The 57,671-nt window shown below is 67.2% G+C and carries 46 protein-coding genes and 1 tRNA gene (2 of these 47 cut by a window edge); 30 read left to right on the top strand and 17 right to left on the bottom strand.

Annotated features, from left to right (window positions below):
* Window positions 1-518, bottom strand: the 5' portion of a protein-coding gene (gene tal / locus C2U31_RS27760; protein WP_103275747.1) for a transaldolase. Its footprint begins 436 nt before the window's first position; 518 of the gene's 954 nt are visible here — the first part of the coding sequence; it begins with the start codon at window positions 516-518; the stop codon falls past the left edge of the window.
* A gap of 246 nt (window positions 519-764) precedes the next feature.
* On the opposite strand from tal, the gene carA reads away from it, so the two are divergent.
* The 4 genes from carA to C2U31_RS27740 all read left to right on the top strand — a co-directional run bounded on the left by carA (window position 765) and on the right by C2U31_RS27740 (window position 7,026).
* Window positions 765-1,919: a glutamine-hydrolyzing carbamoyl-phosphate synthase small subunit gene (gene carA, locus C2U31_RS27755; protein ID WP_199770908.1), complete on the top strand. Its 1,155-nt coding sequence runs from the start codon at window positions 765-767 to the stop codon at window positions 1,917-1,919.
* Window positions 1,920-1,929: 10 nt separating this feature from the next.
* Window positions 1,930-5,172, top strand: a complete 3,243-nt coding sequence (gene carB, locus C2U31_RS27750; protein ID WP_103275746.1) for a carbamoyl-phosphate synthase large subunit — start codon at window positions 1,930-1,932, stop codon at window positions 5,170-5,172.
* A gap of 49 nt (window positions 5,173-5,221) precedes the next feature.
* Window positions 5,222-6,118 carry a lipid A hydroxylase LpxO gene (gene lpxO, locus C2U31_RS27745; RefSeq protein WP_103275745.1) on the top strand — a complete coding sequence of 299 codons (897 nt, stop codon included), beginning with the start codon at window positions 5,222-5,224 and terminating at the stop codon, window positions 6,116-6,118.
* A 143-nt stretch (window positions 6,119-6,261) separates the two neighbouring features.
* A complete protein-coding gene (locus C2U31_RS27740; RefSeq protein WP_103275744.1) occupies window positions 6,262-7,026 on the top strand; it encodes an SDR family oxidoreductase in 765 nt (254 codons plus the stop codon).
* 18 nt (window positions 7,027-7,044) lie between these two features.
* Here the strand turns inward: C2U31_RS27740 and C2U31_RS27735 are convergent, their stop codons facing one another.
* The 3 genes from C2U31_RS27735 to C2U31_RS27725 form a co-directional block, all read right to left on the bottom strand.
* On the bottom strand, window positions 7,045-7,689 hold the full coding sequence (locus C2U31_RS27735) for a histidine phosphatase family protein (protein ID WP_103275743.1): 645 nt from the start codon (window positions 7,687-7,689) through the stop codon (window positions 7,045-7,047).
* Between the two features lie 126 nt (window positions 7,690-7,815).
* Window positions 7,816-8,232, bottom strand: a complete 417-nt coding sequence (locus tag C2U31_RS27730) for a hypothetical protein (RefSeq protein WP_103275742.1) — start codon at window positions 8,230-8,232, stop codon at window positions 7,816-7,818.
* A gap of 41 nt (window positions 8,233-8,273) precedes the next feature.
* Entirely contained in the window at window positions 8,274-8,696 is a 423-nt protein-coding gene (locus C2U31_RS27725) for a hypothetical protein (RefSeq protein ID WP_103275741.1), read from the bottom strand.
* A 301-nt stretch (window positions 8,697-8,997) separates the two neighbouring features.
* Here C2U31_RS27725 and C2U31_RS27720 point away from each other — a divergent pair, with 301 nt between their 5' ends.
* Window positions 8,998-10,308 (top strand): solute carrier family 23 protein, encoded by a 1,311-nt coding sequence (locus C2U31_RS27720; RefSeq protein WP_103275740.1) that lies wholly within the window; start codon window positions 8,998-9,000, stop codon window positions 10,306-10,308.
* 50 nt (window positions 10,309-10,358) lie between these two features.
* Here the strand turns inward: C2U31_RS27720 and C2U31_RS27715 are convergent, their stop codons facing one another.
* A complete protein-coding gene (locus C2U31_RS27715) occupies window positions 10,359-11,981 on the bottom strand; it encodes a methyl-accepting chemotaxis protein (protein WP_103275739.1) in 1,623 nt (540 codons plus the stop codon).
* Window positions 11,982-12,881: 900 nt separating this feature from the next.
* Between C2U31_RS27715 and greA the strand changes: the two genes are divergently transcribed.
* Complete coding sequence (greA, locus tag C2U31_RS27710) at window positions 12,882-13,358, top strand: transcription elongation factor GreA (protein ID WP_103275738.1); 477 nt, start codon at window positions 12,882-12,884, stop codon at window positions 13,356-13,358.
* Window positions 13,359-13,640: 282 nt separating this feature from the next.
* Here the strand turns inward: greA and C2U31_RS27705 are convergent, their stop codons facing one another.
* Window positions 13,641-14,246, bottom strand: a complete 606-nt coding sequence (locus C2U31_RS27705; protein WP_103275737.1) for a YhbY family RNA-binding protein — start codon at window positions 14,244-14,246, stop codon at window positions 13,641-13,643.
* Window positions 14,247-14,264: 18 nt separating this feature from the next.
* On the opposite strand from C2U31_RS27705, the gene C2U31_RS27700 reads away from it, so the two are divergent.
* From C2U31_RS27700 to C2U31_RS27680, 5 genes are all read left to right on the top strand, one after another.
* Window positions 14,265-14,897 carry an RlmE family RNA methyltransferase gene (locus tag C2U31_RS27700; protein ID WP_103275736.1) on the top strand — a complete coding sequence of 211 codons (633 nt, stop codon included), beginning with the start codon at window positions 14,265-14,267 and terminating at the stop codon, window positions 14,895-14,897.
* Window positions 14,898-15,123: 226 nt separating this feature from the next.
* Entirely contained in the window at window positions 15,124-17,022 is a 1,899-nt protein-coding gene (gene ftsH, locus C2U31_RS27695; protein ID WP_103275735.1) for an ATP-dependent zinc metalloprotease FtsH, read from the top strand.
* Between the two features lie 18 nt (window positions 17,023-17,040).
* Complete coding sequence (gene folP / locus C2U31_RS27690; RefSeq protein WP_103275734.1) at window positions 17,041-17,886, top strand: dihydropteroate synthase; 846 nt, start codon at window positions 17,041-17,043, stop codon at window positions 17,884-17,886.
* Window positions 17,883-19,226 (top strand): phosphoglucosamine mutase, encoded by a 1,344-nt coding sequence (glmM, locus tag C2U31_RS27685; protein WP_103275733.1) that lies wholly within the window; start codon window positions 17,883-17,885, stop codon window positions 19,224-19,226. The genes folP and glmM overlap by 4 nt, the downstream gene beginning before the upstream one ends.
* A gap of 213 nt (window positions 19,227-19,439) precedes the next feature.
* Window positions 19,440-20,243: a GNAT family N-acetyltransferase gene (locus C2U31_RS27680; RefSeq protein WP_103275732.1), complete on the top strand. Its 804-nt coding sequence runs from the start codon at window positions 19,440-19,442 to the stop codon at window positions 20,241-20,243.
* Between the two features lie 276 nt (window positions 20,244-20,519).
* Here C2U31_RS27680 and ppx read toward each other — a convergent pair whose 3' ends face one another.
* Window positions 20,520-22,007, bottom strand: coding sequence for an exopolyphosphatase (gene ppx, locus C2U31_RS27675; protein WP_103275731.1), 1,488 nt, complete (start codon window positions 22,005-22,007; stop codon window positions 20,520-20,522).
* Window positions 22,008-22,226: 219 nt separating this feature from the next.
* Here ppx and ppk1 point away from each other — a divergent pair, with 219 nt between their 5' ends.
* The 5 genes from ppk1 to pstB all read left to right on the top strand — a co-directional run bounded on the left by ppk1 (window position 22,227) and on the right by pstB (window position 28,472).
* Window positions 22,227-24,302 (top strand): polyphosphate kinase 1, encoded by a 2,076-nt coding sequence (gene ppk1, locus C2U31_RS27670; RefSeq protein WP_103275730.1) that lies wholly within the window; start codon window positions 22,227-22,229, stop codon window positions 24,300-24,302.
* Between the two features lie 273 nt (window positions 24,303-24,575).
* Window positions 24,576-25,616, top strand: coding sequence for a phosphate ABC transporter substrate-binding protein PstS (gene pstS, locus C2U31_RS27665; protein ID WP_103275729.1), 1,041 nt, complete (start codon window positions 24,576-24,578; stop codon window positions 25,614-25,616).
* 124 nt (window positions 25,617-25,740) lie between these two features.
* Window positions 25,741-26,760 carry a phosphate ABC transporter permease subunit PstC gene (gene pstC / locus C2U31_RS27660; protein WP_103275728.1) on the top strand — a complete coding sequence of 340 codons (1,020 nt, stop codon included), beginning with the start codon at window positions 25,741-25,743 and terminating at the stop codon, window positions 26,758-26,760.
* 29 nt (window positions 26,761-26,789) lie between these two features.
* Window positions 26,790-27,644 carry a phosphate ABC transporter permease PstA gene (pstA, locus tag C2U31_RS27655; protein WP_103275727.1) on the top strand — a complete coding sequence of 285 codons (855 nt, stop codon included), beginning with the start codon at window positions 26,790-26,792 and terminating at the stop codon, window positions 27,642-27,644.
* Between the two features lie 51 nt (window positions 27,645-27,695).
* Window positions 27,696-28,472, top strand: a complete 777-nt coding sequence (gene pstB / locus C2U31_RS27650; protein ID WP_103275726.1) for a phosphate ABC transporter ATP-binding protein PstB — start codon at window positions 27,696-27,698, stop codon at window positions 28,470-28,472.
* 126 nt (window positions 28,473-28,598) lie between these two features.
* Here the strand turns inward: pstB and C2U31_RS30725 are convergent, their stop codons facing one another.
* Both C2U31_RS30725 and C2U31_RS27640 read right to left on the bottom strand, forming a co-directional pair.
* Window positions 28,599-30,521 (bottom strand): hypothetical protein, encoded by a 1,923-nt coding sequence (locus tag C2U31_RS30725; RefSeq protein ID WP_158658489.1) that lies wholly within the window; start codon window positions 30,519-30,521, stop codon window positions 28,599-28,601.
* Between the two features lie 178 nt (window positions 30,522-30,699).
* A complete protein-coding gene (locus C2U31_RS27640) occupies window positions 30,700-31,602 on the bottom strand; it encodes a LysR family transcriptional regulator (RefSeq protein WP_103275724.1) in 903 nt (300 codons plus the stop codon).
* A gap of 158 nt (window positions 31,603-31,760) precedes the next feature.
* Between C2U31_RS27640 and C2U31_RS27635 the strand changes: the two genes are divergently transcribed.
* From C2U31_RS27635 to C2U31_RS27615, 5 genes are all read left to right on the top strand, one after another.
* The gene (locus C2U31_RS27635) at window positions 31,761-32,690 is read left to right on the top strand and encodes an alpha/beta hydrolase (RefSeq protein ID WP_103275723.1); all 930 of its coding nucleotides are present in this window, start codon (window positions 31,761-31,763) and stop codon (window positions 32,688-32,690) included.
* An 18-nt stretch (window positions 32,691-32,708) separates the two neighbouring features.
* Complete coding sequence (locus tag C2U31_RS27630; RefSeq protein WP_103275722.1) at window positions 32,709-34,043, top strand: MFS transporter; 1,335 nt, start codon at window positions 32,709-32,711, stop codon at window positions 34,041-34,043.
* 24 nt (window positions 34,044-34,067) lie between these two features.
* On the top strand, window positions 34,068-34,808 hold the full coding sequence (locus tag C2U31_RS27625; protein ID WP_103275721.1) for an SDR family NAD(P)-dependent oxidoreductase: 741 nt from the start codon (window positions 34,068-34,070) through the stop codon (window positions 34,806-34,808).
* Window positions 34,809-34,818: 10 nt separating this feature from the next.
* Window positions 34,819-35,637, top strand: coding sequence for an SDR family NAD(P)-dependent oxidoreductase (locus C2U31_RS27620; RefSeq protein ID WP_103275720.1), 819 nt, complete (start codon window positions 34,819-34,821; stop codon window positions 35,635-35,637).
* A gap of 89 nt (window positions 35,638-35,726) precedes the next feature.
* Window positions 35,727-35,803: transfer RNA gene (locus C2U31_RS27615), tRNA-Pro, on the top strand.
* 101 nt (window positions 35,804-35,904) lie between these two features.
* Here the strand turns inward: C2U31_RS27615 and C2U31_RS27610 are convergent.
* On the bottom strand, window positions 35,905-37,125 hold the full coding sequence (locus C2U31_RS27610; protein WP_103275719.1) for an MFS transporter: 1,221 nt from the start codon (window positions 37,123-37,125) through the stop codon (window positions 35,905-35,907).
* Window positions 37,126-37,357: 232 nt separating this feature from the next.
* Window positions 37,358-38,968 carry a diguanylate cyclase gene (locus tag C2U31_RS27605; protein WP_103275718.1) on the bottom strand — a complete coding sequence of 537 codons (1,611 nt, stop codon included), beginning with the start codon at window positions 38,966-38,968 and terminating at the stop codon, window positions 37,358-37,360.
* A 309-nt stretch (window positions 38,969-39,277) separates the two neighbouring features.
* On the opposite strand from C2U31_RS27605, the gene C2U31_RS27600 reads away from it, so the two are divergent.
* Window positions 39,278-40,747 (top strand): EAL domain-containing protein, encoded by a 1,470-nt coding sequence (locus tag C2U31_RS27600; protein ID WP_233772527.1) that lies wholly within the window; start codon window positions 39,278-39,280, stop codon window positions 40,745-40,747.
* Between the two features lie 21 nt (window positions 40,748-40,768).
* On the opposite strand, the gene C2U31_RS27595 is transcribed toward C2U31_RS27600, so the two are convergent.
* Together C2U31_RS27595 and C2U31_RS27590 are read right to left on the bottom strand one after the other, a co-directional pair.
* On the bottom strand, window positions 40,769-41,548 hold the full coding sequence (locus C2U31_RS27595; protein ID WP_233772526.1) for a putative nucleotide-diphospho-sugar transferase: 780 nt from the start codon (window positions 41,546-41,548) through the stop codon (window positions 40,769-40,771).
* A 302-nt stretch (window positions 41,549-41,850) separates the two neighbouring features.
* Window positions 41,851-42,933, bottom strand: coding sequence for an ornithine cyclodeaminase (locus C2U31_RS27590; protein ID WP_103275716.1), 1,083 nt, complete (start codon window positions 42,931-42,933; stop codon window positions 41,851-41,853).
* Between the two features lie 126 nt (window positions 42,934-43,059).
* On the opposite strand from C2U31_RS27590, the gene C2U31_RS27585 reads away from it, so the two are divergent.
* From C2U31_RS27585 to C2U31_RS27555, 7 genes are all read left to right on the top strand, one after another.
* Window positions 43,060-43,485, top strand: a complete 426-nt coding sequence (locus C2U31_RS27585) for an Lrp/AsnC family transcriptional regulator (RefSeq protein ID WP_103275715.1) — start codon at window positions 43,060-43,062, stop codon at window positions 43,483-43,485.
* A 187-nt stretch (window positions 43,486-43,672) separates the two neighbouring features.
* Complete coding sequence (locus C2U31_RS27580; RefSeq protein WP_103275714.1) at window positions 43,673-44,536, top strand: hydrolase; 864 nt, start codon at window positions 43,673-43,675, stop codon at window positions 44,534-44,536.
* 61 nt (window positions 44,537-44,597) lie between these two features.
* A complete protein-coding gene (locus tag C2U31_RS27575) occupies window positions 44,598-45,542 on the top strand; it encodes an ABC transporter permease (RefSeq protein WP_103275713.1) in 945 nt (314 codons plus the stop codon).
* Window positions 45,539-46,360, top strand: a complete 822-nt coding sequence (locus tag C2U31_RS27570; protein WP_103275712.1) for an ABC transporter permease — start codon at window positions 45,539-45,541, stop codon at window positions 46,358-46,360. Before C2U31_RS27575 ends, C2U31_RS27570 begins: the two co-directional genes overlap by 4 nt.
* Window positions 46,357-48,006, top strand: coding sequence for an ABC transporter ATP-binding protein (locus C2U31_RS27565; RefSeq protein ID WP_103275711.1), 1,650 nt, complete (start codon window positions 46,357-46,359; stop codon window positions 48,004-48,006). Before C2U31_RS27570 ends, C2U31_RS27565 begins: the two co-directional genes overlap by 4 nt.
* Before the next feature lie 78 nt (window positions 48,007-48,084).
* Window positions 48,085-48,705, top strand: a complete 621-nt coding sequence (locus C2U31_RS27560; RefSeq protein WP_103275710.1) for a GntR family transcriptional regulator — start codon at window positions 48,085-48,087, stop codon at window positions 48,703-48,705.
* Window positions 48,706-48,939: 234 nt separating this feature from the next.
* On the top strand, window positions 48,940-50,499 hold the full coding sequence (locus C2U31_RS27555; protein ID WP_103275709.1) for an ABC transporter substrate-binding protein: 1,560 nt from the start codon (window positions 48,940-48,942) through the stop codon (window positions 50,497-50,499).
* A gap of 61 nt (window positions 50,500-50,560) precedes the next feature.
* On the opposite strand, the gene C2U31_RS27550 is transcribed toward C2U31_RS27555, so the two are convergent.
* Window positions 50,561-51,772, bottom strand: coding sequence for an MFS transporter (locus C2U31_RS27550; protein WP_103275708.1), 1,212 nt, complete (start codon window positions 51,770-51,772; stop codon window positions 50,561-50,563).
* A 145-nt stretch (window positions 51,773-51,917) separates the two neighbouring features.
* Here C2U31_RS27550 and C2U31_RS27545 point away from each other — a divergent pair, with 145 nt between their 5' ends.
* Window positions 51,918-52,805, top strand: a complete 888-nt coding sequence (locus C2U31_RS27545; RefSeq protein ID WP_103275707.1) for a LysR family transcriptional regulator — start codon at window positions 51,918-51,920, stop codon at window positions 52,803-52,805.
* Between the two features lie 28 nt (window positions 52,806-52,833).
* On the opposite strand, the gene C2U31_RS27540 is transcribed toward C2U31_RS27545, so the two are convergent.
* From C2U31_RS27540 to C2U31_RS27530, 3 genes are all read right to left on the bottom strand, one after another.
* On the bottom strand, window positions 52,834-54,387 hold the full coding sequence (locus C2U31_RS27540; RefSeq protein WP_103275706.1) for an ABC transporter substrate-binding protein: 1,554 nt from the start codon (window positions 54,385-54,387) through the stop codon (window positions 52,834-52,836).
* A 26-nt stretch (window positions 54,388-54,413) separates the two neighbouring features.
* Window positions 54,414-55,550 carry a C45 family peptidase gene (locus C2U31_RS27535; RefSeq protein WP_103275705.1) on the bottom strand — a complete coding sequence of 379 codons (1,137 nt, stop codon included), beginning with the start codon at window positions 55,548-55,550 and terminating at the stop codon, window positions 54,414-54,416.
* A gap of 138 nt (window positions 55,551-55,688) precedes the next feature.
* Window positions 55,689-57,671, bottom strand: the 3' portion of a protein-coding gene (locus C2U31_RS27530; protein ID WP_103275704.1) for an autotransporter outer membrane beta-barrel domain-containing protein. It continues 1,362 nt past the right edge of the window; 1,983 of the gene's 3,345 nt are visible here — the last part of the coding sequence; the start codon falls outside the window, past its right edge — the gene reads right to left on this strand; it ends in the stop codon at window positions 55,689-55,691.

The raw sequence follows: 57,671 nt of genomic DNA, 5'->3' as shown, positions 1-57,671 counted from the left end.
ACGAAGGGCGAGATCAGCTGCACGCCGGCGTCGGCGCAGGCGACCGCCTGCGGCAGCGAGAACAGCAGCGTCAGGTTGCAGCGGATGCCTTCGGCCTGCAGCGCGCGGGCCGCCTGGATGCCTTCCCAGGTGGAGGCGATCTTGATCAGCACGCGCTCGCGCGCGATGCCGGCCGCTTCATACAGCGCGATCAGGCTGCGCGCGCGCTCGACGGTGGCGCGGGTGTCGAAGGACAGGCGCGCGTCGACCTCGGTCGACACGCGGCCTGGCACGATGTTCAGGATGGCCTGGCCGAAGGCCACCAGCAGGCGGTCCATCAGTTCGGCGGTCGAAGCGCCGCGATGGTCGCGCGCGGTCCGTTCCAGCAGGGGGCGGTAGGCGTCCTGCTGCACGGCCTTTAGTATCAGGGACGGGTTGGTGGTGGCGTCGGTGGGGCGCAAGGCCTTCATGGCTTCGAAGTCCCCGGTGTCGGCGACCACGGTGGTGTGAAGGCGCAATGCGTCGAGTTGGCTGGACATGGGCGGTGCGGCTCGCTGCTAGGGGATTGCGGCCGCCGGCAGCCCTTGCCGGGCGCGGCGACCTGGAACAGGCCCTAGCGTATCACCGTCGCGATGTCGCGGGCCGGCGCGCGGCCGGGCGACGATGCGCGGCCGGCAGGATGAAATCACCCGTTTCGGCCTTATTTGGCGCGGTTTCCCGGGAATTAGGGCCGCTCAAGGTATAATCCGAAGGTTTAATTATAGATTCTGAAACCGGGGTTTACTGTGCTGCCGCAACTCTTTCCCGAGGGGCTCAACCGCTTCCCTCCTGCAATTCTGGCTCTGGCGGACGGTACCATTTTTCGAGGCGTATCGATCGGTGCGCCTGGCCATACGGTCGCCGAGGTGGTGTTCAACACCGCCATGACCGGGTACCAGGAAATTCTCACCGATCCCAGCTATAGCGGCCAGATCGTCACGCTGACCTATCCGCACATCGGCAACACCGGCGTTAACGCCGAGGACGTCGAGGCGAACCGCGTCTACGCCTCCGGCCTGGTGGTCCGCGACTGTCCGGCCCGCGTGTCGAACTTCCGTTCCACGCAATCGCTGCCCGAGTACCTTGCCGAGCAGGGCATCGTCGCCATTTCCGGCATCGACACCCGCAAGCTCACGCGCATTCTGCGCGAGAAGGGCGCCCAGGGCGCCTGCATCTTCGTCGGCGCCGACGCCGAGCGCGCCGTCGAGCTGGCGCGCGGCTTCCCCGGCATGGCCGGCCAGGACCTGGCCCGCGTCGTGTCCATCAAGGACCGCGCCGACTGGACCCAGGGCACCTGGGAGCTGGGCGAAGGCTACACCGCGCCCGACCAGTCCCGTTTCCACGTCGTGGCCTACGACTTCGGCGTCAAGAGCAACATCCTGCGCCTGCTGGCCGATCGCGGCTGCCGCATCACGCTGGTGCCGGCCCAGACCACGGCCGACGAAGTCCTCAAGCTCAATCCCGACGGCGTGTTCCTGTCCAACGGCCCCGGCGACCCCGAGCCCTGCGACTACGCCATCGAAGCCACCCGCAAGTTCCTGGACCAGAAGCTGCCCGTGTTCGGCATCTGCCTGGGCCACCAGATCATGGGCCTGGCGGTGGGCGGCAAGACCGTCAAGATGAAGACCGGCCACCACGGCGCCAACCACCCCGTGCAGGACCTGGCGTCCAAGCGCGTGTTCATCACCAGCCAGAACCACGGTTTCGCGGTGGACGCGGCCAGCCTGCCCGCCAACGCGCGCACCACGCACGTCTCGCTGTTCGACGGCACGCTGCAGGGCTTCGAGCTCACCGACCGTCCGGCCTTCTGCTTCCAGGGCCACCCCGAGGCCAGCCCCGGCCCGCACGACATCGTCGTGCTGTTCGACAAGTTCATCAGCCTGATGGCCGGCCAAAAGTAAAGATCGCATCATGCCCAAGCGTACAGACCTAAAAAGCATCCTCATCATCGGCGCCGGCCCCATCATCATCGGGCAGGCCTGCGAGTTCGACTATTCGGGCGCCCAGGCGTGCAAGGCGCTCAAGGCCGAGGGCTACCGCACCATCCTGGTGAACAGCAACCCGGCCACCATCATGACGGACCCGGAAACGGCCGACGTCACCTACATCGAGCCCATCACCTGGCAGGCGGTCGAGAAGATCATCGAGCGCGAGAAGCCCGATGCGCTGCTGCCCACGATGGGCGGCCAGACCGCGCTGAACTGCGCGCTGGACCTGGCTCACCACGGCGTGCTGAAGAAGCACAACGTCGAGCTGATCGGCGCCAACGAGCACGCCATCGAGAAGGCCGAGGACCGCCAGAAGTTCAAGCAGGCCATGACCGACATCGGCCTGGAATCGGCCAAGTCGGGCGTCGCCCACAGCATGGACGAGGCCTGGGAAGTGCAGCGCCGCATCGCCGCGGAAGTCGGCACCTCGGGCTTCCCCGCCGTGATCCGCCCCAGCTTCACCATGGGCGGCTCGGGCGGCGGCATCGCCTACAACGCCGAGGAATTCGAAACCATCTGCCGCCGCGGCCTGGAAGCCTCGCCCACCAGCGAGCTGCTGATCGAGGAATCGCTGCTGGGCTGGAAGGAATTCGAGATGGAAGTGGTTCGCGACAAGGCGGACAACTGCATCATCGTCTGCTCCATCGAGAACCTGGATCCGATGGGCGTGCACACCGGCGACTCCATCACGGTGGCGCCGGCGCAGACGCTGACGGACAAGGAATACCAGATCATGCGCAACGCGTCGATCGCCGTGCTGCGCGAGATCGGCGTGGACACGGGCGGCTCGAACGTGCAGTTCGCGGTCAACCCGAAGAACGGCCGCATGATCGTCATCGAGATGAACCCGCGCGTGTCGCGTTCGTCGGCGCTGGCCTCCAAGGCCACCGGCTTCCCCATCGCCAAGGTCGCCGCGCGCCTGGCCGTCGGCTACACGCTCGATGAGCTGAAGAACGAAATCACCGGCGGCGCCACGCCCGCCTCGTTCGAGCCCTCGATCGACTACGTGGTCACCAAGGTGCCGCGTTTCGCGTTCGAGAAATTCCCCACCGCCGACGCGCGCCTGACCACCCAGATGAAGTCGGTCGGCGAAGTCATGGCCATCGGCCGTACCTTCCAGGAATCGTTCCAGAAGGCGCTGCGCGGGCTGGAAGTCGGCGTGGATGGCCTGAACCAGAAGACCACCGACCGCGAGAAGCTGCAGGTCGAGCTGGGCGAGCCCGGCCCCGAGCGCATCTGGTACGTGGGCGACGCCTTCGCCCAGGGCTTCACGCTGGACGAAGTGCACAACATCACGCACATCGACCCGTGGTTCCTGTCGCAGATCAAGGAAATCGTCGACATCGAACTGGCGCTCGAGCAGAAGACGCTGTCCGACCTGGATTACGCCACCCTGTGGGAACTGAAGCGTCGCGGCTTCTCTGACCGCCGCCTGGCCTTCCTGCTGGATTCGTCCGAGTCCGAGGTGCGCAAGCTGCGTCACCAGCTCAACGTGCGTCCCGTGTACAAGCGCGTGGACACCTGCGCCGCCGAGTTCGCCACCCGCACGGCCTACATGTATTCGACCTACGAGGAAGAGTGCGAAGCCGCGCCCACCGACCGCAAGAAGATCGTGGTGCTGGGCGGCGGTCCGAACCGCATCGGCCAGGGCATCGAGTTCGACTACTGCTGCGTGCACGCCGCGCTGGCGCTGCGCAACGACGGGTTCGAGACCATCATGGTCAACTGCAACCCGGAAACCGTGTCCACCGACTACGACACCTCCGACCGCCTGTACTTCGAGCCGCTGACGCTGGAAGACGTGCTGGAGATCGTGCACAAGGAAAACCCGGTCGGCATGATCGTCCAGTACGGCGGCCAGACCCCGCTGAAGCTGGCGCGCGCGCTGGAAGCCAATGGCGTGCCCATCATCGGCACCAGCCCCGAGTCCATCGACGTGGCCGAGGACCGCGAGCGCTTCCAGAAGCTGCTGCACAAACTCGGTCTGCGCCAGCCGCCCAACCGCACGGCCCGCACCGAGAACGAAGCGCTGGCCCACGCCGCCGAGATCGGCTACCCGCTGGTGGTGCGCCCGAGCTACGTGCTGGGCGGCCGCGCGATGGAAATCGTGCACGAGCAGCAGGACCTGGAGCGCTACATGCGCGAAGCGGTCAAGGTCAGCAACGATTCTCCGGTGCTGCTGGACCGCTTCCTGAACAACGCCACCGAAGTCGACGTGGACTGCCTGTCCGATGGTGAAACCGTCTTCATCGGCGGCGTCATGGAACACATCGAGCAGGCCGGCGTGCACTCGGGCGACTCCGCCTGCAGCCTGCCGCCGTACTCGCTGTCGGCCGACGTGATCGCCGAGATCAAGCGCCAGACCGCGATGATGGCCAAGGCCCTGAACGTCAACGGCCTGATGAACGTGCAGTTCGCGATCCAGGGCGGCGACGTCTACGTGCTGGAAGTGAACCCGCGCGCCTCGCGCACGGTGCCCTACGTGTCCAAGGCCACCGGCCTGCAACTGGCCAAGATCGCCGCGCGCGCCATGGCCGGCCGCAAGCTGGCCGACCAGGGTGTCACCAAGGAAGTCGTGCCGCCTTACTTCTCGGTCAAGGAAGCCGTGTTCCCGTTCGTCAAGTTCCCGGGCGTGGACACCATCCTGGGACCGGAAATGAAGTCGACCGGCGAAGTCATGGGCGTGGGCAACAGCTTCGGCGAAGCCTTCGTCAAGTCGCAGCTGGCCGCCGGCGTGCGCCTGCCGGAATCCGGCACGGCGTTCATCAGCGTGAAGAATCAGGACAAGCCCCGCGCCGTGGAAGTGGCGCGCGGCCTGCACGCCCTGGGCTTCAAACTGGTCGCCACGCGCGGCACGGCCGCCGAGATCGAGGCCGCCGGCATTCCGGTGCAGCTGGTGAACAAGGTCACCGAAGGTCGTCCGCACATCGTCGACATGGTGAAGAACGGCGAGATCTCGCTGGTCATCAACACCGTCGAAGAGCGTCGCAACGCCATCGCCGACTCGCGCACCATCCGCACGCAGTCGCTGGCCGCGCGCGTGACGTTCTTCACGACCATCGCCGGCGCCCGCGCCGCCGTTGAGGGCATGCAGTACCTGCGCCAAGGCCTGGGCCTGCAGGTGTACCCGTTGCAGGAACTTCACGCGTCCCTGGCGGACAAATAAGGCTCTCGGGCGTGCGTGGCACGCCCGAAGTCATTCTGGAGGTGTAGGGATGAAGTGGTTCATTCTTGCGTTATTCATCGTTTGCGCCACGGTCGTGCATTTCCGTGGCCGGGTCAGGCACAGGTTCTCGCGGCAGGCGCTGGATCATTCCACGTTCACCGCGCCGCTGAACTGCTTCATGTACGCGTTTTCCAGCGTGCCGAACCAGCCGTACCTGGACCTGAAGGACTTTCCCGAGCTGAAGGTGCTGCTGGACCGTTGCGACGAGATCCGCGAAGAGGCCTTGCGCCTGTTCGGCGACGGGCATATCAAGGCATCCGACAAGTACAACGACGCCGGCTTCAACTCGTTCTTCAAGAGCGGCTGGAAGCGCTTCTACCTGAAGTGGTATGACGCCGACCATCCCTCGGCCAGCGCGCTGTGCCCGGTCACGACGGAACTGCTCAAGGGCATCCCGAACATCAAGGCCGCCATGTTCGCCTCGCTGCCCCCGGGTAGCCGGCTGCCGCGCCACCGCGATCCCTATGCCGGTTCGCTGCGCTTTCACATGGGCCTGATCACGCCCAACAGCCCCGACTGCTACATCAATGTCGACGGCGAGACCTACTACTGGCGCGACGGCGAGGCCGTGGTCTTTGACGAGACCTTCATCCACTACGCCGAGAACAAGACGGATCAGAACCGGATCATCCTGTTCGCCGACGTCGAGCGTCCGATGCGCTTTCGCTGGGCCCAGGCCGTCAACCGCGTGGTGGGCGGCTTCCTGCTGCGCGCGGCGGCCGCGCCCAACCAGGAAGGCGACAAGACCGGCGGCATCAACCGCATCTTCGGCGCCGTGTATGCGGTGCGCCGGGTCGGCAAGGCCCTGAAGAAGCGCAGCCAGCCGCTGTACTACCTGACCAAGTGGCTGCTGGTGGGCGGCATCCTGGCCTGGATCTTCCTGTAGGACGGCCAGCGCACGGCATCCGTCCAGGCAGGTTCCGGGCGGCTTTGCTGTAGCATGAAGGCGGTGCTTTCCGGTGACGGGGCGCCGCCTTTTTTCTGCCCGCCGCCCGCCGGTCCCCCTACTTTCCGACCTCTCCATCCGTCATGAACCGAGTCTTCATCACCGGCGCCAGCAGCGGTCTGGGTCGCGCGCTGGCGCAGCGCTACGCCGAGACCGGCGCGACCCTGGGCCTGCTGGGCCGTCGCGAGACGGCCTTGCGGGAATTGGCCGCCAGCCTGCCCGGACAGCACCGCTGCTATGCCGTGGACGTGCGCGACCGCCAGGCCCTGCATGCGGCCGCCACGGATTTCATCGCCTTCTGCCAGGGGCGGGTGGACGTGGTGATCGCCAGCGCCGGCATCAGCGCCGGCACCTTGACCGAGCATGGCGAGGACTATGACGTGTTCAAGGCCATCGTCGATACCAACCTGCTGGCCACCGTGGCGACCTTCGAGCCTTTCGTCGGCGCGATGCGCGACGCCGGCGGCGGGCGGCTGGTGGGAATTTCCAGCGTGGCCGGCGTGCGCGGGCTGCCGGGGGCGGGCGCCTACAGCGCGTCCAAGTCGGCGGTGACGACCTATTGCGAAAGCCTGAGGCTGGAACTGGCGGGGGACGGCATCCGGGTCGTGACCATCGCGCCGGGCTACATCAAGACCGCGATGACGGCGCACAACCCCTATTCGATGCCATTCCTGATGGATGCCGGGGATTTCGCCCGGCGCGCCCATGTCGCCATCGAGCGCGGCGCGTCGTATCGGGTGATTCCGTGGCAGATGGGCGTGGTGGCGCGGCTGATGCGCCTGTTGCCCAATGCGGTCTATGACAGGCTGGCGCGCAACGCGCCGCGCAAGCCGCGCAAGGCGGGCTGATTCCGTCCGCCCGGGGCGTCAGCGCACCACGTCGTTGCGCGTTTCGCCGCTCACGTGGCTGACGTCGCCCCAATCCAGCACCTGCCATTCGCGACCGCTCACGCCGACGCGGTTGATGCTGACGTTCAGCATCGACGCGTCGCGCGGGGCGTTGAGCGGCACGCCGCTGGCGTGGCGCCAGACGATGTCCAGCACGCCGCCGTGCGTGAACAGCATGATGCGCTCGCCGCCGTGGCGTCCGGCGATGTCGTCCACCGTGGAAATCACGCGCGACTGGAACTGGCCCAGCGTTTCGCCGCCGTCCAGCGGGCGCAGCGGATCGCGGCTTTTCCAGGAGGCCGCCGCCGCCGGGGCCAGCGTGTCGATGTGTTCCAGATCCAGCCCTTCCAGCACGCCGAAGCCGCGTTCGCGGATGCCGGGCTCGGTGCGGATGCGCAGGTCCAACTGCTCGGCCACGGGCTGAGCGGTATCGCGGGCGCGTTGCAGATCGCTGCTGTAGAGGGCGTCGAAGCGCGTCTGGACGGCCTCGTCGCGCATGCGCGCGGCCAGTTGCGCGGCCTGCTGCCGGCCGGCCTCGTTCAGCGGAATGTCTTGCCAGCCTTGCAGGCGGCGCTGGCGGTTCCAGTCGGTTTCGCCGTGGCGGATGAACCAGATTTCAGTCATGCGGGGTACGTAGCGGTAAGGGAAGTGGATCCCGGGAGCTTAACGCGACGCGCGGCGTCGCGCTAACCGCGCACCCATCGACTATTGCGCTGTCCCGCAGTGCGGACGCATCCACCGGGCAGCACACTAGCCCTGCGCCGCGCGCACGCGCCGTTCGGCGCTCTTCATCTGCTCGGACTGGACCTTGGCGATCATGCCCTGGATATTGACCGCCTGCGTGTTCAGCGTCTGAATCTGGTCCAGCTTCTGCTCGCTGGGCAGGTCGGCATTCTGTGCTTCCTTCAATTGCTGCATCACGCGCGCCAGCTGGGCATAGAGCTGCTTCAGGGTACGCGTGTATTCGTCCTCGGGTTCGGCCGAGGCGGATTCCTGGCTTTGGGCGACGCTGCCCAACTTGCCGCCGTTGACGCGCACGCTGGCCGATGGGTCGGCCGGGTCGGCCGTGCTGGCGGCCTCCTTGGCTTCCTTGTTGGCGCGGATCTTCTGTGCCCACAGGTCCAGCATGCTGCTGTGGGAACTGCCATTGATGGGATCGATGGGCACGGGCGGCTCCGAAAGCGTGCGGCAGCGGAAGGGGAAGAGGGCTAGCCGGCCGCCTTGGCCGCCTTGGCCTTGGCAATCAGGACCTTCTGGATCTGGCCCATGATCTGCGTGGCCTGCGAATTCAGGGACTGCAGCTGTTCCGATTTCTGCTCCGCCGGCATGCTGCTGGCCTCGATCTTGCGGATCTGCTCCATGACCTTGCTCAGCTGGCGCAGCAACTGCTTGATCTGGCGGGTGTAGATGTCGTCGTCTTCCTTGGGCTCGAGGTCCGCGGCCTCTTCGGCCTTCTTGTTCGAGCCGTTCAGGCCGCTTTGCTCGCCGTTCAGACGCAGCTTGCCGTCCGCCGAGATGGTGACCGGATCCGAGCCGTCCGCGCTCTTGTCCTCTCTGTTCGCCCGGATTTTCTGGTTCCAGAGGTCGAACATGGCGTTATTCGAGGTGCTGCCGATAGGGTTGATGGCCATGATAGTCCCGCGTTGTTGGTGATTTTCTGGGGTAGGTCCTGACAAGTACGGCATTTCGGCGCTGAAATTAAGGCCCACCCCCGAGGCGCTTGCGCGCCTCCCCCTCAAGGGGGCATGCCTGCGGACCGGCGGAGCCGGATCCGTGGCATCCCGCTGGTGCGCGCGTTACATGTTTTATGGGGGAGGACTTAAATATTGCAGGGGGTTCGTGCGGGCCTTTACACTGGCGCCCGCCCGTCGCTTGGCTCACTGGAGCGGGCGCCGTCCGGGCTCATCGACCCGACAACATCCTGGGGAATCCATGTCCAAATCGTACTTTCCGCGCTGGCGCCTGGCGGACGACGCCGAGCCCGGCGTCATCATCGCGCCCGACGAAAGGCTGTCCTGGCCCAAGAACGTGGCCATGGGCGCGCAGCACGTGGTCGCCATGTTCGGCTCCACGGTGCTGGCGCCGCTGCTGATGGGGTTCGATCCGAACGTCGCCATCCTGATGTCGGGCATCGGCACGCTGATCTTCTTTCTGTTCGTGGGCGGGCGGGTGCCGAGCTACCTGGGGTCCAGTTTCGCCTTCATCGGCGGCGTCATCGCCGTCACCGGCTATGCGGGCGGCGGCGCCAACGCCAATATCGGCGTGGCGCTGGGCGCCATCATCGCCTGCGGCCTGGCCTATACCCTGATCGGCCTGATCGTCTGGGCCGTTAATGCGCGCGCCGGCGGCGGGGCGGGCTGGATCGACACGCTGATGCCGCCGGTGGTGACCGGTGCCGTGGTGGCCGTGATCGGCCTGAACCTGGCGCCCATCGCGGCCAAGGGCGCGATGGGGCAGTCGGGCTTCGACACCGCCATGGCCCTCGTCACCGTCCTGTGCGTGGGCGGCATCGCCGTGTACACGCGCGGCATGGTGCAGCGGCTGCTGATCCTGGTGGGCCTGATCCTGGCCTGCGTGGTGTACGTGATCTGCGCCAATGTCCTGGGCCTGGGCAAGCCCGTGGACTTCGCGGGCGTGACGGCGGCGGCCTGGTTCGGCCTGCCTCATTTCGCGGCGCCGGTGTTCAAGGCCGAGGCCATGGGCCTGATCGTGCCGGTCGCCATCATTCTGGTTGCCGAGAACCTGGGCCACGTCAAGGCGGTCAGCGCCATGACGGGCCAGGACCTGGACCGCTACCTGGGCCGCGCGTTCGTCGGTGACGGCGTGGCCACCATGGTGTCCGGCGCGGTCGGCGGCACCGGCGTCACCACCTATGCCGAGAACATCGGCGTGATGGCCGTGACCCGCATCTATTCCACCCTGGTCTTCGTGGTGGCGGCCCTGATCGCCATCGTGCTGGGCTTCTCGCCCAAGTTCGGCGCCCTGATCCAGACCATCCCGGCGCCCGTGCTGGGCGGCATGTCGGTCGTGGTGTTTGGCCTGATCGCCGTGGCCGGCGCCCGTATCTGGGTGGTGAACCAGGTCGATTTCAGCGATAACCGCAACCTGATCGTGGCCGCGGTCACGCTGGTGCTGGGCGCGGGTGATTTCACCGTCAAGCTGGGTAATTTCACGCTGGGCGGGATCGGCACCGCCACGTTCGGCGCCATCATCCTGTACGCCTTGCTGCGTCGCAGGAAATAAGGCCCGCCGGGCCGGGCGTGGAGCGCCCGGCCCGATCAGGCCTGCCTGGCTCAGGGGCGCGACAGGCGCGTCGCCCGGGCGCCATGGGCCAGGACGGCCGCCGGTTCGGCCTCGATCACCTGACCCGACTGGGTCTTGAACACCGCCGTGGCCTCGGCCAGCTTGCGCGCCTGGTCCTCCATGGCCGAGGCGGCGGCCGAGGCCTCTTCCACCAGCGCGGCGTTCTGCTGCGTCACCTCGTCCATCTGCGATACCGCCAGGGTGATCTGGTCGATGCCGCCGGCCTGCTCGGCCGAGGCCGCCGAGATTTCGCCCATGATGTCGGCCACGCGCTGCACCGAGGTCACGATTTCCTGCATGGTCTGGCCGGCGGCCGTGACGTGGGCCGAGCCCGACGCCACGGTGTCCACCGAGGTTTCGATCAGGGTCTTGATTTCCTTGGCTGCCTGAGCCGCCCGCTGGGCCAGCGTGCGGACTTCGCCGGCGACGACCGCGAAGCCCTTGCCCTGTTCGCCGGCGCGCGCGGCTTCCACGGCGGCGTTCAGGGCCAGGATATTCGTCTGGAAGGCGATGCCGTCGATGACCGAAACGATGTCGGCGATGCGTTTCGAGCTGTCCGAAATGCCCTGCATGGTCTGGACCACCTGGCCCACGGTCTGCCCGCCGCGTTGCGCCACTTCCATGCTGACGGCCGCGAGCTGGTTGGCCTGGGCGGCGTTGTCGGCGTTCTGCTTCACCGTGGCCGCCAGCTGTTCCATGGTGGCGGCGGTCTGCTCCAGCGCGGCGGCCTGTTCTTCCGTGCGGCTGGACAGGTTGGCGTTGCCGGCGGCGATCTCGGCCGAGCCGATGTTGATCTCGTCCACGCCCTGGCGCACCGTGGAAACGGTGCGGGTCAGGCCCTCCTGCATGCGCTTGAGCGCCGCGAACAGGGCGCCGATTTCATTGTTGGAACGGGTTTCCACCCGACTGGTCAGGTCGCCGCCCGCGATGCGGTCGAAGTGCATGCCGGCTTCCCGCAGCGGCAGCAGCACGCCGCGGCGGATGAAGGCCCAGCACAACGCGGCCAGCAGCAGGGCGGTGGACAGCAGGGCGATGGCCGAAATCCGGGCCGAGGCGTAGGTCCGCTGCGAGCTGTCGAGCACCGCGTCGCTGCGCTCGGCCACCCGGCCCAGGAAGGCCTGCATGTCCTTGGTGAAGCCTTCATCGATCTGGCGCAGCTTGCGCTGCCCTTCCTGGTAGCGAGGGACGGCGTTTTCCTTCAGCGCGGAATACTGCGCATCCAGGGCGGCGGCGTATTCGCTGAACCGGGCCTGCAGCGTTTGCGCCAGTTGTTGTCCGCGCTCGGTCTTGGGCACGGCCATATACCTGGCATAGCGTTCACGCGCCATTTGCAATTGGCTGTTGGCGGTCTGGAGGAATATCGCCGCCTGATCCGCGGAACCGGATTGCAGCTCGGATATGGTCGCATCCAGGGCCAGGCGGGTGCGCAGCAGGGCGCCATTCGCTTCATACAGCGGGTCGACCTGGTGCACGGCGACATTATTCAGGTCTTCTATTTCCGCGACGCTGCGCTGGGCATTAATCCAGCCCAGCCCGCAAGCGAGCGCCAGGGCAGTAACGAAGCAGAACAGCACCAGCAGCATTCCGGTACGGACTTTCAGTTTTTCCAGCATGAGAGAGCTCCTCGGTCTTGGACGCGACCCATCGCGCGCCGGGAAATTCCCCCGCCCGGACAGCGCCATGGGAGGCGGATGTCGCGCCGAATGACTGCGATGCATCCGCCGGACTGCAACACGCACAATCAATCGTTCTCGCGGTGAGTTTTTGGAAGAAACTCCGCGACCCCGTTTTAGTAATAAAGAGAAGCGCCGGTTGAAATGCCGGTTGTTTTTAATTGTTCATTAATAAGGCAACTTTCCGGTTATACCTTCTTTGGGCATTTTGACTACGGTTTTTTACACACGCGCGGCTATCAAAAACCGTGTCGATATTGGGCAGTATCTTTTATGCAACGAACGATTTATTCGTAATAAACAGCGGGTGAAGACGGTGGGAATGGGCGGAGGGTCGAAAGCGGCGCGCAGGCGGGCGCGGTCATCCTGAAATGGCAGTCTGCCCCGGGCACCGCAGTGTTGGCGGATGGATGCAGCTGGAGCGGAAAGCTCGCGCAAAGCCTGGAGAGTTCTTGGTGGTTGTCAGCTGGCACAGCCCGCATCTGGCGGTTTCTTGCGTGGAAACGCCGGTTTCTCGCGGGTTACGGCGGCGAAATGCGCGGAAAACGACGGTTTTTCCGGCGGCTTGCAATTCGTCCGAACTTTGACCACAATATGACCTTGATTGCCCCGGTTCCGACCCGAGCCGGGGTTTTGTTTTGGTCGCAGCCCGCCGCCTCGCCGGCCGGCCGATCAGAGCGGGCAAAGGGGAAACCGATCGGGTTCAGCCTTGCGCCTTCCCTGATCCCGCCGTCCCGCAACAGTCGCCACGCAGCAACGGCGGCGCGAGAGACAGGCCTACGGCCTTCACACCGAGAACGCTCCGTCGGGGGCGTTTTCTACTTTTGTTTGGGAAACGACATGTCTGCCATTCCTTTGACCGTGCGCGGGGCCGAGCGCTTGCAAGAAGAGCTCCAGCGGCTGAAAACCGTGGAACGTCCTGCCGTTATCAACGCCATCGCTGAAGCGCGTGCGCAAGGCGATCTGTCGGAAAATGCCGAATACGACGCCGCGCGCGAGCGTCAGGGCTTTATCGAGGGCCGCATTGCCGAGCTTGAAGGCACGCTGTCCAACGCTCACCTGATCGACCCGTCCTCGCTGGACGCGGAAGGCCGGGCGGTATTTGGCGCCACCGTCGATATCGAAGACCTGGATTCGGGCGACCGCCTGACCTACCAGATCGTCGGCGACGTGGAAGCCGACATCAAGTCGAATCTGATCTCCGTGTCGAGCCCCGTGGCCCGCGCGCTGATCGGCAAGAGCGAAGGCGACGTCGTCGAGGTCCTGGCCCCGGCCGGCGTGCGCGAGTATGAAGTCCTGGGCGTGCGTTACATCTGACGCAGCTGCCCATTTAGCTGTAGACCATCAAAACACCATAGGTTGAACTTCACGTTCATCGGCAATCCGCGATAACATGCGGACCGCTTATGGTGGATCGGGCGCGTAATGCGCCCGTTTTTGTTGCCGCGGGTTCCTCGTCCGACCCGACCCCGGTGTTGGATGGCGCTGCGCCCAGGGCTACTTCGTCGCGGGGCGGTCCCGAGACGAAAAAAAGCCCCCTGGCGGGGGCAGTCCCGGCGCAAACAGGCGCTGCGCCGGATGGTTTTGCTTGTTCCGGACTCAGCGCTTGGACGACGAGCGGCGGCTGGTGCCGCTGCGGGCTCCGGCGCGCAGGCTGAGCGCGCTGCCCGCGCGGCGCGGAATCGCGTGGGCGCTGCCGGATGCCTTGCGGGTGCTCGGGCGCATGGGCTTGCCGTTCTTGTTGAGCTCGCTGGCCGGGACGCGCGCCGGCTTGGCCGGGGCTTCGTCCGGGTCGGCCCGGCGCGCCGGGCGCTTGGACAGCGTCTTGCCTTCGGCGGCGAGCTTCTTGGGCGTATGCGGCTCGGAGGCGCGGCGCTTGGCGGGACGTTCGGGCTCCAGGGCGGCCAGTGCGGCGGGCTTGATGTTGCCCGGCAGCTGGCGGAACAGGATCAGCGTCTTGCCCAGGTGGTGTACCGGGGCGCAGGACAGCTTGTCGCAGATTTCCGACAGCATGGCCTCGCGCGCCTCGCGATCGTCACCGCCGGCGCGGACCTTGATCAGGCCATGGGAAGTCAGCGCCCGGTCGATTTCCTTGAGCACGGCCTCGGTCAGGCCGTTGTCGCCGATCAGGACGACGGGGCGCAGGGGGTGAGCGGCGGACCGAAGGTCGCTGCGCTCGCGAGAGGTAAGTTCTAATATAGGCATGCGTGGAATTGTACGGTAATGGCCAAAAATAAATTCTCCAAAGACTGGATTCACCAGCACATCAACGATCCCTATGTGAAGCTGGCGCAACAGAAGGGCTATCGGGCCCGGGCGGCGTTCAAGCTCATAGAGATCCTGGACACCGAAAAGCTGATGCGCCGCGGCGACCTGGTGGTCGACCTGGGCTCGGCGCCCGGCAGCTGGTCCCAGGTCGCGCGCGAGCGCCTGGCGGGGCCGGGCGGGATCGTGGACGGGCGCATCATCGCCCTGGACATCCTGCCCATGGAGCCCGTGGCGGGGGTGGAATTCATCCAGGGCGACTTCCGCGAGGACGAAGTCCTGAAACAATTGGAGGAAATGGTGGGATCCCGCGCCGTGGATCTTGTTATTTCCGACATGGCCCCCAACTTGTCCGGGGTAGGCATCGCGGACGCCGCGCGCATCCAGCATGTCTGCGAGCTGGCGATGGAGTTTTCCTGCGCCCATCTCAAGCCCAACGGGGTGCTGATCGTCAAGGCTTTCCACGGCAGCGGCTTTTCGCAGATCGTGCAGTCCTTCAAGCAGCGCTTCAAGCGGGTGGTCGAGCGCAAGCCGAAGGCGTCCCGGGACAAGTCCTCGGAAACCTTTCTGGTCGCCCGTGATCTGAAGTAGCCCTGCCGGAGCCTGGCGCTCCGGCGCCACAAAACCACGGCCAGCCCCTGGACTGGCCAGCGAGACAGCGACCGGAAAAACCTCGAATCAGACGTAACCCTACGGCTCCCAGGCCTCCCAGGACGCAACGCAGTCCGTCAGGGTAGAATGGGCTATTGACATACTTGTGACTGTGCCATACGCGGGTGCGCAGTCGCCGGTCGGAATCGAAAGCAGGAGATCGACCTTGAACAACTCATTTTCGAAAGTCGCTGTCTGGATGGTGATAGCCCTTGTGCTGTTCACCGTCTTCAAGCAGTTTGACGGACGCGCCCAGACCCAGGACGGCGTGACCTACACGCAGTTCATGGACGACGCCAAGGCGGGACGCATCCGCAAGGTGGACGTGCAGGGTGGTCCTGGCGGCGACGTGCTGTACGTCACCCCGGACGCCGGTCGCGCCTACACGCTGACCTCGCCGGGCGACCTCTGGATGGTCTCCGACCTGCTGAAGTACGGCGTGCAGGTGTCGGGCAAGCCGCGCGAAGAGCAGTCGCTGCTGATGAGCATCTTCGTGTCCTGGTTCCCCATGCTGCTGCTGATCGGCGTCTGGGTGTTCTTCATGCGCCAGATGCAGGGCGGCGGTCGTGGCGGCGCGTTCAGCTTCGGCAAGTCGCGCGCCCGCATGCTTGACGAGAACACCAACCAGATCACCTTCGTGGACGTGGCCGGCTGCGACGAAGCCAAGGAAGACGTCCAGGAACTGGTCGACTTCCTGCGCGACCCGAGCAAGTTCCAGAAGCTGGGCGGTCGCATTCCGCGCGGCGTGCTGATGGTCGGCTCGCCCGGTACCGGCAAGACGTTGCTGGCCAAGGCCATCGCCGGCGAGGCCAAGGTGCCGTTCTTCAGCATCTCGGGTTCCGACTTCGTTGAAATGTTCGTCGGCGTGGGCGCGGCCCGCGTGCGCGACATGTTCGAGAACGCCAAGAAGCATGCGCCCTGCATCATCTTCATCGACGAAATCGACGCGGTCGGCCGCCAGCGTGGCGCCGGCCTGGGCGGCGGCAACGACGAACGCGAGCAGACCCTGAACCAGATGCTGGTCGAGATGGACGGCTTCGAGTCGGGCCAGGGCGTCATCGTGATCGCCGCGACCAACCGTCCCGACGTGCTCGACCCCGCGCTGCTGCGTCCGGGCCGCTTCGACCGCCAGGTCGTGGTGCCGCTGCCCGACATCCGTGGCCGCGAGCAGATCCTGAAGGTCCACATGCGCAAGGTTCCGCTGTCGCCGAACGTGGACGCGACCGTCCTGGCGCGCGGCACCCCGGGCTTCTCCGGCGCCGACCTGGCCAACCTGGTCAACGAAGCCGCCCTGTTCGCCGCCCGCCGCAATGGCCGCACGGTCGACATGTCCGACTTCGAAAAGGCCAAGGACAAGATCATCATGGGCGCGGAACGCCGCTCCATCGTGATGCCCGAAGAGGAGCGCAAGAACACCGCGTACCACGAGTCCGGCCACGCGATCGTCGCCCGCCTGCTGCCCAAGACCGACCCGGTCCACAAGGTCACCATCATCCCGCGCGGCCGCGCGCTGGGCGTGACCATGCAGCTGCCTGAGACCGACCGCTACAGCATGGACAAGGGCCGCCTGCTGTCCACCATCGCCGTGCTGTTCGGCGGCCGCATCGCCGAAGAAATCTTCATGGACCAGATGACGACGGGCGCCTCGAACGACTTCGAACGCGCCACCGCCATCGCCCGCGACATCGTCACGCGCTACGGCATGACCGACGAGCTGGGCCCCATGGTCTATGCCGAGAACGAAGGCGAAGTGTTCCTGGGCCGCAGCGTCACCAAGACCACGCACATGTCCGAAGCCACCATGCAGAAGGTGGACACCGAGATCCGCCGCATCATCGACGAGCAGTACAGCGTCGCGCGCAAGATCCTGGAAGACAACCGCGACAAGGTCGAAGTGATGACCTCGGCGCTGCTCGAATGGGAAACCATCGACGCCGACCAGATCAACGACATCATCGAGGGCCGCCCGCCGCGTCCCCCGAAGACGCCGCAAGGCCCGTCCGACACCTCCGACACGCCGCCCACCGGGCTGGCCGCCGGCGGCAACACGGCAGCCGCCGTCTGAGGTTTGCCATACTGAGTCATGGCGAATAACTTTCTTTGCGGGCGCTTCGAGTTCGATCTCGAGCGCCCGCTTGTCATGGGTATCGTCAATGTCACGCCGGATTCCTTTTCCGATGGCGGCCGGCATGACGACACCGACTCGGCGGTGGCGCACGCGCGTGGCCTGATCGCCGAAGGCGCGCACATCCTGGACCTGGGCGGGGAATCCACCCGCCCCGGCGCCGAGCCCGTCTCGGCCGCCGACGAGCTGGCGCGCCTGCTGCCGGTGATCGAGGCGCTGCGCGATTGCGGCGTGCCCCTGTCGATCGACACCTTCAAGCCCGAAGTCATGCGCGCCGTGCTGGATGCCGGCGCCGACATGATCAACGACATCTACGGCTTCCGGCAGCCCGGCGCCATCGAGGCGGTGGCGCAGTCGCGCTGCGGGTTGTGCGTGATGCACATGAAGGGAGAGCCGCGCACCATGCAGGCCAGCCCGCCCGAGTACACCGACCTGATCGGCGAGATCGGCCTGTTCCTGGGATCGCGCGCGCAGAAGCTGCGCGCCGCCTGGGTGGACCCCCGCCGCATCGTGCTGGATCCGGGCTTCGGCTTCGGCAAGACGGCGGACCAGAACTTCCAACTGCTGCGCCGGTTGTCCAGCCTGCGCAGTTCCAGCTATCCGCTGCTGATCGGCCTGTCGCGCAAGAACATGATCGGGCAGGCCACCGGCCGGTCCGTCGACGACCGGCTGCCCGGCAGCATTGCCGCCGCCCTGGCCTGCGTGGCGCGTGGCGCGTCCATCGTGCGGGTGCACGATGTGGCCGCCACGGTCGACGCGCTGAAGGTCTGGCAGGCGGCTGAACAAGGAGCAATTTGTTCATGATTCGACGCAAGTATTTTGGTACCGACGGGGTTCGCGGCGAAGTCGGCGGCCCGGTGATCAACGCGGAATTCGCGCTGCGCCTGGGTTACGCCGCCGGGCGCGTGCTGGCCCGTGAACACGCGGTGCGCGGCGGCAGCCGCCCGCAGGTGGTGATCGGCAAGGACACGCGCATCTCGGGCTACATGCTGGAATCCGCCCTGGAAGCCGGGCTGTCGGCGGCGGGCATCGACGTGCTGCTGGCCGGCCCCATCCCGACGCCGGCCGTCGCCTACCTGACCCGTGCGCTGCGCCTGGTGGCGGGCATCGTCATCAGCGCCTCGCACAATCCCTACCAGGACAACGGCATCAAGTTCTTCTCGGCGCAGGGCATGAAGCTGCCCGACGACATCGAGGCAGATATCGAGGCCGCGCTGGACGAGCCGCTGGGCTGTGTCGGGTCCGAGGGGTTGGGCCGCGCCCGCCGCATGTCCGACGCGCAGGGCCGCTACATCGAATTCTGCAAGAGCACCTTCCCCAACGACCTGGACCTGAACGGCATGTCCATCGTGGTCGACGCCGCCCACGGCGCCGCCTACAACATCGCGCCGCACGTGTTCCGCGAGCTGGGCGCCGAGGTGCACGCCATCGGCGTGCATCCGGACGGCTTCAACATCAACAAGGGCGTGGGCGCGCTGCATCCCGAGCTGCTGGCGCGCGAGGTGCAGGCCCGTGGCGCCCAGGTCGGCATCGCGCTGGACGGCGACGCCGATCGCCTGCAGATGGTCGATGGCGACGGCCGCATCTACAACGGCGATGAACTCCTGTACGCCATCGTGCGCGAGCGCATGCAGCGCGGCAAGGTCGACGGCGTGGTTGGCACCCTGATGACCAACTTCGGTTTCGAGCGCGAGATGCAGCGCCTGGGCGTGGGCTTCGAGCGCGCCAACGTCGGCGACCGCTATGTGCTGGAGCAGATGCAGAATCGCGGCTGGCTCTATGGCGGCGAAAGCTCCGGCCACCTGCTGTGCCTGGACTGCCATACGACGGGCGACGGCATCATCGCCGCCTTGCAGGTGCTGACCGCGCTGCGCCGCAACCAGGCCACCATGTCCGAATGGCTGGGCGAGCTGCGCATGTATCCGCAGAAGATGATCAACGTGCCGCTGGCGCCGGGTCAGGACTGGAAGACCCATGCCGGCCTGTCGGCCGCGCGCCAGTCGGTCGAGGCCGAGCTTGCGGGCCGTGGCCGGATCCTGATCCGCGCCTCGGGCACCGAGCCCAAGCTGCGCCTGATGGTGGAAGCCGAAGACGAGGCGCTGGCCGTGTCCAGCGCCGAGAAGCTCGCGGCCAGCCTGGGGTGATTCCGCTCGGGCGCCCGGGCAGGGCCATCCGCCGCATGACGGCGGGTGGCCCTTCTTTGTTGTTTCCGCGTATTGATTTGTAAAGTTTTGTTGAGCTTTGCGGAAATACCGTCTATCTGCTCCGAACTAAACTTCATAGTCACGTAACATATTGGTCAAGTCTTTGACATACAGGGCGTCCAAACTGACCGGACTCTCTGGGAGCTTCGCGCAATGCTGGAACTAGCACGCATCAACCCAAGCCGTAATGCCGCCGAACCGTGGACGGGCCCCGCCCCCAAGGTGCTGGTGGTCGGCCTGGCGCGCACGGCAGACGAAATCGAGCAGATCCAACGTCTGCGCTACGACGTCTTCACAGAGGATATGGGCGCGGTCTTTCCCGATGCCCAGGACGGTGTCGAGCATGATCGCTTCGACCCGTTTTGCGAACATCTGATGGTTCGCGAACTCGACGCCGGCCGTGTGGTGGGTACATACCGCATCCTGACCCCGGAAAAAGCCCGGGAGGCCGGCGGCTACTACTCCGAATCCGAATTCGATCTCTCGGGCCTGGGTCCGATCCGCGACGAGCTGGTGGAAGTCGGCCGCTCGTGCACGCACGCCGACTATCGCAACGGCACCGTCATCATGCTGCTGTGGTCCGGCCTGGCCGAGTACCTGCGCCGTGGCGGCTACCAGTACGTGCTGGGCTGCGCCAGCGTCAGCCTGCGCGACGACGGCGTCACCGCCGCCGAAGTGTGGCGCACCATCTCCAAGCAGCTGCCGCAGGGCGATGAGCCGTATGTCGAGCCGCTGCACCGCTACCCGGTGGAAAAGCTCAACAGCACGCTGCCGGCCCGCGTGCCGCCGCTGATCAAGGGCTACCTGAAACTGGGCGCGCGCGTCTGCGGCCAGCCTGCCTGGGATCCGGATTTCAACGCCGCCGACTTCCCGGTGCTGCTGAAGATGGACGGCATGGACGAGCGCTATCGCCGCCACTTCGGCCTCGATCAACCCGCCCCGACCGGGCAGCGCTGATCATGCGCCGCCTGTTCCGTCGTATGAAGATCAAACTGATACGGCGGGCCACGCGGCCTTTGCGTCAGGAATTGCGGCGTCTGGAAAGGCAGACGGACTTGTCGCCTTTTTGATCCGCTTGAAAAAAAAGCCAGCGTGCCGCGCAAGCGCCACGCTGGTTTTTTTCATAGGCTGGCCGGCGGTTCCGGGCTCGCCCGATCCTTCGCGTTCAAGAATGGAAAAGAAACGCCCCCAAGACCGGGGGCGTCGGAAGCGCGAAGCCGGGCGCGGTCGCCGTCAGAACTCCAGCACCTGGAACGAAAAGCCCACCTTGGACCATTCGGCTTCCTCGGCGCGCAGCGTGAAATCGCTGAGAGGGTGCTGGGCCAGCCATTCCTTGTTCACGCGCACGACGATGGAGTCGCCGCGCACCGACGCGGTCAGCGGCAGCGGCTCGATCTCGCCGCGGCGGCGGAACAGCAGCACGGCCAGGCGCAGGCTGAGGATGGCGGTCCATTGGGCGTGGTTGCGCACCAGCGGCTCCAGCTTGCTCAGCTTGCCCTGGTGGCCCAGCGCCAGCAGCGCCAGCAGCTGCTGGTCGGCGCGCGAGAAGCCCGGCATGTCGGCGTTTTCCAGCACGTAGGCAGTGTGCTTGTGGTACGCGTTGTGCGCGATCGACAGGCCCACTTCATGCAGGTCGGCGGCCCAGCCCAGCGCGGTGCGCAGCTCGGCGCGTTCGGCGCCTTCGGGCATCATGGCGTCGAACAGCGAGAGCGCGGCGTGATGCACGCGGCGGGCCTGGTTCGCGTCCACGTGATAGCGCTTCATGAACTGGCGCACGGATTCGTCGCGCTTGTCGTGCTCGACGTCGCGGCCCAGCAGGTCGTACAGCACGCCCAGCCGCAGTGCGCCGTCGCCCGTGTGCATGACCTCGATGCCCAGCTCGTCGAACAGCGCGCTCATGATGGCCAGTCCGCCGGGCAGCACGTCGGCGCGCTCGACCTTGATGCCGGGCAATTCCGACGGCACGACGCGCCCGGCGCGGACGATGCGATCCTTCAGCTTGGACAGGCCGGCGCGCGTGATGCCGCGGTCGGACATGCCGCCTTCGGTCAGGATGGCGAACAGCGCCTTGGCCGTGCCGGACGAGCCGTAGGCTTCCTTCCAGCCGGTCTTGCGGTACTGCTTGGCGATCACTTCGATCTCGCGGCGGGCGGCCAGCTCGGCCTGCTTCATCTGGTGCGCGTCGATCACGCCGTCCGAGAAGAACTGGCGGCTGTAGCTGACGCAGCCCATGTACAGCGAGGACATCAGCGTGGGCTCATGGCCCTTGCCGATGATGACCTCGGTCGAGCCGCCGCCGATGTCGATGACCAGGCGCTTGTTGGGCGAGGGGGGCAGGGTATGGACCACGCCCGAAAAGATCAGGCGGGCTTCTTCGCGGCCAGCGATGACTTCGATGGGAAAGCCCAGCGCGGCTTCGGCGCGAGGCAGGAAATCGCGGGTGTTGCGGGCGACGCGGAAGGTGTTCGTGGCCACCGCGCGCACGCGGTTGGGGTGGAAGCTGCGCAGGCGTTCGCCGAAGCGTTCCAGCACCGCGATGGCGCGTTCGATGGCCTCGTCGCCAAGGCGCTTTTCGGTGTCCAGTCCGGCGGCCAGCCGGACGGTTTCCTTGAGACGATCGATCTGATAGATCTGGGGCGTACCGTCTTGCTGGACGATGCGTCCGATGGAGAGGCGGAAGCTGTTGGACCCGAGGTCCACGGCGGCCAGAAGTTGATCCATGCGGCTCGTGATGATGGCTGTAAGAGTGGCCCGATTATAGATACCTCATGTGACAGTCCCCCCGGATTCGGGTTTTCTCTTATGGAACAGGGGCTTGGCGCGCGCGCGGTGTGATCCATGCGTCCCGGTTTTGTCGTACCCTACGCTTGCAGCATGTGTCACGGAAACGTCACGATTTTGAAGTAAAACCTCACGCTCTCTTCATGTATGGAATCTGGTATGACCACACGCCCGCCCGCAGAGCCCTGGCTGCTGAATCGAGAGTTGTCGCTGCTCAAATTCAACGAACGCGTGCTGGCGATGGCGGAAAGTCCCACGACTCCCCTGCTGGAGCGTCTGCGCTACGTGTGCATCCTCAGCTCCAACCTGGACGAGTTTTTCGAGATCCGGATTTCCAGCCTCAAGGAGCAGCAGCGCCAGTCGCCCAACCTGGTCGGCCCGGACGGCATGACCCCGGATCAAGCCTTCGACAACGTGCAGCGCGCCGTCCATGAACTGGTGACGCGGCAGTACGCGCTGCTCAACGACGAAATCCTGCCGGCCATGCAGGCCGAGGGCATCGCCCTGCACCATGCCTCTGAATGGAACCCGCAGCAGCAGGAATGGGCGCACGAGGTCTTCATCCGCGACGTGATGCCGCTCCTGACCCCCATCGGACTGGATCCGGCGCACCCGTTTCCGCGCGTCTACAACAAGAGCCTGAATTTCATCGTCTCGCTGTCCGGCGCCAACGCCTTCGGCCGCCAGGCGTCGATCGCCGTGGTGCAGGCGCCGCGCGCGCTGCCGCGCCTGATCAAGATGCCGCCCGAGCTGTCCGGCCATCCGGAAGGCTACATCCTGCTGACTTCGCTGCTGCGCGCCTTCGTGGGCGAGCTGTTCCCCGGCCTGGAGATGCTGGGCTGCTACCAGTGGCGCGTCACGCGCAACAGCGACCTGTTCGTGGACGAGGAAGAAGTCACCAATCTGCGCCATTCCTTGCAGGGCGAGCTGTCGCAGCGCAATTTCGGCGCCGCCGTGCGGCTCGAGATCGACAAGATGACGCCGCCCGAGCTGGAGACCTTCCTGCAGCGCGAGTTCTCGCTCAAGCCCGAGGACACCTACCGCGTGCCCGGGCCGGTGAACCTGTCGCGCCTCATGCAGCTGTGCAATGCCAACACGCGTCCCGAGTTGCTGTTCCCCGACTACCGCGCGCCGGTGCAGGCGCCGTTCGACCGCGTCGGCGACAAGCCCGCCGAGCTGTTCGAGGCGGTGGCCGAGCAGGACCGGCTGCTGCACCATCCGTACCAGTCGTTCCAGCCCGTCATCGATTTCCTGACAGCCGCCGCGCTGGATCCGGACGTGATGGCGATCAAGCAGACCATCTACCGCACCGGCGAGGATTCCGAGCTGATGAAGATCCTGCTGGCCGCCGCTCGCGCCGGCAAGGAGGTGACGGTGGTGGTGGAGCTGATGGCGCGCTTCGACGAGCAGACCAATATCAACTGGGCCTCCAAGCTCGAGGAAGTGGGCGCGCACGTGGTCTACGGCGTGGTGGCGCACAAGACGCACGCCAAGATGGCCGTGGTGCTGCGCCGCGAAAAGGGCCGGCTGCGCCGCTACGCCCACCTGGGCACCGGCAACTACCATCCTCGTACCGCGCGCCTGTACACCGACTTCGGCCTGCTGACCGCCGATCCCAAGCTGTGCGAGGACATGGACAAGGTCTTCGCCCAGCTGACCGGGCTGGGCGCGCGCCGCGCGCTCAAGTCGCTGATGCAGTCGCCCTTCACCATGCATGAAGGCATGGTCGAGCTGATCCGCGCCGAGGCGCGCGCGGCCCGGGCCGGCAAGCGCGCGCGCATCATGGCCAAGATGAACTCGCTGCTGGAAGAGCAGATCATCGAAGAGCTGTACAAGGCCAGCCAGGCCGGCGTCAAGATCGACCTGATCGTGCGCGGCGTATGCGCGCTGCGCGCGGGCGTGCCGGGCCTGTCCGAGAACATCCGGGTGCGCTCCATCGTCGGGCGCTTCCTGGAGCATTCGCGTGTTTTCTATTTCTACGCCGACGGCGACGAGACCGTCTACCTGTCCTCGGCGGACTGGATGGACCGCAATTTCTTCCGCCGCGTCGAGATCGCCTTCCCGATCTACGACAAGACGCTCAAGAAGCGCGTCATCGACGAAGCCTTCACCTACGCGCTGCGCGACAACCAGCTGTCCTGGCAGCAACTGCCCGACGGCGATTACGTCCGGGTGAAAAGCCGCGCAAAGCCCTTCAACGTGCACCAGTACCTGATGCAGAAGCTGGGCGCGTAGCGTCACGCCCGGGGCACGTTGATCTGTCCCCTTCGTCTCGCCGCAGTCCGACAATGCCGTTCGAGGCAGAGCCCCCCAAGCGAGGCCGCGCGGATCCGGCTCCGCCGGTCCGCCACCGGCGCCCCCCTGGGGGGGAAGCGCGCAGCGCTTCGGGGGGGGACCTAATGTGACTGTCACTAGCCTGTAATGTTGGGCTTCTAACATGCGGTGGTCGCTGAAAGACAGGCAGCAGAAAGCCTGCCAGATCCTCTAACGAGCACAGAAGGAACCAAGATGTTCAACCGTGTCTTCAAGCAAGTTTCCCTGGGCGTCGCGCTGAGCGCCGCCGTGTTCGCCGTGCAAGCCGCCGACGTGACCGGCGCCGGCGCTTCGTTCCCGTACCCGATCTACGCCAAGTGGGCGTCGGACTACAAGGCTGCCACCAACAACGCCGTGAACTACCAGTCGATCGGCTCGGGCGGCGGCCAGCAGCAGATCATCGCCAAGACCGTCGATTTCGGCGCTTCGGACGATCCCATGAAGGCTGCCGACCTGGAAAAGAACGGTCTGCTGCAATTCCCGGCCGTCATCGGCGGCACGGTCGCCGTGGTGAACATCGACGGCGTCGAGCCGGGCAAGCTGAAGCTGTCGGGGAAGGTCCTGGGCGACATCTTCCTGGGCAAGATCAAGAAGTGGGACGACAACGCCATCAAGGCGCTGAACCCCGACGTCAAGCTGCCCTCGGCCGACATCATCGTGGTGCACCGTTCGGACGGTTCGGGCACGACGTTCGGCTGGACCAACTACCTGTCGAAGGTTTCGCCTGAGTGGAAGGAACAGGTCGGCGAAGGCAAGGCCGTCAAGTGGCCCACCGGCCAGGGCGGCAAGGGCAACGAAGGCGTCGCCGCCTACGTCGGCCAGCTGAAGAACTCGATCGGCTACGTCGAATACGCCTACGCCAAGCAGAACAAGCTGGCCTGGACCCAACTGCAGAACAAGGCTGGCAAGTTCGTCCAGCCCGAGCAGAAGGCCTTCGCCGCCGCGGCCGCCAACGCCGACTGGAAGAGCGCGCCCGGCATGGGCGTGGTGCTGACCGACGAGCCGGGCGCCGATTCCTGGCCCGTGACCGCCGCCACCTTCATCCTGGTCCACAAGTCGCAGGACAAGCCGGTGCAAGGCAAGGCCGTGCTCGACTTCTTCGACTGGGCCTTCAAGAACGGCGCCAAGTCGGCCGAAGGCATGGACTACGTGCCGCTGCCCGAAGCCGTGACCAAGGAAATCCGCGCCGCCTGGGGCGAAGTGAAGTCCGCCGACGGCAAGGCCGTCTGGAAGTAAGCCGCAGCAAGGCGGGCGCTCGCGCCCGCCTGCCTTGTCCCGGTCCCGCTCGCGGGGGCCGAGGGCAGGGCGGCCCTGGCTAGACACCCCCGTTTTCCCCTCTGGCCCTAAGGAAAGTCCATCCATGAGCGCGGTAATGGATAATAGTGTGCCGCTTTCGCCCAATGGGGCGGATGATTCCGTGACCACCGGCACGCCTTCGCCTATGAAGCAAAACAATAATGCGCTGATGGATGCGCTGTTCAAGAACCTGACCCGCCTGTTCGCCTTCCTGGTGTTCATCCTGCTGGCGGCGATCCTGGTGTCTCTGGTCTATGGCAGCCGTGAATCGCTGGCCAAGTACGGCCTGTCGTTTCTCTGGCTGAACGACTGGGATCCGGTCAAGCAGAGCTACGGCGCCGTGGTGCCGATCATCGGCACGCTGCTGACCTCGGCCATCGCGCTGATCATCGCGGTGCCGGTGTCCTTCGGCATCGCCATCTTCCTGACCGAGCTGTCGCCCGCCTGGCTGCGCCGCCCGCTGGGCACCGCGGTCGAGATGCTGGCCGCGATTCCCTCGATCATCTACGGCATGTGGGGCCTGTTCGTCTTCGTGCCGGTGTTCCAGCAATACGTGCAGCCCTTCCTGATCGCCACGCTGGGCAACGTGCCCATCATCGGCGGCATGTTCGCCGGGCCGCCGTTCGGCATCGGCATCTTCACCGCGGGCCTGATCCTGTCGATCATGATCATCCCCTTCATCGCGGCGGTGATGCGCGACGTGTTCGAGCTGGTGCCGACCATGTTGAAGGAATCGGCCTACGGCCTGGGCAGCACGACCTGGGAAGTGATGTGGCGCGTGGTGCTGCCCTTCACCAAGTCGGGCGTCATCGGCGGCATCATGCTGGGACTGGGCCGCGCGCTGGGCGAGACCATGGCCGTGACCTTCGTGATCGGCAACGCCTTCAAGTGGTCCGGCTCGCTGTTCTCGCCGGGCAACTCCATCGCCTCGGCGCTGGCCAACGAATTCAATGAAGCGGGCGGCATCCAGAAGGCCGCGCTGCTGGAACTGGGCCTGATCCTGTTCCTGATCACCACCGTCGTGCTGGCCCTGTCCAAGATGCTGCTGGTCCGCCTGTCGGCGGGCGAGGGCAAGAAGAGCTGAGCCCCCGCGCGAACGACAAGGAAAAGATCATGGCTGTCTCCGTACTCAATATGCAGAACGGCATTTACCGCCGGCGCCGCGTGGTCAACCGCATCATGCTGACCGTCTCGCTGTCGACGCTGCTGTTCGGTTTGTTCTGGCTGTTCTGGATCATCCTGACGCTGCTGATGAAGGGCGCGCCCGCGTTGTCGTACACGCTCTTCACCGAAATCACGCCGCCGCCGGGCCAGACCGGCGGCCTGCTCAACGCGGTCATCGGCAGCGTGCTGATGGCCGGCGTGGGCACGCTGATCGGTACGCCCGTGGGCATCCTGGCCGGCACCTACCTGGCCGAATACGGCCAGCGCGGCTGGCTGGCGCCGGCCACGCGCTTCCTGAACGACGTGCTGCTGTCGGCGCCGTCCATCATCATCGGCCTGTTCATCTACGCCGTGTACGTGGCGCAGGTGGGGCACTACTCGGGCTGGGCCGGCGCCATCGCGCTGTCCATCCTGGTGATCCCGGTGGTGGTCCGCACCACCGACAACATGCTGCTGCTGGTGCCGAACAGCCTGCGCGAAGCCGCCGCGGCGCTGGGCTGCCCCAAGTGGCGCATGATCACGATGGTGTGCTATCGCGCCGCCAAGACCGGCATCATCACCGGCGTGCTGCTGGCCATCGCCCGCATCTCGGGCGAGACCGCGCCGCTGCTGTTCACCGCCCTGTCCAACCAGTTCATGTCGCTGAACATGAACGGCCCCATGGCCAACCTGCCTGTCGTGATCTACCAATACGCGGCCAGCCCCTTCAAGGACTGGAACAATCTGGCCTGGGCCGGGGCCACGCTGATCACGCTGCTGGTGCTGGGCATCAACATCCTTGCCCGCAACATGTTCCGCAAATAAGGACCGCTCGCCGGCTCGCGCAGCGCGCGGGCCGCAGCCTAGGGAAACCAAATGGAAAACACCGCCACCGCCGTCAAGAACAAGATCGAGGTCAAGAACCTGAACTTCTACTACGGCAAGTTCCATGCGATCCGCAATGTGAACATGTCGATCCAGGAGAAGAAGGTCACCGCCTTCATCGGCCCGTCGGGCTGCGGCAAGTCCACGCTGCTGCGCACCTTCAACCGCATGTTCGAGCTGTATCCCGGCCAGCGCGCCGAGGGCGAGATCATCCTGGACGGCGAGAACCTGCTCACCGCCAAGACCGATATCTCGCTGATCCGCGCCAAGGTCGGCATGGTGTTCCAGAAGCCCACGCCGTTCCCCATGAGCATCTACGACAACATCGCCTTCGGCGTGCGCCTGTTCGAGCGCCTGTCCAAGGGCGAGATGGACGAGCGCGTGGAATGGGCGCTGAGCAAGGCCGCGCTGTGGAACGAAGTGAAGGACAAGCTGCACCAGAGCGGCAACAGCCTGTCCGGCGGCCAGCAACAGCGCCTGTGCATCGCGCGCGGCGTGGCCATCAAGCCCGAAGTCCTGCTGCTGGACGAGCCGTGCTCGGCGCTGGACCCGATCTCCACCGCCAAGATCGAAGAGCTGATCGCCGAACTGAAGAACGACTACACGGTCGTGATCGTGACGCACAACATGCAGCAGGCCGCGCGCTGCTCGGACTACACCGCCTACATGTACCTGGGCGAGCTGATGGAATTCGGCCAGACCGACCAGATCTTCGTGAAGCCGGCGCGCAAGGAAACGGAAGACTACATCACCGGCCGCTTCGGCTGATGCCGGCCTGCGCGGGCGCCGGGACGGAACCCGCGCGGCGCCCACAAGCCGAGCCTCGCTCCCCCGCATGAACAAAGCGCCTCGGCATGTCCGAGGCGCTTTGCCATTTCAGCGGGGGCCGTCCGCTCAGGACGGTTGTTCGGGGCTCAGCGGGAAATCCCGTTCCAAGCTCTCCAGCCGCACGCGTTGTCGCAGCGGGGGCGCGAGGCGATTGAAGCAGGCCTTGGCGTGGTCGTCATCGCCCAGGCCCAGCGTCAGGTTGGGATACTTGTGCAGCAGCCTCGCGTGATCGCGTTCGTCCAGATCGGGGTTTTCCGCGATCCACAGCTGGCGCAGCCGCGGGTCGGCATCGGGGCCCGCCGTCAGTTCCTCGACATGGGCGCTCGTCAAGCCGCAACCCGACATGATCAGAACCGCAGGCAGGCGTTCCTGGGCGAGCGCGCGCAGCTGTCCGGGGGGGATGTCCGTTTCCGAGATGTCGACTGTTTCCAGCGACGGATGCTGGCCCAGGTCATCCAGATACTCGCCCATGCCCGCGCGCGCCAGCGAGATGTCCGAGACCTGATTGCCGAAGAGGACGCGCTGCCAGGCCTGGTAGGCGGTCTGGTCCTTGAGGAATAGCCGGGTGTCGTCGAGCCAGAGCGTCCGCAGGTCCTTCCATTGAATGTCGTCGTCCTCCGGCGACTCGATGAACTCCGTGCCGTCGGGGCCCGGCGTCGTTCGCGCCGTCTGCGGCGGCTTGCGGTCGTCCTCCGGGTAGCGGGTGACATTCGTGCCGCTCAGGTTCAGGGCCTGCAACGGCAAACGGTACAGCGCCGGGATGCTGGCCTCCGACAGGTCGGGATTGTCGCTGAGGTCCACCCGGCTCAGCCGCGACGACGCGGGCATCCGGGACGCCGTCAGCTGGGTCGAACCGTTCGAGCCGATCAGGTTGCTCGAGAGGTCCAATGCGGTCAGTTTCGGCATGCCGATCAGCGCGTTCGCGCCTTTCCCTGTCACGCCGTTCGATGCAAGATCGATGGTCTTGAGGGAGGAGGATTGTGCCAGTGCGATGGCGTCCGCGTCGTTCGCGTTGGCGCGCCATGCCCGTACCGACAGCAATCCCTGATGCCGTCCCGCCTCGGCCAGCAGTGCTTTCGTCGGCAGCGCATCGCCGATGATCGCCAGCGCGCGCAGGGAACGAGGCAGGACGATGGGCTCGTCGTGCGGCTGCAGGCCGGATGCGGAGTTCAGACTCAGCAGTTCGATCGGGAGCTTCTGCAATTCCTGCAGGGCGTCGCGAGTCAGGTTCACGCCATTGAGATAAAGCTCGGTTGTTTCCCTGGACAGCAATCTGATGTGCTGTGCGGTAATGGTCGAAACATACTCTTTGGACAGGAGCGCCACCTTGCTCGAGCTCCAGCCCGCCAGGTCTTTCTGAAACTGAGTCAGTCCGGGATCCTGCGCGGGTTGTTGCCCGGGACGCGCGTAGGGGACAGGCACGCTTTCGTTCTGCGTTCGAGGCGCGGAGCGGCCCGTCGGCTTCGACGGCGCCGGAGCGGGCTTGCCAATGGATGGGGCTGGCTGTTGCGTCGACGGCGTCGGCTTGCCGCCGGCTTGTGTCTTTTGCTGGTTCCAGAAGTTCCTGGCCGCCTGGGGGCCGCCGGCGGGCGCGTCGGCTGGTTGCGATGGTGCCGGGGCCGGCTTGCCGAACGTAGGCGGCTTGGACGGGGGCGGCGACGCATCAGCCGGGGCCGCGCCTGTCTTCGGACTGTTTTGCGGCGGTCGCGAAGCCGGTTTCTTGGCGGATGCGGCGTCCTGCTGCGCCCAGAAGGTCTTGGCGGAGCCACCGGTCCCGGCTGGCGGCGCGTCGGGAGCGCCGGTTCGACCCGAAGGCGCTGGCGATGGTTTTGGGGATGCACCGGATTTGGGCTGGAAGGGCTTTGGCGGCACGCGGTCCGTGGCCGGTTTGGCTTGCTGGAAGCCAGCCCGGTTGTTGTCGGGGGCTTCCTGGTTTTTCTGTGTGGGAGATGGGGAGGGGCCCGTGGCGGGCAGTTTTCCGATGGTCATGCGCAGCTCTCCAGAAGGGGGCTCTGGTGAGTGACCGTCGACCGGGACCGGGTTCCGGGTTCCGGGTCCCGGTCGACGAGGCTGACAGCGGGCGGTGGCGTTCCAGGAGCAGATCGTCAAGGAGATCGCGCTATGGCGCGACGCGGGCGTCAAGGTGGATTGAACGCAGCGCCCTGTTTCAGGCGGCCACGCCGTGGCGTTCGGCGATGCGCAGCAGCAGGGCGTCCAGTTCCTGGATGATCGGCCGATGGTCGTCGACCCGGCGCACCAGGGCCGACGGCATTGCCGGCAGGTCGATCTCCACGAAGGCGATCTCGGGCGTGGCGTAGTAGCTGGCCGCGCGCTTGGTCAGCATCAGCAGGCCCTCGCGCGTGTTGACCGCGGCGATGCCCTCGCGGATCGTGCGGATCACCGGCCCGTCGCCGATCGGGCGTCCCTTGGGCGTGTGGCGGGGAAAGTGATAGTCCTGCCATTCCTGGTTCACCGAGCCGGGCACCATGCGGACCAGGCGCTCGTCGCCCAGCACTTCCGGATCCAGCAGCGTGAACGCAGTGAACGGATGGTCGTGCGGCACGCACAGCATGCGCTGGTCGCGCAGTACGATCGGACCGTGGCACAGTCCGTCCGCGCCCAGCGGCAGCCGGCAGAACGCCACGTCGACCGAGCCATCGGCCACGGCGGCGTAGTGGGTGACATAGGTCAGCTCCACGAACTCCAGCTCGACGCTGGGGTGGGCCGCCTTGAATTCGGACACCAGCGGCCGATACAGCTCATAGAAACCACCGCCCAGGAAGCCGATGCGCAGATGGCGCGGCTTGCCGGATGCCTGGCGCCTGCAATCGTCGATGGCGCTCTTGAGCAGGATGACGGCGGGGCCCGCGCCCCGTTTCAGCGTCTCGCCCAGCGGCGTCAGGGCCACCCGGCGGCTGCTGCGTTCGAACAGCGGGCCGCCCAGCGTCCGCTCCAGCGCCTTGATGGCTTCCGATACCGAGGACTGACTCATGTGCAGCGCATCGGCCGCCCGGCCGAAGTGCAGGGTTTCGGCGACGGCGAGGAAGCAATCGAACTGGCGCAGATCCATGGGGCGGTCCTTTCCGGCGCGGGAGAGGTGAGGATTTGATCAATCGGAAATCACGATTGATTTGATGAATAATACCGCTTGTTCCCCTCTGGCGGCATGGGCAGAATTCGGCCCTTGCATCTGTTTTTATCCCAATACACAGCGCCAAGGAGAGGGGAATGACCGAATCGCGCACGCCGCGGCCGGATCTGGAAAAATCGGCAGAGCCGATTGAATTCGTGGTGGAAGGGGACCGCGTGCGCGGCACGCTCTACCTGCCGGCGCAAGCCCGCGGCCCCGTCGGGGCCGTGGCGCTGGCGCACGGCTGGTCGATGGTGGCGGGCGGCGACCTGGAGGACTACGCGGCCGCCATCGTCGAGCAGGGCCTGGCGGCGCTGACCTTTGATTTCCGCAACCTGGGCCGCAGCGACGGCCAGCCACGCCAGGAAATCGATCCGCAGCGGCAGATCCAGGATTTCCGCGCCGCCATTTCCTACCTGCGCCGCCGTCCCGAGGTGGACCGCGAGCGCATCGGCATCTGGGGCAGCAGCTACAGCGGCGGCCATGCCCTGACCGTCGCCGCCATCGACAAGCGGGTCAAGTGCGTGGTGAGCCAGGTGCCCACCACCAGCGGCTTCCTGGCGGCGCAGCGCCGCGTGCGCTACGACAAGGCGCTGGTCCTGCAGGCGGCGTTCGAGGCCGACCGCGAAGCGCGCGATGCGGGCCTGCCGCCCGCCACGCTGCGCATGGTCGATGCCGATCCCGAGGCGCCGGTGGCGTATCCGGGGCCCGACTCCTATGCCTACATGACCGGCGAAGCGAAGCGTTGCCCCGCCTGGGTCAACGAGGTCACGCTGCGGTCCCTGGAGCTGGCCCGCGCCTACGAGCCCGCCGCGTACATCCGCCGCATCGCGCCCACGCCCCTGTTGATGATCGTCGCGACCGGCGACGGCCTGACGCCCGCCGATCTGCAGCAGGAAGCCTTCAACACGGCCCACCAGCCCAAGCAGCTTCTGCTGCTGCCGGGCGGCCATTACTCCGTCTACACGGAACATTTCGAACGCACCCGCCGCGCGGCCGCCGACTGGTTCGCCCAGCACCTGCGCTGACCCCTCAAGGACAAGACAATGACGACAATAACAATGGAGACACAAGACCGCCGGCGCCGCCTGGCTTCGCTGCGCGCGGCGGCCGTGGGCAACGCCCTGGAGTGGTTCGACTGGACGCTGTACGGCACGTTCTCGGCCTATCTGGCCATGAACCTGTTCGATCCGTCCGATCCCACTTCGGCGCTGTTGGCCACGCTGGCTGTGTTCGCCGGCGGCTTCCTGGCGCGGCCCGTCGGCGGCTGGCTGTTCGGCCGCATCGGCGACCGCTATGGACGCAAGTTCACCCTGGTCCTGACGATGTGCCTGCTGGCCCTGACCAGCCTGGCCATCGCGGTGCTGCCGACCTACGGACAGGCGGGAGTGTGGGCATCTGTTCTGCTGTTCCTGTGCCGGCTGACGCAGGGCCTGGCGCACGGCGGCGAGTCCGGCGTGGCCTATACCTACGTCGCTGAAATCGCGCCGGCCAAGCGGCGTGGCCTGTGGTCCAGTTCCGTCTTCGTCAGCGTGACCGTCGGCGTGATGGCGGCGACTGGCCTGGCCGCCCTGCTGACATCCTGGCTGGGCAAGGACGCGATGCAGGCCTGGGGCTGGCGCGTCGGTTTCGCGGTGGGCGCGTTGCTGGGCATCTATGCGCTGTTCCTGCGCCGCAGCGCGAGCGAAAGCGATGTGTTCGAGCATCGCGCCGAGCCGGCGGGCGGCGTGAAGGTGTCGCGGCGCCAGGCCTTGCTGATCGTGCGCAACATCATCATGATCGCCGCGGCCTCCAACGCCACCTACTACACCTGGGTGACTTTCGCGCCGGCCACCGCCATCGCGACCCGGGGCATGGATCCGTCGGGCGCCTATACCGCCAGCCTGATCGCGCAGCTGATCTGCCTGCTGTGGCTACCCGTGTGCGGCTGGCTGGCGGACCGCTACGGCCGCAAGCCGATGGTGATGGCGTTCGGGCTGGGCGTCGCGCTGGCCGTGTTCCCGGTATCGCATCTGGTCACGGACCAGCCGTGGACCCTGTTCGTGGCGCAGCTGATCGGCCTGCTGGTCTGGGCGCTGCTGGCGGCCATCTTTCCGGCGGTGGTGGCCGAACAGGTGCCGACCGGCGCGCGCGCCATGGGCGTGGGCTTCATTTCGTCGCTGTCGGTCGCCATCTTCGGCGGCACGGCGCCGTACATCAACACCTGGCTGGGCGCGCAGGGATTGGGCTGGGTCTACACGGCCTATGTGGGCGCGCTGGGGCTGATGGCCTTCGCGGGCGGCTTCCTGATCAAGGAGACCGCCGGCGTGGACCTGAACGCCATCCGCCTGCCGGGCGAGCCTACGCGCGAATCCGTCGCCAAGCGTGCGGCCTTCAACTGAATTCCAACTTCTACATCCATTTCTATGAGCAACGTAAATTATCTGGACCTGGCAGGCAAAGTCGCGGTGGTCACCGGCGCGGGTGGCGGCATCGGACGCGCGGTGGTCGCGGCGTTGAGCAAGCAGGGCGCGCGCGTGGTCGCCACCGATCGCGACCTCGCGGCGATGGCGGGCGTGGATGCGGATTGCCGCGAACTGGACGTGACCCGGCCCGCCGCGATCCGGGCGCTGGCGGACGCGGTCGCGGCCGAGTATGGCGCGCTGGACATCTGGGTCAACAACGCGGGCTACATGGATCGCATGCCCGCCCTCGATCTGGACGAGGCCGCCTGGCAACGCACGCAGGACATCAATCTGAAGGGCACGTTCTTCGGCGCGCAGGCGGCCGCGCGGCACATGGTGGCGCAGCGCAGCGGCGTCATCATCAACCTGTCCAGCTATGCCGGCGTGAAGCCGCGCCCGAACTGCGCGGACTATGCCAGCGCCAAGGCGGCCGTGGCGCATCTGACGCAATGCCTGGCGCTGGAATGGAGCCCCCTGGGCCTGCGCGTGAACGCCATCGCGCCGGGCTTCATCGAAACGCCGATGAGCAGCTGGATGCATGCCGACGCGGCCACCCACGCCGAATACATCGGCCGCCTGCCCGCGCGGCGGCTGGGCCAGCCGGCCGAGATCGCGGACGCCGTGCTCTATCTGGCCTCGCAGGCCTCCGCCTATGTGACCGGCCATGTGCTGCTGGTCGATGGTGGCGTGTCCAAGACCTGAGGCGCGCGCGATGACGACGCAATCCTATTGGAGCGGCAAGGCCGCCGTGGTGACCGGCGCGGCGCGCGGGCAGGGCGCGGCCGAAGCCCTGCGCCTGCTGCGGGCCGGGGCCATCGTCCATGCGCTCGATGTGCTGCCGGCCGACGACCCGACGTGGGACGCGCTGCGCGCGGAGGCGGGCGCGGACGCCGGGCGTCTGCGGATACGCGTGGCGGACGTGGCCAGCGAAGCCGGCTGGCGGACGCTGGCCGCGCAGATCGAGCGCGAGGGCGCGCCGCTGTACGGGCTGGTCAACAACGCGGGCGTGACCCTGCGCAAGACCGTGACCGAAACCTCGCATGCTGAATGGCGGCGTTTGCTGGACATCAACCTGGACGGGCCGTTCCTGGCGATCCACGTGCTCGCCGGCTTGATGCCGGCCGGCGCGTCCATCGTCAATACCTCGTCCACCGCCGGCCTGACCGGCTATTTCAGCGCGGCCTACACGGCCAGCAAATGGGGGCTGCGCGGACTGACGCGCGCCGCCGCGCTGGAGCTGGCGGGACGGGGCATACGCGTGAACACCGTGTGCCCGGGCCTGGTGGAAACGCCGATGATCATGCAGCCCAATGCCGTGCACGACGCGGGCCGGGCGCGGCTTTTCTACGAAGGCAACCGGGATGCCACGCCGCTGTCGCGAGGCGCCGATCCCGACGAGATCGCGGCGGCCGTCATGTTCCTGCTGGGACCGGACGCCTCGTTCATCACGGGCGCGGACCTGCCGGTCGACGGCGGCATGACGGGGGGCGGCGTGTACTGGCGGATCGGCAAGGCCACGGGCAATCTGTAGACGGGCGGCGTTGCCCGTCCGGACTCGCCGAGTCGCCACGGCGGCGCGCCCGGGCGCGCGCCGCCGTATCTGGTATAGTTCCCACCCTTCGGGGCGTAGCGCAGCCTGGTAGCGCATCTGCTTTGGGAGCAGAGGGTCGCGAGTTCGAATCCCGCCGCCCCGACCAATTAAATCAAAGGCTTAGCTCATATTCTGAGCTAAGCCTTTTTGTTTGCGCGCGCGGAGCTGAATCTGCTTGAACCCGCGCGCTGGCACTGCGGCTCGGCATCAGCTTTCTTTGGCGCCAGCCAGGGAGGATCGTCGATTCGCCCTCACGGCATCATGGACTGTCAGGACTGCGCCCAGGCCCAGGCCCGCCAGGAAGACGGTCGCGGCCAGAGTGGGCTTCCCTTGCGCGAGCAGTGTCGCCGCCAGCGGGAGGAACGACAAAATGGACAGGTTGTTCAAGGTTTCCGCCGCCGCCAGCGCCGCGCCCTTGTCGCGGTCCGAGCGGCTGGCCAGCACCGTGGTGGCCAACGGGGCGCCTGCCCCCAGGGATGCTCCCCAAGCGGCCAGACAGGCGAGCGCGCCCCACAAGGGCAAGGGCGGCAGGTAGAACGCGGCGACCGATGCGACGAGCAGCACATTGGTGATGACCAGCGCGCATTCCTCGCCGGAGCCCAGGCGTCGCAGCGCGCCGGCGGAAAGATTGCCCACGGCGAGTCCGATGCCGAATGCGGCAGTGCTCAGTCCGACCTGGGCCACGTCCAGGGCATAGCGCAGGCGCAGGACTTCTCCCGACAGCAGAAAGGCGGCGACACCCGTCCCGTTCCACAGTCCCTTGGCGAGCAGGGGGCGCACGATGTCCGGCTTGCGCAGCCATCGCAGCGGGCGCTGCGCGGCCGGAACCGTCGCCGCCGTTGGGGCGCGACCGCCGGGCATGGCCATGCGGCCGACGAGAAAGGCGGCGAGGCAGCCCGCCGAGACCAGCAAGAAAGGCGCGCGCCAGCCTATCCAGCCAGTGAGAACACCGGCGATGGCCGGGCCGGTCGCGATGCCCGCCGTCATGCCGAGCATGACGACGCCCATCGCCGCCGCATGACGCTGGCGCGGCAAGCGTTCGGAGACCAACGCGAAGGCGTTGGGAATGATGACGGCCGAGGCCAGGCCGCCAAGAATCCGCAGCGCCACCGCTATTTCAAAGGTGGGCGCGAGCGCGATGCCCAAGCCGTCCAACGCGAACAGGAACAGGGCGATCAGCAAGGGTCGACGCCGTCCGATGCGGTCTGACAGATGTCCGAAGACGGGCGCGGCGAGCGCATACGCAAAGGCATAGCTGGAGACCAGCCAGGTGATCTGGCCGGAATCGACGCCGAAGGCGCGACCGAGCGGGTCCAGCATCGCCGAGAGCATGAACTCGCTCGCGCCGACGAAGAACACCGACATGGAAAGCATGGACAACAACGGGCCGTTGTTGCCCGCAAGAGCAATCGTTTTGGAATGGGGCATGCCTTTCCTCGTGTAAACACGTGTGGGGAAGGGGGAGAAGCGTGGAGGGATCAATGTCGCCAGGGAGGCGGCGCGCCACCGGGACGGTGGCGGGGAACGGCGGAGTGCGCTTTGCAGGGGGGGGCGCAAGGACCGGAGAGCATCAGGGCCGGCGGCGCGCCGGATCAGATGCGCCATGATAGGTACTTGCGGCGGGCTTTTCAAGCTGCGCCGCCTGCGCGCCGCCTGCGCGTCACTCGCCCGTATCGCCGGCGCCCGACGCCGCCGCCCGATGCGGGCGCGTGGCGATCGCGTAGCGGTTGCGGCCGGCGGCCTTGGCCCGGTACAGCGCCTTGTCCGCTGCCTGCAGCAGCCGGTTCAAGGTGTCGCCGTCGTCCGGAAAGACCGCGATGCCGATGGATCCGCTCAGGTCCACGAGTACGCCGGGGTAGGGGGCGGCCAGCGCCGCGTTCAGGTTCCTGGCGACCTGTTCGGCGGCCTCCTGGCCGCCGGCGTCCAGCAGCACCACGAATTCGTCGCCGCCAAAGCGCGACAGCACGTCCGAGCTGCGCAGCGCGCCGCTCATGCGCTCGGCGGCGATCTTCAGGATCTGGTCGCCGGTGCCGTGGCCATAGGTATCGTTCACGATCTTGAAGCGGTCCAGGTCGATCGCCAGGATGGCGACGGAACGCGAGGTGCGCGCCGCCGCCGCCAGCGCGTGTGACGCCAGTTCCGTGAAGAGCACGCGGTTGCACAGCGAGGTCAGCGGATCGTGGTAGGCCAGCCGTTGCGTATCGGACAGCATCTGGCCGGCATGCTGCAATGCGCTGCCCAGCAGGGCTGTTTCGCGATAGCGGGTGGGCGGGACGGGCAGGGTATCGCCTCGGCCCAGGGCGATGGCGGGTTCGATCAGCGCGGTGATGGACGTCCGGATCCGCAGGGCCAGCCGATAGGCCGCCCAGATGCCCATGGCGATGATCGCCAGGCTGACCACCAGGACCCAGATCATGGAGCGCCACAGGTCGGCCTGCAGGGACGAGATGGGCGCGCCGATGGCCACGGCCCACATCCGGTCCCGGCTATGGCTGAAAGCCGTCAGCACCGGCACGCCTTCCTTGGTCGTGCTGTGCAGCGTGCCGTCCTGCTGGCGGCGCACCGCATCGGCCAGCGTCGGCACGGCATGCTGGCCGATATACCGGGCTTCTTCGCGCGTGCGGCCCACGATCAGCGCCTCCTTGTCCAGCGCGGCGGCGACCCATCCCGCCGGCAACGCCTGCCGGCGCAGGATCTGGCTGATGCGCTGTGGCCTGATCTCGGCGAACAGGCCGTACTGGACCTGGCCTTGCAGGGTCACCGGAATCCCGACGGCGATGGTCTGCTCGCCGCGCAGGGCGGTGTTGAACAGGTTCGTGACGACGCCCTGCGGCGATCGGGCCTGCTGCCGGATCGCGTCCGGCAGGACGCTTCTGATCGGGGGGCTGGGATAGGGCGCGCTGCTGTTGGCCACCAGCATGTCGTGGTTGTCCAATAGCACGTAACCATCGACATTCTGCAATTGCAGCGCATCCTGCAGCCGGCGGTGGAAGGCGCCCAGCTTGCCTTGCTGCAGTTCCTCGGACGTCGCCAGTATCCGCAGGCCGGATTCGACGCCGCGCAACTCGCGCTCCAGTTCCGCGACGAGCGTGCGCGCCATGCTGACGGCCGTCTCGTAGACGCGCTCCTTGCGCAGCAGATAGTCCTCGTAGGCGGCCGCCGAGGCCACCAGGATGGTCGGCACGGTACAGGCTATGCCCAGCCAGAGCAGGGCGCGTCGGATGGAGGGCAGCTTTCGAGGCGAGGAATGCTCATCATCGATTGCCGCCATGGCCTTTTTCCTGCAGACAGGGTTCAGTCATCGTGACGGGCATGGTGCGTAGCAGTAATTCGAATTCTGGCTACATGGTTTAATTTCTTTGATAATGATCTGAAAGCTTGCGGTCATAGTCAAACACTTAATCGGGGTGTGCGGTCTATGGGGAAGTTTGTAACAACGCTGGTTTTTGTTATCGGACTTGTCTTCGCTGCAACGGTGCCGATTTACTTTGGGCTTGAACTATCCACGCAATTCGCCATCGAGCGTGCCAAGACGCAGGCCAGGACGCTTTCGACCGCGGTGCTCGCACGCGCGGACCTCGTGTCTTCGCAGCTGCAGGACCTGAGCCAATCGCTGCGCGCGCTGAGTGGAAAGCTGCCCTGTGCCGCCTATGCGCAGTCTGAAATGGGCAAGCGGGTCCTGCAATCCCCGGTGCTGCGCGCCATCGCCTATGCCGACGGAACGCGCATCGTCTGTTCTTCATTGGGACGCACGCTGGACGGCCTGGACCTCGGCCCGCCGGACTTCGTGTCGCTGCAGGGCATGCGCGTATGGCCGGACGTGGCGCTGCCGGCCGCGCCGGAATTGCGGTACATCGCGCTCTCCTTCAACGGCTACACGATATTCCTGAATCGCGGCGACTACGTGAACGCCATGACGCTGCTCGAGCCGTCCGCGACCATCGGCTTGTTCTATCCCGGCGAAACCAACCGCTTTTTCGGCATCGGCTACGTGAAGCCGGAGTGGCTGCAGAGCGCGGCGACCAGACAGGCCGTGGTCGGGGAGCTGTCGGGCACGGTGCTGGCGATCCTGCCGTCCTCGCGGTTCCAGCATGTGGCGGTGGTGGCCATTCCTCCCGAGGCGTATCTGCACGACTTCGCGGGCACGCGATGGGCGGTCGCCGCGGCCGGCGGGATCGCCGGCGTGATGCTGTGCGGCGTGATCCTGTGGCGCAAGCGATGGGCCCGCGACATGCCCCAGCTGCTGCGCCGGGCGATACGGGACCGGGAGTTCCATCTGGTCTACCAGCCCATCGTCGATATCCGGACCAAGCAATGGATAGGCGCGGAGGCGCTGCTGCGATGGAAGCGCCCCTATGGCGCCGAGCCGATGGGGCCGGACATCTTCATACCGGCGGCCGAGCGTTGCGGCCTGTCCGAGGAGATCGCGGCGCTGGTGTTCGATCTGGTGGCCGAGGACCTGCCGGTCATCGAATCGCATGTGCGGGGCTTCTACGTCTCGTTGAACATCTCCGCCAACGAGGTCAAGTCGGGATCGGGCCGGGCGCTGGCCGAAAGGCTGCTGCAGGAGACCGGCCTGCCGCCGTCATGGATCATCATCGAGCTGACCGAGCGGGGGTTGCTCGAGGAGAACGCCAGGGAAACCATAGACGGCATCCGCGCCTTGGGGGTGAAGGTCGCGATCGACGACTTCGGCACGGGCTATTCCAGCCTGGCCTACCTGGGGGCGTTTCCGGTGGATTACCTGAAGCTCGACAAGGTCTTCACGCAAGGGCTCTCCGAAAGAGGCGCCAAGCGCACGGTGGCGATGCAGATCATCGAGCTGGCCAAGTCCCTGGATATCGAAGTGATCGCGGAAGGCGCGGAGACCGAGGAGCACGTCAACGAGGCGGCCGCGCACGGCGTTTCCAAGGTGCAAGGGTGGTACTTCGAGCGCGCCCTGGCGCTGGACAAGCTGCTCGAGGCGCTGCCCGTGAAGGGCGGGCGCGTCCTGCACGAGGACGGGCAGGACGTCGACGAAGCGCAGGCGCGGCGGCATCCCGCCGGCTAGTCGCGCGCCCCTGCTAGTCTGTTAGCGGCCGCGCGCGCCGGTGAACAGAATCTTCTCTATCGTCCGGATCCGGTCGCGGCGCCGCCGTACGTTGCGGCCGGGCTTGCGGAACAGCCCCTTGAGCGGCTTGTTCTCACGGCTGGCCTGCAGGTGTTCGATATAGACCTGCGCCGATGCCGCGTTGTCGATCTTGTCGAAGATCCAGCAATAGGCGACCGGCAGCCGCGCCTGGCGATAGCGCGGTTCGGCGCGCGCGGCATCCTCGGCCAGGATGCGTTCGAGCACGAGCTGGTCCCATTCATCGGGATTGGCGCCGCAAGCCGCCGCCCATTCATCCAGCAGGGTGGCCGCCGCCGGCGTGTCGTTGATGTACAGCGTGCCGCTGAGCAGATGGCCGTCGGGCTCGTGGTACGCGGCGATGTCGCAATCCAGCGCGGCCAGGCTGGGCCAGGGATTGCGATGGAACACCGCGTCCACGTCCACATAGAGCATGGGGCCGCGGTGCTTGCGCCGCATGCCGACCAGCACGCCGGGCTTCATGGCGGCGTTGCGCACCCAGGATCCGGTGGTGTCGATAGCCTGGGCGTCGACGGGAAGCTGGAGCCTTTCAGCGGAGCGGACCAGCCGGTTCTTTTCCGTTTCGTAAATGCTGTCGCGGGTAAAGAAGGCCACCGTCATGCCCATGGCGGCCAGGTCGGCGGGAGATGGCGGGTCGAGTTCAGCCTGGCCGGGAAACTTCGCGACCGAGCGCTGATGTTCCGGCGACCATGGGGACAGTTTGCGTCTGAGCCATTGCAGCATGGGCTTGTCGTGACAATCCGAAATTCATGAGTGTGCCGGCGCGCTCGGGCGGGGGGCGGGCACGCGGGACGTGCGTGCTGTGCGCCGGGCCCACCGTCGAGGCTTGGCTTGCGGTGGCCGAGTATATCGCGCGCCCTCCTGGCGCCTGCGGTGCGGCAATGCACTGGAACATCAGTGCGTGGGCGCCTCGCACGCGCCTCGCACGCGCCTCGACGGCCCGGGATGCCGCATGCCAGGGCCGCGCGGCCGCCAGCCAAGGTGGCTGGCAGGTTCTCCCCGCATCCCGAGGTCGGACGGCCGGACTAGGCGCAGAGCGCGTGGCTGTCGCGGGCCGGCACCGCGACTTCGCCCTGGACCCCGACCGTCCGGCTGGCTTCGACCAGCGCATACAGATCGCGCGGGTCGGCCAGATCGGGTATCAGTCCGGCCGGCTGGCCCAGGCCCAGCTCCCGCGCCGAGTCTGCCAGGTAGCGCAGCGCCGAATAGTCTTCCAGCGCGAAGCCCACGGAATCGAACAGCGTCACCTCGCCCGCGTCGCGGCGGCCCGGCGCCTGTCCGGCCAGCACGCGCCACAGTTCCGTGACGGGGTAGTCGGCGGGCATCTGCTGGATGTCGCCTTCGATGCGGGTCTGCGGCTCGTATTCGACGAAGGTGCTGGCGCGCAGCAGCACGTCGCGGTGCAGCTCGGTCTTGCCGGGACAGTCGCCGCCGACCGCGTTCAGGTGCATGCCGTCTTCCACCATGTCGGCGGTGAGGATGGTGGCGTAGGCCTTGTCCGCCGTGACCGTGGTGACGATGTCGGCGCCGCGCGTCGCTTCGGCCGCGCTGGCGCAGGGCCGCAGGCGCAGGCCGGGAACCCGCGCCAGATTGGCGGCCAGCTTGCGGGTGGCGGCGGGATCCAGGTCGTAGGCGCGGATGTCGTTGATGCCCAGCAGGTGATGGAAGGCCAGGGCCTGGAATTCACTTTGCGCGCCGTTGCCGATCAGCGCCATGCTGCGCGCGCCGGGACGGGCCAGCGCCTGCGCGGCCACGGCGGACATGGCGGCCGTGCGCAGCGCGGTGGTCAGGGTCAGTTCCGACACCAGCAGGGGAATGCCGGTGGCCACGTCGGCCAGCACGCCCAGGGCCATGACGGTGGGCAGGCCGATATGCGGATTCTGCGGATGGCCATTGACATACTTGAAGCTGTAGTAGCGGGCATCGGCCACGGGCATGAGTTCGATCACGCCTAGTCTGGAATGGCTGGCCAGGCGCGCCGATTTGTCGAATTCCGGCCAGCGCAGGAAGTCGGCGCGGATGCGTCCGGCCAGGTCTTCCAGGCAGCGGGGCAGGGTGCGCGTCGCGATGAGCGTGGCGACGTCTTTGGTGGTGAGCAGCGTGCTCATGAGGTGTCTCCTTCTGTACTGATGAAAATTCTGACCAAAGGCGGCGTCAGCCGGAAGCTGCCATTTCGGCAGGAAAACACGTATAAGATTTCACATTGGCGCCAATCGCCTGTCGAAATGACAATAATGGACACACTGGATCAACAATTGCTCAGCCTGTTGCGCGCCGACGCCCGCAGCACGGTGGCCACCCTGGCCAAGAAACTGGGCGTCTCGCGCGGCACGGTGAACAACCGCATCACGCGCCTGGAAGACGCCGGCATCATCGTGGGCTATACGGTGCGGCTGCGGCCGGAATCCGAGCCCAACCGCATCGGCGCCTGGATGAGCATCGCCGTGGACGGCAACGAAACCCGCCGCGTCGTCAGCCTGCTGCTGGGCGACCCCGCCGTGGTGGGCCTGCATGACACCAATGGCCGCTGGGACCTGCTGGCCGAGCTGAGCGTGGCCAATATCGAGGAAATGTCCCAGGCGCTGGACCGCGTCCGGCTCATCAAGGCGATCTCCGCCACCGAGACCAGCATCCACCTCAAGAGCTACAAGCTCGACTGAGCGCGGGCCGCCCGGCAGCGGGCGCCTGGCCCCGATCCCCGTCCTTTTCCCGATTCTTGTTCTACCTAGGGATTTCCCAGCCTTGTGGGACGGGTTTGCTCATTCCTAAAATTGGCGCCAATTTATGTTTCATAATTTCCGCGCCATCGCGGACGGCGGCCTTCGCCGCCGGCCAACCGAGAGAGCCATGCAGTCCAGCGCAGCTACCGCCGTTCCTTCCGACCATGCCCGCGCCCGGGCCATCTATGACCTGGGGCACAGCACCATCTTCGCGGCCCGCAGCGATCCGCGCTTCTCGTACTGCATGTACGTGCCGCCGCATATCGACAGCGCGCGCCATCCGGTGGAACTGGTGGTGGTCATGCACGGCACCGGCCGCGCCTTCGTCGAATACCGCGACGCCTTCGCCGAGTTCGCGCGCTGGAACGATTGCATCGTGCTATGCCCGCTGTTTCCGGTGGGCGTGCTGGGCGATGGCAACCGCGACGGCTTCAAGCAGCTGCATGAAGGCGGGATCCGCTACGACCACGTGCTGCAGGACATGGTGGCCGAGGTCGGCGAGAAGTTCGGCCGGCGCTTCGAGCGCTTCGGCCTGTTCGGCTATTCGGGCGGCGGCCAGTTCGTGAACCGCTACGCCCTGCTGCATCCCGAGACGCTGTGGGCCGTTTCCATCGGCGCGCCGGGCTCGGTCACGCTGCTGGATCCCGAACAGGATTGGTGGGTCGGCGTGCGCGATGCGCAGGCGCGCTTCGGCAAGGCTGTCGACGCCGAGGCGCTGCGCAAGGTGGCCGTGCACATGATCGTGGGCAAGGCCGACCTGGAGACCTGGGAGATCACGCATCGCGAAGGCGGCAAGTTCCACATGCCGGGCGCGAACTCGGCCGGGCTGACCCGTCCGGAACGGCTGGAGTCTCTGCGCCGCTCGTTCGAGGCGGCCGGCGTGCACGCGGTGCTGGACCTGGTGGACAACGTGCCGCACGACGGCCTGAAGTGCGTGCCGCGGGTGCAGGATTTCCTGGCTGCCACGCTGCGCCGGCTGCGCAATGAATAAGGCCGGATCTGTCCGGTGCGTCCGGGCCGTCGCCGGCCGGCGGAACTGAGAGGAGCGAGCCATGCTGCGTTTTGCGCTGTCCCGGATCTTGATGGCCGTGCCCACGCTGCTGATCGTGGCGGTGGCGGTGTTCGTGATGATCCGCCTGATTCCCGGCGACCCCGCCCAGCTGCTGCTGGGCGACCTGGCCACGCCGGCCGCGCTGGCCGACCTGCGGGCGCGGCTGGGACTGGACCAGACCTGGGCCGCCCAGTTCGGCATCTGGTTCTCGAACATGCTGCACGGCGACCTGGGATCGTCGATCAATACCGGCCAGCCCGTGCTGTCGCTGGTATGGGACCGCTTCCTGGTCAGCGGCCGCGTGGTGGTGGTGGCCGTGATCCTGGCCGCGCTGGTGGCGGTGCCGGCCGGCATGATCGCCGCCTGGAAGCAGAACCAGGCAGCCGACCTGGCGCTGGTATCGACGGCCACGCTGCTGGTGTCCATTCCCACGTTCTGGCTCGGCCTGCTGATGCTGATCCTGTTCGGCCTCAAGCTGCAATGGCTGCCGGTGGTCGGCTATGTGTCCGTCGGCGAGGACTGGAAGGCGGGGCTGCTGTATCTGATCATGCCCATCGCCACGCTGTTCCTGCACGAGATCGGCGTGCTCCTGCGCATGGCGCGGGCCAGCACGCTGGAAGTGCTGCGGCTGGACTACATCACGCACGCGCGCGCCAAGGGCCTGCCGGAATCGGCGGTGCTGATGCGCCACGCGTTCCGCAACGCCTTTGGCCCGACCTGGACGCTGATCGGGCTGGTGCTGGGCAATCTGCTGGGCGGCATCGCCGTGGTGGAAACCGTGTTCACCATTCCCGGCCTGGGCCGGCTGCTGGTGGACGCGATCTTTGCCCGCGACTATCCGGTGATCCAGGGCTGCCTGCTGTTCGTGGGCGTGGTCTATGTGGTGGTGAACCTGCTGATCGACCTGTGCTATCCCATTTTCGACCCGAGAGTGACCGCCGAATGAAAAAGAAGATTCCAGCCAACGCGCTGATCGGCGGCCTGATCGTCGGCGTGATGCTCGTGGCCGCCGTCATGGGGGAACTGTGGACGCCGCACGATCCGCTGAAGATCAATTTCGCCGCGCGGCTCAAGCCGCCCGGCGGCGGCTTCCTGCTCGGCACTGACGAGTTCGGGCGCGACGAGCTGTCGCGCCTCCTGGCGGGCGCCAGCAGCAGCGTCTGGATCAGCCTGCTGACGGTGAGCTTCGCCATCGTCGCCGGCACGCTGATCGGCACGCTGACCGGTTTCGTGCGCGGCTGGACCGACCGCATCATCATGGCCTTCAACAACGCCCTGCTGGCCTTTCCGGGCCTGCTGCTGGCGCTGGGACTGCTGGCGGTGGTGGGGGCCAACAAGTACGGCATCATCCTGGCGCTCGGCCTGGCGTACACGCCGTCGGTCACGCGCATCGTGCGCGGCACCGTGCTGTCCCTGCGCGAAAAGGAATTCATCGAATCCTCGCGCGTGCTGGGCAATTCCGAGCTGTACACGATGTGGCGCCACGTGCTGCCGAACTGCATCGCGCCGCTGACGGTGCTGGCCACGTCCATGTTCGGCTGGGTCATCCTGGCCGAGAGCGCGCTGTCCTTCCTGGGCCTGGGTGTGCCGCCGCCCGCGCCGACCTGGGGCAACATGCTGGCCGCCGCAAGGCCGTTCATGGCGCAGGCGTCCTACCTGTCCATCTTCCCGGGGCTGTCCATCGCGCTGGCGCTGCTGGGCATCAACCTGCTGGGCGACGCGGTGCGGGACCGTTTCGATCCGCGCATGAGGGGCGTGCAATGAGCGCACTGGTATCGGTGTCGGGGCTGACCCTGACCGTGGGCGCCGGCGGGCGCGAGATCGTCAGCGACGTGTCCTTCTCGGTCGCGCCGGGCGAGATGGTCGGCATCGTCGGCGAGTCCGGCAGCGGCAAGACCCAGGCGGCGCGCGCCATCATGGGGCTGACGCCCTCGCCCCTCAAGGTGGCGGGCGGTTCGATCCTGTTCGAGGGCGTGGACGTGCCGCGCGCCAGCGCCGCCGCACTGCGCGGGCTGCGCGGGGCGCGCATCGGCATGGTGTTCCAGGAGCCGATGACTTCGCTCAACCCGTCCATGTCCATCGGTCGCCAGCTGGAGGAAGGTCTGAAGTTGCATCGTGACCGCCTGGGCGCGGCCGAGCGGCGCGAACGGGTGCTGGACATGCTGGCGCGCGTGGGCATACGCGATCCCAAGGCGGCGGTCCAGGCCTGGCCGCATGAATTCTCCGGCGGTATGCGCCAGCGCATGATGCTGGCCTCGGTGATGCTGCTGGAGCCTGCGCTGCTGATCGCCGATGAGCCGACGACGGCGCTGGATGCGGTGGTGCAGCGCGATGTGCTGGAACTGATGGTGGCGCTGACCCGCGAGCATCGCACGGCCGTGCTGATGATCAGCCACGACCTGCCCATGGTGGCGCGCTACACCGAACGCATGGTGGTGATGCAGCACGGGCGCGTGCTGGAGGAGGGCGCCACGGCCGCCATCCTGGAGCGGCCCGCCCATCCCTACACGCGCAAGCTGCTGGATGCGATGCCGCGCCGGCAGCCGGCGCGGGCGGTCAACCGGGAGGCGCCCATCGTCGAGGTCAGGAATCTGGTGATCGACTACGCCGGCCGCCAGCGCCTGTTCTCGCGCACCGGCGCCAAGCGCGCGTTGCATGGCATCGACCTGCAGGTGCGGCCGCGCGAGGTGGTGGCGGTGGTGGGCGGGTCCGGCTCGGGCAAGACCACGCTGGGCCGCGCCATCGCCGGGCTGCTGGCGCCGTCGTCCGGCCAGATCCTGTTTCGCGGGGCGGCGGTGGACCGGCGCGCCGCGAGCTGGCGCGACTACCGGCTCAATTGCCAGATGGTGTTCCAGGATCCGTATTCCTCGCTGGATCCGCGCATGACCATCGGCGAACTGGTGGGCGAAGGGCTGCGCATGCTGGGCGGCCTGTCCGCCCAGGACAAGCGCCGGCGCGTGGACGAGGTGCTGGCCGAGGTCGGCCTGGGCTCGGAATACGCCGGCCGCTATCCGCACGAGCTGTCGGGCGGCCAGCGCCAGCGCGTGGCGATCGCGCGGGCGGTGGTGCGGCGGCCGGCCTTCGTGATCGCGGACGAACCGGTGTCGGCGCTGGACGTGACGGTGCGGGCGCAGGTGCTGGACCTGTTCGCCGACCTGCAGGCGCGGCACGGCTTTTCCTGCCTGTTCATCAGCCACGACCTGGGCGTGGTGGAGCAGGTGGCCGATCGCGTGGTGGTCATGCGCGACGGCGCCATCGTCGAGCAGGGCGCGCGCGACGAGGTGTTCGACCGGCCGTGCGAGGACTACACCCGCAAGCTGCTGTCCGCGATCCCGGCGCTGGAGTCCACCCCGTCGGGCGGCGTGCGCCTGCGCTGGCGGCTGGACGAACCGGCGGCGGCCCGGGCCTGACGGGGGAAACGGGGATCGATGTCCGGCGGGGAGTGTGCATAAAATACGCGCTTTGGATTTGATTCTCGGGAGTGGTCCATGCCGAAAGCGGCGGCGACGCAGCCGGGCCTGGTCGACCGTATCGCCCACGACATCCAGTCGGGCGTGTACGGGGCCGGCGCCTGGCTGAAACAGATCGATCTGCAGGAGCGCTACGATTGCACGCGCCTGGAAGTGCGCCGGGCGCTGGACCAGCTCACGGCCAAGCGCCTGATCGCGCACATCCCGAACCGGGGCTACCACGTGTACGCCATGGATCCGGACGTGCACGGGCAGATCCGCGACATCCGCATCCTGCTCGAGACCGGCGCGGCGGCCGACCTGATGCCCAACGTCACCAGCGCCAAGGTGCGCGCGCTGCGCGCGCTGGCCGAGCGCTTCGCCAAGTTGCTGCAGGACGGCACGCTGCTGGAACAGTACGAGGTCAACCTGGCCTTCCACGCGGCGCTGTACGACCTGTGCAGCAACCGCGAACTGGTCGCGCTGATCCAGGAAACCCGCGCGCGCGGGCCGGCGGCGCCGGCCAAGGAATGGGTGACGCGCGCGCGCATCGAGATGTCCGCGCGCGAACATTTCGACATGGTCGACGCGCTCGAGGCGCGCGACGTCAAGCGCCTGCAGAAGATCATCGCGGCGCACGTGGGCCAGGACATTTCCTGAGCGCGGCCGCGAATCGCGGCTTCATTCCCTGATCCGGCGGGCTGTCCCGCCGGCCCGCGGCGGCCATCCGGCAACGGATCGCCGCCGCGACGCTTTCCGGCCTTGCGTTTTTCACCTCCCGCAGCCGCGCTTCAGGGATACTCCCGATGGCGCCGTGATTCGATGCATCCATAATGTGCATCAAATTTTGGCGCCAAAAATGCATGAGCGGCGCCGCAAGCCCCGGAGCCCCACATGCCTCGTCCTTCCCTTTCCCGAACGCTCGCGCTCAGCCTCGCCCTGGCCTGGGCGGGCGCCGCCCAGGCAGCCGTGCTGACCATCGCGCAGCCGGCCGACATCCGCTCCATCAATCCGGGCGTGAACCGCGACAACACCACCGACGGCGTGGTGCTGCACATGGTGGAGGGCCTGGTCGGCTATCGCGAGGATGGCACCGTGGCGCCGCTGCTGGCGCAATCGGTGAGCATGTCGGACGACGGGCTGACCTATACCTTCACGCTGCGCGAGGGGGTGAAGTTCCATAATGGCGCCACGCTGAGTTCCGCCGACGTGCTGTGGAACTGGCAGCGCTACATGGATCCCAGGAGCGACTGGCGTTGCCGCAGCGATTTCGACGGTCGCAACGGCCTGAAGGTGACCGACGTGTCCGCGCCCGACGCGCGCACCGTGGTCATGAAGATCAGCCACCGATCCGCCGTGTTCCTGGATTCGCTGGCGCGCACCGATTGCGGCATGACCGCCATCGTGCACAAGGATTCGGTGGGCGCCGATGGCAATTGGGACAAGCCCATCGGCACCGGCCCCTACCAGTTCAAGGAATGGAAGCGCGGCGAATACGTGCTGCTCACGGCCTTCAAGGATTATGCGCAGCCTCCCGGGGCCGGCGACAAGCCGGACGGCTACGTGGGCGCCAAGCGCGCGCTGGCCGACGAGGTCAGGTTCCTGGTGGTGCCGGACGCGTCCAGCTCCAAGGCGGGGCTGGTGTCCGGCGCCATCGACGCCAGCCAGATCACCAATACCGACGTGGCCGAACTCAAGGGCAATCCCGCCGTGGCCGTCATGACCCCGCACGACGCCACCAAGCACACGCTGCTGTTCCAGACGCAGGATCCGGTGCTCAAGAACGTCAAGCTGCGCCAGGCCATCGCCGCCGCGCTGGATATTCCGCAGGTCGTGGCGGCGGCGTCGGAAGGGCTGGGCGAGCTGAACAACTCCGCCGTCCACACCGGCTCGGCCTACTACAAGGAGGCCGAGAAGCGCGCCTACCGCCATGATCCGGCGCGGGCGCAGCAACTGCTGAAGGAAGCGGGCTACAAGGGCGAGCCCATCGTCATCTACGCCAACAAGCGCGCCCATGTGCCGAGCTACCAGGTCGCCGTGATGGCGCAGGCCATGATGCAGGCCGTGGGCATCAACGCCCGCATCGAAGTGCTGGAGTGGGCCACGCAGCTGGACCGCTACAACACCGGCAAGTACCAGATCAGCTCCTTCACGTTCTCCTCGCGCATCGATCCCGCGCTGAGCTTCGAACAGTTCTCCGGCGACAAGACGGCGCAGCCGCGCAAGGTCTGGGACGATCCGCAGGCGCAGAAGCTGATCGACGAGAGCTTCCTGGAATCCGATCCGGCCAGGCGTCAGGCCCTGTTCGACCAGCTGCATGCGCTGATGCTGGAGCAGACGCCGCTGCTGGTGCTCTACAACGGCGCCGATGCCTGGGCCACTGGCAAGCGCGTGCAAGGCTTCTCGGTCTGGGAGGGCAAGCCGCGCGCCTGGGGCACGTCGATCAAGCCTTGAGCGCGACACGGTGGTCGGCCGCCATGCCGGCCGCCGGCTTGTGGCAGGACGCAGCCCGTCCTCACTGACGCCGGGCGTGGCGCGGCTCCGCCGGAAAGCCATGAGCGCGCGCCGCGCCGGCCAGCAGCAGCGCGGCGATCGCCAGCACCAGCGCGGCCCAGGGCAGGGAGCCGGCGCCGCAGGCGTCCAGCAACAGGCCGCCGACGATGCCGCCGCCCGCGATGGCCACGTTCCAGACGGTGGCCAGGATCGATTGCGCCACGTCGGCACCGGGGCCGGCCGCCTCGGCCGAGGCCGTCTGCAGCAGGGTCGGCGAACCGCCGAACGCCACGCCCCAGGCCGCCACCGCCACATACACCGCTGGCGCATGCGTGCCCGCAAGTCCCAGCGCCAGCACGGCCAGCGCGAAACCGACCAGGCTCAGCAGCACCAGCGCGCGCAGCCGGCGGTCGATCAGCATCCCGCTGGTCCACACGCCGGCCAGCGAGGCCACGCCGAACGTCAGCAGCACCCGATCCGTCTGTCCCGACAGGCCGGCCGGGCCGAGCAGGGGCGCGACATAGGTGTAGAGAATGCTGTGCGCCAGCACCCACAGCACCAGCACGGCCAGCACCGGGCGCAGGCCGGGGCTGCGCAGCACCAGGCCGACGCCCTGCCGTTTGCCGGCCGGCTGCCCCGCGAAATCGGGCACCTTCGCCAGGATCCAGGCCATGACCGCCAGCGTCAGCAGCGAGATCGCGCCGAACGCGCTGCGCCAGCCGAGCGCATCGCCCAGCAGCGTGCCCAGCGGCACGCCCAGCGACAGGGCGATGGGCGCGCCCACGCCGGCGATGGCCAGCGCGCGGCCCTTGAGCGGATCGGCCACCAGCCGGCGCGCATAGCCGGCCAGCATGCCCCAGATCAGGCCGCCCGCCATGCCGGCCAGGAAACGCGCGGCCAGGGCCGCGATGTAGCTGTCGGTCAGCGCCGTCAGCGTGTTGAAGATCAGGATCGCGGCCAGCGCCGCGAGCAGCAGCGGGCGGCGACGCCAGCCCTGCGTGGCTGTCGTCAGCGGCACGGCGGCGGCCACCGAGCCGATGGCGTACAGCGTCACGAACTGGCCCGCCAGCGTTTCCGATATGCCCATGCCCGCGCTGATGCGCAGCAACATGCCGGCGGGCAGGGTCTCGGTCAGCAGGGCCAGGAAGCCGGTCATCGCCAGCGCCAGCAGCGCGGCCAGCGGCAGCTTGTCCGCCTCGGGATGCGCGGCGGTCCGCGCTGTCATCGTCGTCATGTTCTCGTCCTTTCATCGGGGGCAGGCGTGCCGGAAGGCGGCAGGCCCATCGCTGGGACGCAGTGTGGAGGAAGCCCGATAAATGAAAAACAGGCTAAAGTTTCAAACACTCATGACTCTGTAGTCATGAATGGGGCGGGCAAGCATGGACAACATCAGCGCGCTGCACGTGTTCGTCCGTGCCGCGGATGCGCGCAGCTTCACGGCGGCGGGGCAGCAACTGGGCATTTCGGCATCAGCCGTCAGCAAGGCCATCGTGCGGCTGGAGGAACGGCTGGGCGTGCGCCTGTTCCACCGCTCCACCCGCACGATCAATCCGACGCCGGAAGGCGCGCTGTTCCTGGAGCGCTGCCGCCGCATCCTGCACGAAATGGAGGCCGCCGAGGCGGAGCTGCTGCAGACCCGCAGCGAGCCGCGCGGCAAGCTGCGCATCAGCCTGCCGTCGGTGGGCACGCTCTTCATGCCCAAGCTGGGGGAGTTCAAGCGCAGCCATCCGGGCATCGAGCTGGACATCGATTACTCGGACCGGCTGGTGGATGTGATCGAAGAGGGTTTCGACGCCGTCATCCGCAGCGGCGAGCCCGGCGATTCGCGCCTGACGGCCAGGCGGCTGGGCGCCTGTCGCAAGGTGATCGTGGGCGCGCCCGCCTATTTCGAGGCGGCGGGCTGGCCGCGCGAGCCCCAGGACCTGACGCGTCATGCCTGCCTGCTGTACCGCTTTCCCAGCACCGGCAAGCTGGATGTCTGGCCGCTGGGCCGCGCGCCGGACGAGCCGGCGCTGGAACTGCCCGCCAGCATGGTGACCAATACGCTGGACCCGCAGGTCTGCTTCGCCGAGCAGGGCCTGGGCATCGCCTGCGTGCCCGAGATCGCCGTGCGCGAGCAACTGCGGCAGGGCAGGCTGGTCACGGTGCTGGACGACTACAACAAGCGCGAGATGGTCTTTCACGTGCTGTGGCCGTCCAGCCGGCAGCTGTCGCCCAAGATCCGGGCTTTCGTGGATTTCGTCGCGGCGGAGTTGTTCGCCGGCTGAGCGGCGCGTCGAGACGCCGCCCGGCGGGCTAGGAGCCGCTGCGCTCCACTTCCCAGGCGCGCGGCTTCTTTACCGCCCAGGGCCGGTAGCCCTTGATGTCGCTGCGGAAGGCGCCGATGTCCAGGCCGTTGTACAGCGGAATCGAGGGCGCGTCGGCCAGGAACAGGCGGTGCAGCTGATCGAAGATCGCCTGCCGCTTGCCGTGGTCGGTCTCCGCCGAGGCGGCCTCGATCAGCCTGGCGGCCTCGGGGTTGTCCCAGACCTTGCGCGGCTGCTTGGCCTTGTCGCCGGTCACCATCTCGTAGTTCAGCGCGGCGTCGAGCCGGGCCGAGTAGGGGAAGGTCATCAGCTGGTAGTTGCCGGCGTTGTAGCGGTCCAGCTGGGCGGCCCATTCCAGCACCGACAGCCTGGCGTTGAATCCGGCCGCCTGCAGCATGGCCTGCACGATGACGGCCGAGTTGTAGGACTGCGGATAGCGCTTGGTCGTCAGGATGGTCAGCTCCTGGCCCTTGTAGCCGGCATCGCGCGCCAGCCTGGCGGCCAGCGCGGGATCGTATTGCCAGCCTTGGCGCTGCGCCGCGCCGTGATAGGACGACACCAGGGGCACGATCGAATTATTGGGCTGGGCCAGGCCTTCGGTCACGGCGGCGGCCAGCTGCGCGTAATCGATGGCGTGCGCCAGCGCCTGCCGCAGGCGCGGATCGGCCAGCAGGGGATCGCGGGTCTGCATCAGCAGCGCCGTCATGCTCATCACGGGCGCGTAGGCGACGCGCACATTGGGATCCTGCCGCAGCACTGGCACGTCGCTGTTGGACAGGTCCTCGATGATGTCGATGTCGCCGCGCTGCAGGGCGGCCTTGGCGGTGGAATCGTCCGGCACGATCACGAAGCGCGCTTCGTCGACCAGCGGTCTTTTGGAACCCGTATAGCCGTCGGGCTTGCCGTCGCGGTTGGCGTAGCCGGCGTAGCGCGCCAGACGGATGTACTCGCCGCGTTTCCATTCGGTCAGCATGAAGGGGCCGGTGCCGATGGGCTTGTCCCAGGCGCCGTCCGGCTTGACCGAGTCCCGGTGCACGATGCCCGTGCCGCCGCAGTCGGTGCGCGCCAGCGTGGCCAGGAACAGGCTGCTGGGGCGCTCCAGCCTGTACACCACCGTGCGCGGATCCGGCGCCTGCACCGACAGCACCTTGACCGCGCCGCGGCCGTCGAATTCGCTGGCGCAGCGCCAGCCGGTGGCGGGCGCGGTGTCGCGCTGCCAGGACCAGAGCACGTCGGCGGACGTCAGCGGCGCGCCGTTGTGGAACCGGATGCCGTCACGCAGCGTGAAGGTGTAGGTCGTGCCGTCGGGGCTGATGTCCACCGACTGCGCCAGCAGGGGGCGGACCTCGGCGTCCTCGCCGTAGGCCACCAGGCCTTCGACGATGTGCAGCACGACCGCGTCGCTGTTGCTGTCGCGGTTGACGCCGGGCTCGGTGGAGCGGATATCGGCGGTGAGCGAGATGCGCAGCGGCGCGGCGGCCTGGGCCGTGCCGGCCAGGGCCAGCGAGGCCGCCAGCGCGGCGCTGGACAGGATGGTCTTCATGGGCGGGTTTCCGATGGTGGCCGCGTTCAGGCGGCGGGCAGCAGCTGGGGTTCGTCCTGCAGGCTGTAGCGCGTGAAGACGCGGTTCAGCGCGGGCAGCGGGGCCACCTCCATCAGTCCGGCGGCGGGTTCCATCACCACCATCGCCACCGTGGCCGACAGATTGTCGTGGCTGCCGGGGCGCGGCGGGCGGCACACGGAATACGGCGCGCCGAAGTCGTCGAACAGCGCGCGCTTGAGATCTTCGCGCGTCAGCGTGGCCGCCTCGTTCAGCAGCCGGCGCACGCGCCAGTCGCGGTAGGCGCTTTCGGGCGTGCTGGCGCGGCCGGTGTCGCGCAGCTTGCCCAGGGCGACTTCGCTGACCCAGTGGTTGGCATGGACGATCAGGTCGTCCGCGCCGGGATAGATCGGGAAGGCCTCGTCGGTGGTGCATTCGTAGTCCACGCCGAAACCGGCCGCCATGCCCAGCATGATGTTGTTGGAGCAGGATTTCGGCGTGGTGCTGACCGCCTTGATGGCCAGCGCGAAATGCTCCTGTTCTAGCACCTTGCGGCGGATCAGCGACAGCGGCACGCCGAGCTGCTGGAAGTCGCGGTCCGATTCCAGGTAGTTGGCGGTGATGGAGATGCCGGCGCCGTTCAGGCCGCTGCGCGCCAGGCCGCCGGCCTCGACGAAGGTGAGAATGTCCGGGCCGTTGTCGTTGCGCACGCGCAGCACGATCGCGGTGTCGGCGCATTCGGCGCGCCAGTCCCAGTTCTGGCCGTGGATCAGCCGGCCGTTGGCCGAGCGCGAGGGCAGGATCAGCGCACCGGTGCAGCCGTCGCCCGGCTCCAGCTCGGCCGCTTTTTTCTTTTCGGCGCGGGCCTTGGCGATCACTTCGGTGCGCGCGTTGATCATGACCACGTCTTCGAACGTCACGCCGGCGCCGGCGGCGATGCCGCGCATTTCCTCCAGGTAGTGCGGCGCGAATTGCTCGATCTCGCGCGCGAAGCCCTGGATCAGCCGGCCGCGCGCCATGGCGTCGTAGCCCAGCGAGACCAGGGTCTGGCCGTACATGGCGGCGCTCTTGCGGACGCGGTCCGCCGCCTGCTGTCCATAGGAAAGGCCGCGCGCCTCGGGCGCGCCCGATACGGATACGAAGGGGAACTGCGTGATCTGGGTCATGGGCGTGGGGCGGCGTCGGGCGCCGCGAAGCTTGGGGAAACGGATGGGTTTTGGCAAAAATATAAATCTATTTTGGCGCCAAAAATACCAGGGGTTTACCCAAGTTGGCGGCGCGCCGCGTCGCGCCGCCAACGGAAACTACCAGCGATAGCTGACGTTCAGCATGCCGCCGTAGCCACGCTGGCCGCCGCTGCCGAGCTGGCCGATGGCCTGGGCCGAGACCTGCACATTGCGTCCGATCTGCCCTTGCGCGCCGAGCTTGAGTTCGAGCGCGTTGCGAGACGGGGCCGTGTCCAGCGTGTTGGCGCCCATGCGCACGGACGGGGTGCCGGGCGAGTGGACCCAGTTGGCTTCCAGGAACGGCCGGATCTTCGGTTGCGGCGCATCGGGCGCGGCCTTGGGATAGATGCGCACGCCGGCGCGGGTGGTGACGGCGTTGCGCTTGCCGCTTTGCATGCGCGTGCCCTGCAGCGTGGCGTCCTGGGCCTTGTAGTGGTTGTAGAGCAGTTGGGCCTTGGGCTCCACCACGAGATCGGCCAGCGCCGATCCGGCGACGAAGGGCCGCAAGGCGTAGCCGGTTTCCAGCGAGGCGGACCAGACGTCGGCGTCGTAGCGCACGGCGCCCAGGTCGCTGCTGATGCGGTTGTCGTAGCGGCCGTATTGCAGCCAGGCGTCGGCGTAGGCACCCAGGCGGGTGGCGTCGTTGGCGTAGGCGGTGGCGTACAGGCCGACCGAGTAGCCGGAGACCTTGCCGCGTGCGCGGGTCTGAACGGTCTGGCCGGAGCCAGGCAGGCGCAGCGTGGCGTCCGAGCGCGTGCGGGCATCGCCGTAGCCGGCCATCAGGCCGGCTTGCAGCGTGCCGGCGCTGCCCAGGCGGGTGCGCAATACGTCGCCGCCGATCTGGAGCAAGGTGCTGTCGGTGTCGACCTCGACCTTGCCCTCGGCCATGCGCAGGCCGCCGTCGTGGCGGCCCAGGACGCGGGTCCAGAGGCGGCCGCCGTCGCCGCCAGCGTCGGGGACGGCGACGCGGTCGCGCAGGCCGTGCGAGAACAGGTTCATGGCGGCGCGCTGGTTGCCGGCGTAGGCGCCGGTTTCCGGCGACACGTTCCTGAAACCGGACGGATCGACTTCCGGCGGCGCGACCGGGTCGGTGGGCGTGACGGGGCCGGTCGGATCGGTGGGGCCGGTCGGATCAGTCGGGTCTATGGGGTCGAGGGGATCGGTCGGCCCCGGCGGCGTGGTGGGGTCGGTGTATTCCGAGGTCAGGTACCAGTCGTCGGCCACGCCACCGTTGCCGCCGCGCACCAGGCTGTAGTCATAGCCGTTGAGGGCGACGGTGCCGATGCTGGCGCGGTAGCCGGTGGAGCCGGCGTCCAGGTGGAAGGCGTCGCTGGCGGTGACGCCGCCGTTGATGGTTTCCACCACGCGGATGCCCAGCGTGGTCTGGCCGCCGACGCCGCCGGCGTTGATGACGCGCAATCCCGTGTTGCCGGTGGCCGCGCCGCCATCGATCACGAGCCGGTCGGTGGGCGAGTTGTCGTCGCCGAGCCGGGTGTTGATCGACAGCGTGCCGCCGCCTTCGTAGTTCTCGACCGTCAGGGTCTTGAACGCGCCGGAACTTGGCGACGCGAAGGCCACGGTGCCGGCGTTCTTGAGCGTGCCCAAGGTGGAGTCGCCGCGCACGTTCCAGACGCTGCTGTCGTCCAGCGCGAGGCTGTTGACGCGTCCGTTTCCGCGCTGCCAGACGGCGCCGGTGAGCGTGGAGCCGTTCGTGAGATCCATGTCCAGCGCGCCGCTTTCGATCAACACATCGCCGGTCAGCGCCGAGGCGCTGGCGTCAAGGAGGATCTGGCCGGTTTCGACCGTGGTGGTGACGCCGCCGGACGTCACATCGATGGAGCGCGCGTATAGCAGCATGCCATCGTCAGTGCTGCCGTCCCTGCGCGCCGTGATGTCGGCGCGGTCCAGCGTGATCCGGTGGCTGCCGCCGCTCACCAGCAGGCCCACCGCGTCTTGCGTGTCGATGCGCGAGCCATTGCCCAGGCTAAGCGTGTTGTTGACGCTGGCGGCGGTTCCATAGGTCCAGATGCCGCGTGCGTCGGCGCCGGCGGTCTCGATGCG

The organism is Achromobacter sp. AONIH1, from assembly GCF_002902905.1.
In the GTDB taxonomy this organism is placed as follows: domain Bacteria; phylum Pseudomonadota; class Gammaproteobacteria; order Burkholderiales; family Burkholderiaceae_B; genus Achromobacter.
This window is presented reverse-complemented; position numbering and strand designations above follow the sequence as displayed.

Coding starts and splice junctions, on each gene's coding strand:
- carB (WP_103275746.1), top strand. CDS start 1,930: ATGCCCAAGCGTACAGACCTAAAAAGCATCCTCATCATCGGCGCCGGC.
- lpxO (WP_103275745.1), top strand. CDS start 5,222: ATGAAGTGGTTCATTCTTGCGTTATTCATCGTTTGCGCCACGGTCGTG.
- C2U31_RS27740 (WP_103275744.1), top strand. CDS start 6,262: ATGAACCGAGTCTTCATCACCGGCGCCAGCAGCGGTCTGGGTCGCGCG.
- C2U31_RS27735 (WP_103275743.1), bottom strand. CDS start 7,689: ATGACTGAAATCTGGTTCATCCGCCACGGCGAAACCGACTGGAACCGC.
- C2U31_RS27725 (WP_103275741.1), bottom strand. CDS start 8,696: ATGGCCATCAACCCTATCGGCAGCACCTCGAATAACGCCATGTTCGAC.
- C2U31_RS27720 (WP_103275740.1), top strand. CDS start 8,998: ATGTCCAAATCGTACTTTCCGCGCTGGCGCCTGGCGGACGACGCCGAG.
- C2U31_RS27715 (WP_103275739.1), bottom strand. CDS start 11,981: ATGCTGGAAAAACTGAAAGTCCGTACCGGAATGCTGCTGGTGCTGTTC.
- greA (WP_103275738.1), top strand. CDS start 12,882: ATGTCTGCCATTCCTTTGACCGTGCGCGGGGCCGAGCGCTTGCAAGAA.
- C2U31_RS27705 (WP_103275737.1), bottom strand. CDS start 14,246: ATGCCTATATTAGAACTTACCTCTCGCGAGCGCAGCGACCTTCGGTCC.
- C2U31_RS27700 (WP_103275736.1), top strand. CDS start 14,265: ATGGCCAAAAATAAATTCTCCAAAGACTGGATTCACCAGCACATCAAC.
- folP (WP_103275734.1), top strand. CDS start 17,041: ATGGCGAATAACTTTCTTTGCGGGCGCTTCGAGTTCGATCTCGAGCGC.
- glmM (WP_103275733.1), top strand. CDS start 17,883: ATGATTCGACGCAAGTATTTTGGTACCGACGGGGTTCGCGGCGAAGTC.
- C2U31_RS27680 (WP_103275732.1), top strand. CDS start 19,440: ATGCTGGAACTAGCACGCATCAACCCAAGCCGTAATGCCGCCGAACCG.
- ppx (WP_103275731.1), bottom strand. CDS start 22,007: ATGGATCAACTTCTGGCCGCCGTGGACCTCGGGTCCAACAGCTTCCGC.
- ppk1 (WP_103275730.1), top strand. CDS start 22,227: ATGACCACACGCCCGCCCGCAGAGCCCTGGCTGCTGAATCGAGAGTTG.
- pstS (WP_103275729.1), top strand. CDS start 24,576: ATGTTCAACCGTGTCTTCAAGCAAGTTTCCCTGGGCGTCGCGCTGAGC.
- pstC (WP_103275728.1), top strand. CDS start 25,741: ATGAGCGCGGTAATGGATAATAGTGTGCCGCTTTCGCCCAATGGGGCG.
- pstA (WP_103275727.1), top strand. CDS start 26,790: ATGGCTGTCTCCGTACTCAATATGCAGAACGGCATTTACCGCCGGCGC.
- pstB (WP_103275726.1), top strand. CDS start 27,696: ATGGAAAACACCGCCACCGCCGTCAAGAACAAGATCGAGGTCAAGAAC.
- C2U31_RS30725 (WP_158658489.1), bottom strand. CDS start 30,521: ATGACCATCGGAAAACTGCCCGCCACGGGCCCCTCCCCATCTCCCACA.
- C2U31_RS27640 (WP_103275724.1), bottom strand. CDS start 31,602: ATGGATCTGCGCCAGTTCGATTGCTTCCTCGCCGTCGCCGAAACCCTG.
- C2U31_RS27635 (WP_103275723.1), top strand. CDS start 31,761: ATGACCGAATCGCGCACGCCGCGGCCGGATCTGGAAAAATCGGCAGAG.
- C2U31_RS27630 (WP_103275722.1), top strand. CDS start 32,709: ATGACGACAATAACAATGGAGACACAAGACCGCCGGCGCCGCCTGGCT.
- C2U31_RS27625 (WP_103275721.1), top strand. CDS start 34,068: ATGAGCAACGTAAATTATCTGGACCTGGCAGGCAAAGTCGCGGTGGTC.
- C2U31_RS27620 (WP_103275720.1), top strand. CDS start 34,819: ATGACGACGCAATCCTATTGGAGCGGCAAGGCCGCCGTGGTGACCGGC.
- C2U31_RS27610 (WP_103275719.1), bottom strand. CDS start 37,125: ATGCCCCATTCCAAAACGATTGCTCTTGCGGGCAACAACGGCCCGTTG.
- C2U31_RS27605 (WP_103275718.1), bottom strand. CDS start 38,968: ATGGCGGCAATCGATGATGAGCATTCCTCGCCTCGAAAGCTGCCCTCC.
- C2U31_RS27595 (WP_233772526.1), bottom strand. CDS start 41,548: ATGCTGCAATGGCTCAGACGCAAACTGTCCCCATGGTCGCCGGAACAT.
- C2U31_RS27590 (WP_103275716.1), bottom strand. CDS start 42,933: ATGAGCACGCTGCTCACCACCAAAGACGTCGCCACGCTCATCGCGACG.
- C2U31_RS27585 (WP_103275715.1), top strand. CDS start 43,060: ATGGACACACTGGATCAACAATTGCTCAGCCTGTTGCGCGCCGACGCC.
- C2U31_RS27580 (WP_103275714.1), top strand. CDS start 43,673: ATGCAGTCCAGCGCAGCTACCGCCGTTCCTTCCGACCATGCCCGCGCC.
- C2U31_RS27575 (WP_103275713.1), top strand. CDS start 44,598: ATGCTGCGTTTTGCGCTGTCCCGGATCTTGATGGCCGTGCCCACGCTG.
- C2U31_RS27570 (WP_103275712.1), top strand. CDS start 45,539: ATGAAAAAGAAGATTCCAGCCAACGCGCTGATCGGCGGCCTGATCGTC.
- C2U31_RS27565 (WP_103275711.1), top strand. CDS start 46,357: ATGAGCGCACTGGTATCGGTGTCGGGGCTGACCCTGACCGTGGGCGCC.
- C2U31_RS27560 (WP_103275710.1), top strand. CDS start 48,085: ATGCCGAAAGCGGCGGCGACGCAGCCGGGCCTGGTCGACCGTATCGCC.
- C2U31_RS27555 (WP_103275709.1), top strand. CDS start 48,940: ATGCCTCGTCCTTCCCTTTCCCGAACGCTCGCGCTCAGCCTCGCCCTG.
- C2U31_RS27550 (WP_103275708.1), bottom strand. CDS start 51,772: ATGACGACGATGACAGCGCGGACCGCCGCGCATCCCGAGGCGGACAAG.
- C2U31_RS27545 (WP_103275707.1), top strand. CDS start 51,918: ATGGACAACATCAGCGCGCTGCACGTGTTCGTCCGTGCCGCGGATGCG.
- C2U31_RS27540 (WP_103275706.1), bottom strand. CDS start 54,387: ATGAAGACCATCCTGTCCAGCGCCGCGCTGGCGGCCTCGCTGGCCCTG.
- C2U31_RS27535 (WP_103275705.1), bottom strand. CDS start 55,550: ATGACCCAGATCACGCAGTTCCCCTTCGTATCCGTATCGGGCGCGCCC.